Here is a 56349-nt window from a genome sequence, read left to right as displayed (position 1 = left end):
AATGGCGGGAATTCCGATTCAGGAATTCGCCATCTCCGCGATGATCGCCTATCTCGGCGGTGTCGCCGGGACGCTGAGCATCGGTTATCTGATGGATCGTTTCAGCGCCACCAGGCTGATCCCGCTCTATTATCTGGGTTTGTGCGCGGCTCTTCTCGGCATGGCCTATGTGCCTTTCGAAGCGCAGATATTCATCGGCATCCTGATTTTCTGGAGCTTCGTGCAAACCGGCGGGCAGGCCGGGCTCAACACGCTGATCACCCAGATATATCCGCCGCGTATGCGCAGCACGGCGCTGGGCTGGGCAGGCGGCGCGGGCCGTGTAGGCGGTGTTCTGGCGCCGCTTTATGGCGGCTTCGCGATTGCCCAGGCCTATTCCCTGCAGCTCACCCTGATACTGGCCGCGATAGTGCCCCTGACGGTGGCCGTGCTGATTGCATTTCTGGGAGTTGCCAGCCGTCAACAGGATGCGGAGCTGGAAAAGGTTCCGGCAGCGGTCTGATGAAGGATCCGGAACCCGGCAGCCGCGCGTGGTTTGAAGCCTATCTCGCGGCGTTCAACGCCGGGGATGCCGCCAGCTTCGGCAGTTTCTACGATCCGGATCTGATATTCGAAGGGCAGGCAGCCAGCCTTTCCGGCCGCGAAGCTGTGCTGGATTTCTACCGCCTGGTGCACTCGCGCATTGACGAGACGGTGGAACTGCTGACCTTCGTGGGATCGGCCAGCCATTGCGCGGCGGAGTTGGCCACCACGCTGGAGCCGCTGGAGGACTGGCCGGATTTCCCCACCGGGCCGCTGAAAACGGGCGAACAGAGACGAAGCGTCAATTTCGCCTTCTACGATTTGCGGGAAGGGCGCTTCGCCCGGATCCGTTCCGCCCGGTACTGGCGGGAAGAACCGGGCTCTTAGCCGCCGACCTTCTGAACTTCACCCGCACGGGCAACCCGGATCGAAGAGATCAGCCCGTCCCGCAGCGTGTAATAAACGAAGACGCGCACTTCCACGGCTTCCCCCTTCGCCAAGGGTGCGACCACAAAATCGGCCGCGTCCACCTGCGCCGTGAACCGGCTGGTGGAATCCACGAAGATGGCTTCATCGTCAGCCAGCAGCTTGTGAATGGTCAGCTGTTCGCGCACCCGTTCGAACATGGGCTGGTAGAAATCGATGATGCCCTGCTTACCCTCTATCAGCGGCAAGGCGTTGAGCTTCAGCGTGACATCGTCGGTATAAAAGGCGGAAAACCGTTTGTGATCCGCATTGCTGAATGCTGCCGTATAAGCGAGATAGGCCGCCTTCTGGCTTGGATGTCCACCCAGGCGCGGTGCCTTGGTGACGCCGTATTCAGGCGGCCATGTCATCGAATGCAGCGCGGCGATCTTTTCGTCGCGCAGCGTGTAGGTGACGTGGAACTTCACCGTCACGCTGTCGCCTGGAAAGAGATGGCCGAAGGGGAAATCGGGCCGCTCCCTGGTGGCGTGGAAATCCATGTCCACATCGGCGAACAATATGTCGCCTTCCCGCGCATAATGCTGCACCCGCATCACTTCGCGCACGCCATCATGCGCCCAGGCGAGGAATTCCCGCAGGCCGTCCTTGCCATGGTGGCGGCGTGTGCCGCCGGTAAAGGTCAGGTCTTCATGATAGAAGCGATCCACCAGGGCATCGTCATCGCCCGAATTGAAGACTTCTATATAGTCAGGATAGCTGAACTGCCGGGTCATGGTGCAGCCTCTCAGAGGGCGACGGTGACGGCTTTGAGTTCGGTATAGGCTTCCACGCCCGCACGCCCGTTTTCCCGGCCCCAGCCTGATTGCTTGTAACCGCCCAGCGGCATTGCCGGATCCACGCCCGCGCCGCCATTGATACGGACGGTGCCCGCCTGCAGTCGTTTGGCGAGCCGCAATGCATTGGAAATGTCGCGCGTCCAGATCGCGGAAGAAAGGCCGTATTCGCCGGCATTGGCCTGACTGGCGATCCGTTCGATATCGTCGTCTCCGAAACGCATGGCGCACAGGACGGGGCCGAAGATTTCCTCATCCACCACCTTCATTCCCGCCGCAGTTCCGGTGAGGACGGTGGGCTGCACGAAATAGCCTTCGCCATCGATCCGTTTGCCGCCGGCGGCGATTTCCGCCCCTTCGCCAGCCCCGCTTTCGATGTAACCCATCACGCGTTCCAGCTGTTCATTGCTGACCAGCGGGCCCATTTCGGTGCCCGCGGCAAGGCCCGGGCCGACCTTGAGGCTGCGGGCGCGATCGGCAATTCCTTCGATCACGCGATCGGCGATCTTTTCATGCACGAACAGGCGCGAACCGGCCGCGCAGACCTGGCCCGAATTGCCGAAGATGCCTGCTGCCGCAGCCGGGATCGCCTTTTCAAGGTCGGCATCCTCGAAGATTACGACAGGCGATTTCCCGCCCAGTTCGAGAGACACGCGCTTCAGATTGCCGGTGGAGGCCCGGACGATCGACTTGCCGACCTGGGTGGAGCCGGTGAAGGAGATCTTGTCCACGCCCGGATGTGCGGCCAGGGCGGCGCCGGCGGTTTCGCCATAGCCGGTCACGACATTGACGACGCCGGCGGGAAAGCCCGCTTCCTGCAGCAATTCCGCCAGGATCACTGCTGTCAGCGGCGTCTGTTCAGCGGGTTTCAGAACCACTGTGCATCCGGCGGCGAGGGCAGGGGCAATCTTGGAAACCGCCATGACGAAGGGGAAATTCCACGGCACGATGGCCCCGACCACGCCAACCGGCTCCCGCAGGGTGAAAGCGTGCCATTCACCCGGCGCGGAAGGCGTCAGCGTTTCGCCCGCGATCTTGGTCGCCCAGCCAGCGTTATAGCGCAGCTGCCCCGCAGCGCCCATCACGCCCGCAAACTTCGCCATCATGAACGGCATGCCGTTGTCCAGCGTTTCCGTCAGCGCGATCCGTTCGCCTTCTCGTTCGATCAGATCGGCCAGCTTCAGCAGCATATCCGCCCGCGCGGCTGGCGGGGTGGCCGCCCATTGCGGAAAGGCGGCGCGCGCGGCATTCACCGCCGCGTCGATATCCGCCGCTTCGCCCGATGCCGCGCTGGCAAAAGTCTCTCCGCTGGCAGGATCGACCACGTCGAAAGTCTTGCCCGATTGCGCGGAAACGAACTCACCGCCGATGAACAGCTGACGCGGCCGCGCGCCGAGGCTTGCGCGGAGCTTGTCCAGGCTTTCGGGGGAGAACGGTCCAGTCATGCTTCAGCCTTTCGAACGAGTGGTGCGGATGCGGGGAATTTCCCCGTCATTTCCGGCGGTGTTGTGGGGAAGGCCTATCCTTCCTCGTGCCAGTGTCAATGCGGCAGGCCAGGCCGCGTGGGCGCGGAGGCAAGCTGGCGAGATTTATTGATCGATCAACTATCCTGCTATAGGTCACATTGTCTGGGAGCCTCGGCTGAAATCGCCGCCGCCACGCCAGCTTCGTTCGCATTCTTGCGGCGCATTGCCCGGTGATGCCGGCCGCGCCGATATATTTACAAGGTCCAGTAAGCACGATGACAGATAGCACGCAGCCCGCCTTCAAGACCTGCGATCATCCTTTTGCGCCGCAGATGGAATTCGCCTTTACCGTGGATATCGATCTGACCAGGCCCGTCTGGGTCGAACCGTCCAGCATGGGTTCCACGCGGGCCGGAATCTGGGCGGCACAGGGCACGTTCGAAGGCCCGCGGATCAAGGGGCGCGTTCTCCCCATGAGCGGGGGCGATTTCCCGCTCCTGCGGCCGAACGGGGTGATCGATTTCGACGCGCGCTACTTCCTGGAAGCCGATGACGGCACGGTGATCTACCTCCAGAGCCGTGGCTATCGCTGGGCAGAAGGTGACGCGATGGAACGGATGGCACGCAACGAACCCGTCGCCCATGACGAATATTACATGCGGGTATCGCCCAAATTCGATGTGCCGGAAGGCCCGCATGACTGGCTGGGCAAGCACATCTTCATCGGCGTGGCGGAGAAACTGCCGCAAGCCAACCGGATCCATTATTTCAAAGTGTTGTGAAGGAGAGAGGAAGATGACCGAGCAAGCAGGGCAAGTGCCCGCCCATCTCGAATATGCGTTCGAGATGCGCGTGGATTTCCGCCCGGAACGATGCATTTTCGGCCCGCTGCCGGGCGGCGGAAGCCAGGGTTACACGCCCTGCGCCGGGGGGCAGATTTACGGGCCGCGGCTATCGGGCAAGGTCGTTCCGGATAGCGGCGCGGACTATGCCGATGTGCGCGGTGACGGAACGATCGTGATCAATTCCCACTATCTGCTCGAAGCGGATGACGGGACGAAGATCTACATCAACAACCGGGGTTATCTCATCCCCGCCGCCAAGGGCGCGGCCAGGATCGTCAACGGCACCCCGCAGCCGAGCTACTTCCGTTTCACGCCCACCTTCGTCGTGCCGGCCGGTTCACATGAATGGCTTGGGCGGACGCTGTTCGTCGGTGCGGGGGAACGCCGTTCCGATCCCGACCATTCGATCTTCACCTATTACGCGGTGAGCTAGAGCGGGCCGGGCCAGGCATCAGCGAAAAATGATGTGATACATGGTGAAGGGGCCGGAATTGCTTCCGGCCCCTTCCTTGTTTGCAGGACGGTGTGCCTCAATAACGGACGCGGACGCCTACCTTGTAGCTCCGTCCGACCACGTCATAGAGGACGTTGTTGGTCGGGCCGAAGCTGGAGGGTGCGTCCACCGGCGGATCCTTGTCGAACAGGTTGTGGATCACGCCGAACAGTTCCGCCTTCCGGTCGCCATCGCGCCACAGGGCATAGCTCGCATTGAAGTTCACATATGTCCACGCGCCGATGCGATTGTCATTGATGCTGTTGGGCAGCGCCGGATCATATGCGGCTTCGTCCGGGCCAACCAAGGAAGTGTTGTAACGACCGCCGGAAATATGGCGAAGCTGGAGCTGCGCCGAGAACGGATCGGTCGAGTAGGTCAGATAGCTGTTGATGATGTAGCGCGGCATCCCCGAAGGCTGCGACACCGGCGAACCGTTCATGCCGGCACGGTCGATCGAAGTACCGCTGGAATCGACGGTAATCAGGTCATCCACGACAGTGCTCAGGATGCGCAGCGACACGTCGCCGTCCATCCCGTTGGAGAATGTCGACAGGGGCAGGGAATAGGATGCCTCGATATCCCAGCCGCGCGTGATCAGCGTGTTGAGGTTCAGGTTGAAGTTGCGGACCCGCGTGATGGTGCCATCATTATCACGCGTCACGAACTCGCACAGATCGGCGGCGCCGGCATCGCACCGGTCCACGATTACCTGCGCGCCCAGCGTGGAAACTGCGCCGTCCAGTTCGATGTCGTAATAATCGACGGAAACCCGCAGAGAGCCAGTGTCGATATAGGGCTGAAGCACGATGCCCGCGGTCCAGGTGTCGGCGGTTTCCGGCCGCAGGGCGGTGTTGCCGCCAAGCAGGACGGAAGAAAGCACCTGCGCGCCCGTTTGCGGATCGAGGATCGACTGGAACGAGCTTTGCGGTGTGCCGAACAGTTCGAACACGTTAGGCGCCCGAATATCCCGCGAACGGGTCGCGCGCAGGCGCAGCCAGTCGAAGGGTTCCCAATCGGCACCGATCTTCCACGTCGTGACGGTTCCACTGGTGCTGTAGTCGGTCAGGCGAACCGCGCCGTTGATTTCTGCCGTCGAACTGAGCGGGAGGACCGCTTCGACGAAACCTTCCCACACTTCCAGTTCACCATCGATCGGCGAGCCCGGGCTGGTGTAGAAATCCAGCGCCTGGGAGATGGGGTCGGCGGTGCCGCTTGCGGAATCCTTGCGGAATTCCACACCCGAGGCGACGGAAAGAGGGCCGGCCCACAGATCGACCAGATCGCCTTGCACGGCAAGCGAGGCGACATGCTGGGTCATGCGCGTGGTCTGCGTTGCCGTGCCGGTCACATATCCGATCGCTGCGGCCGAAGGGCTTCCTGCGCCAAAGATGTTCAGCGGTTCGCAGCCGGCGGCCGCTGCATCGCCTTCCAGCACGGCGCGGCAGACAGGTGCATCGGTATCGGGATCGATCACCGCGTCGAGCGCATAGACCATGCGGGAGTTGATCGTGGTATTCCGGCCGGTCTGCGCATAATCGGTGCGGCCATACTGGTAATAGGCGTCAAGCGACCAGCCGCCGCCAAGTTCGGCGTTGATGCCGCCGACCCCGCGATAGGTTTCGCGCTTCACGCTCCCCAATTGCGGGCCGATATCGTTCCATATGCGGGAAACGAGGATGGTCGGCAGGCTGAACGCATCCATCTGCGCAGCCACGCTGTCCGGCAGGAAGGCGTTGTCGCGGGTAATGGCTCGCGGGCCAAGATCGCGCCGTTGCGCGCCGATGGTGCTGCCTTCCACCCGGCCATAAGACCCCTCGACGAACAGGTTGACGCTGTCCGAAATATCATATTCCGCATGAGCGAAGCTGTTGATCCGTTCGCTGGGGGAAGAGATCGGGAAGTTCTGATAGAATGCCAGTTGCGGATCGCCGCCACCGCTCTGGAAGATACCGGCGCCGAAGAAGGTGCCGTAATCGTGCTGGAAGGTCGTGCCGTCCGGATTGAATTCCGTTCCCCGCAGCGGCCCGGCAATGATCTGGCCATTGAAGGTCGCCGTGGCGACGCGGGTGTTGGGCAGGATCAGCGTGGCCGGATCGCCCGGCGAAACACGGCCGAGCTGGGGATTGGCGGGGTCGATGAACGGATTGCTGACCGTGTTGTAGCTGAGCGAGCACCAATCGCGCGAATAACAATCGCCCGTGCCTTGATCATCCACATATTCCACCCCGGCGACGAAGCGGCCCGCACCGTCGGCAAAGCTGGTTCCTCCGGCGAGGGAGACGACCCATTCCTCGTCGTCCCCTGCATCGGCCTTGCCCCACTGGGCGGAAGCCCGGATCCCTTCGAGATCGGTATCGAGGATGAGGTTGACCACACCGGCCACGGCATCGGAACCATAAGCGGCGGAAGCGCCGCCGGTGACGACTTCAGCCCGTTCGATCAGGGAGGTGGGCACCATGTTGAGATCCACCGTGCCGGCAGGCGCGAAGGAACCGCCCGCGACAGTGGCCGGAACCACCCGGCGCCCATCGATCAGAACCAGGGTGCGATTGGCGCCCAGGCCCCTGAGATCGGCAGTGCTGGCGCCGATATTGTTGACGAAGATGGCGGTCGTGGAAGGGGTCGATTGCGGGCGAAACGCAGGGATTTCATTCAGCACATCCGCCACATTGCTCGCGCCCTGGCGCCCGATCTGTTCGCTGCCGATAGTGGTGAGCGGAGTGGGGGAATCAAAGCCGGAGCGGGCGATGCGTGACCCGGTGACGATAATCGGCTGGCTGTCAGCCGCCGCATCCTCTGCGGGTTCACCGGCATCCTGCGCAATGGCCGGAAAGGCACATCCAAGCGCCAGCCCGACACCCAGAACTGTCGCGCCGGACTGCATCAGGCGCGTCCGAAATCTTCCACCCGGAAACCGTCTCATTCTTCTCTCTCCCTATAGTCCCGGGTCTTCGCCCGGCTCATGCATCTGTCCCGCCAGATCTGTCTCCCGATCATTGCGATGCTATCGAGACATGCTGCAGAATGCGCATAGTCTCCGTTAACTTTCTTGAGTTGTCAATCAATCTGGAAAGGAAAGGCGCGGCGATGTATGGAAGCAACACATCCTGATGTTGCTGGATTCGCAACGGGCTTGACGGGCGCTGCCGGGGCGGGCTGTTAAAGCATATCGATCTACAGGGATCCGGGCTGGCGACAGATGATGGAATTACCGAAAACATGGCATTTGTTCGGGGATGATCATCTCCCGCAGCGGCTTCTCCTGCTTGCAAAGATGATTGAACGTATCGCGTCCAAGCAGTTGCAGGTGGAATTCGGATTGTCGCTGGCGCAGTGGCGGGTGCTGGCATTCGTGTGCAGCGATGGCCCGGCGACTGCCAGCCATATCGGAAGCTCGGGAGAGATCGACCAGGCGGAGATAAGCAGGGCGGTGAAGGGGCTGCTCGAAGCCGGCCTTATCAGCCGCGAATTCGCCGCCGGCAGCAGAAAAACGATGATCATCAGCCCGACCCGGAAAGGCGAAAATCTCTACAAGAAGGTCCGGGAGCATCGCCGGATCTATTTTTCATCCATCACCCAGGACCTGGACCGCGACCAGAAGGCCGAGTTCGATCGGACCATGGAAGTGATCGGCAAAGCGGTAATCGGGTTGCGCGGAAACGGATCCGCCTGACAGGGCCGCGCCCGCCCCTGCAATGGCTGGCAAGACAGCTGCGCAGTTCTTGCGAGGAGAGGGGCCAGCGCCAATCGGGCCTGACCGGATTCAATAATCGCGCGGGAAAGGGAAACTGGCTGGGGCGGCAGGAGGCCAAGTGGCCCACACCTGTGACCCGCAAGGAACCTGAACTCCCTTGAATGCCTTGGTATTTTGGGTCACATGAAGGGCCCACAAACATGGCCCACAGGGAGACTGAGACAGTATGGCGGCGTTGCAGCGACGGGGGAATAAATGGCGCGCAAAAGTCCGCATACCGGCAGAGTTTAGGGCTCGTTATGACGGGAAGCAGTTCCTGCAGAAAACCATGACCGCCATGGATCGTCCCTCGGCCCGTCTTGAAGCAGAGGCATGGGAAGTAACCGTCCGGGCGGAGTGGCTCTCGCTGCGGCCCAATGACACAGTGGCGAAGCGGGTCTTGCGCCAGTTGCACGAGACCATCTTGGAGCAAGCCTTGGGAGGCGCTTTTGCCGTCCACGGGCCGCCCGATGACGATCCGCAGGCTCTCGGCATCGAACATGAGCTGGAAAAGATCGCAGAGAAAGATGAGCGCGGAGAGCTGACCGAGGCGGACGAGGTTCAAGCAGCGGCCCTGCAGGATGCTCTGCAGATGCTCAGGGGCAAACGTCCTGTCCGCCGTCGCGAACTGGAGCCGGGCTTTGCTGAACTGGCTGACGAGTATGTTGGCCATTGGGCGCGGCAATCGGGTTTGAAGCCGAGCAATACGCGCCAGCAGAAGGAGGCCACCTTTCGTCTCTTCTCGGGGTTCTTCAAGGATCGCCCCTTGCGCGATGTTCGACGGGCTGATGCTTCGGCTTTTATGGATGCCTTACGCGCCATGGACCCCAACTGGGCGCGCTCTCCGGCGGCAAAGCAAATGAGCTGGCGTGAGCTGCAGGAGCAATATGGCGGGCACCCCAAGGGGCTCTCGGATGCCACCCTCAATCGCCACGTCACGACGCTGCAGGAGTTGTGGAAGTGGGGCGAGGATCGCGACTACTGCAGTGGCAGGAACCCATTTGCCGGGATGCGGAAGCGACTGACCCCCGGAAAGAACGTCCAAGGTTACCTGCCGTGGGAGGCTGACGAACTCAAGAAGCTCTTCGATCCAGAGCCGGGCCGCGCTGACGTGAAAGAAGTGATGCTGGTAGCGCTCTTCACCGGGATGCGATTGGACGAGATTGCATCGCTGCGCTTCGAACAGGTGCGAGAAGCGGACGGGGTCCCATACATTCAGGTCGAGGATGCCAAGACGGCAGCGGGCAACCGGCAGGTGCCTTTGCACCCGGCGCTAGGATGGCTGGCAGGGAGGCCGGGACCGCCGGGAGAACGGCTATGGCCGAAGTTCAACGCAGAAGGGCCCGGCAGCAAACCGGGAGCCGATGCGGGGAAGGAGTTCAGCAGATTCAAACTCGCCCGTGGGTTCACCGACCGGCGCAAGACCTTCCATTCCTTCCGCAAGAACGTGACACAGATCATGGAACGGGCTGGCGTGCCGGAGAACGAATGGGCGCAAGTCCTCGGTCACGAGCGCGGCTTTACCTACAGCCGCTATTCACCGCATGGCATCGCGTTGAAGCGCAAGGCCGAGATCGTGTCGCTAATCGAGTATCCCGGCGTTCCGCTCCCGCACCCTGCCAGTTAGTTCGTCTGGCTGAACAATGGCGAGAAGGGGTGTGGCGACTCCGCTCAGCGCCTATCGATAAATCGAGCCTTCGGGCGAGCGGGGCTGCTATCGGCCTCACGCACGGCTCCTGCGGTAATCTGGAGGACGCTGGCTGGGTGCTATGGGTTCGCGTGGAATGGCAGCGGAAGAGCGCGGTCTTCCCAACGCCCTCAGCCTCAAAATGACACGCCTTCCGTGTCATTTCCGAGCCACGTTGGCTGCTTTGGCATGTCGCCCGTCTCGCGCCGTACTTGGTGTAATATGTGCGCGACAAGGCGTCATTTCTGGAGACACGTTGGAAGCCCGCAGGTGAGAAGCGGACACACCAGAAGTTTCCAAAGCAGATTTGGGGTTTCGATAAGTTCCTTGGGCGGATGCCCCTGACTGTCCGTCGTCAGAACATTTGGCGCAACTGGCGGCGTAGATTAGCGGAGTGTCGGCCTCGTCTGGGGGTTGATGTTAGGCGGCGAGCTTGCGGTGTTGCAAGCGCCGATGCTCGATGGTCTGTCGCTTGATCCTTTCTCGCTGTTTGATGATGGCTGGGGCCCTGCCGAAGTAGGTGTCGGCGGGCGTCACGTTGTTCAGGCTCTCGTGGTAACGCTGGTTGTTGTAGTGCTCGACGAAGGCTTCGATCTGGTCCTCAAGGTCGCCGGGCAGGAAGTAGTTTTCCAGCAGGATGCGGTTCTTCAGGGTCTGGTGCCAGCGCTCGATCTTACCCTGGGTCTGGGGATGGCAAGGGGCGCCGCGCACGTGGCTCATCTTGTTGGCCTCGATGTATTCCGCCAGTTCGCCAGCGATATAGCTGGGGCCATTATCGCTTAGCAGGCGCGGCTTGTGCAGCACCGTAGCGCTGTCGCAGCCGGAAGCCGCCAGAGCGCGGTCCAGCGTGTCGGTCACGTCCTCGGCCCGCATGTTGGTGCACAGCTTCCAGGCGATGATATAACGCGAGAAGTCGTCGAGCACGGTCGACAGATACATCCAGCCCCACCCGATGATCTTGAAGTAGGTAAAGTCGCTCTGCCACATCTCGTTCGGCCGGGTGGTCTTGGTGTGGAACTGATCGGCAGCCTTGATCACGACATAGGCCGGGCTGGTGATCAGGTCGTGGGCCTTCAACAGGCGGTAAACCGTGGCCTCGGACACGAAGTAGCGCTTCTCGTCAGTGAAGCGCACGGCCAGCTCGCGCGGGGACAGCTCACTGTGATCCAGCGCCATCTCGATGATCTGGTCCTGGATGCCCTCGCCGATGCGGTTCCACACCCGGCTCGGTGCCGATGGCCGATCCTCCAACGCTTCCGGCCCGCCTTGGAGGTAGCGGTCATACCAGCGATAGAATGTCCGGCGGGCGATGCCGAGCTGGTCCAGCGTGTGCTTGGCGGACAGGTGCGACTGCTCGACGATCCTGATGATCTCGAGCTTCTCGGATGCAGGATATCTCATTCGTCGTCGCCCCCATCCGCGAGAATGCTTTTTTTCAGCAGGCGGTTCTCGAGCGTCAGGTCGGCGACGCACTCCTTCAAAGCGCCGGTCTCCCGGCGCAGATCCTTCACCTCATCTGTGGTCGCAGCGCGGGCGGTGTCACCAGCCAAGCGGCGCTTGCCGGCCTCCATGAACTCCTTCGACCAGGTGTAATACAGGCTCTGGGCGATGCCTTCCTTGCGGCACAGCTCGGCGATGCTGTCATCGCCGCGCAAGCCTTCCAGCACGATCCTGATCTTGTCTTCCGCCGAGAAGTGCCGCCGGGTGGCCCGGCGGATGCCCTTCACCACAGCTTCCGCAGGGGTCTTGGTCCGCGATTTTGCATTGGAGGATTTGGGTCTCATCTTCGTTCCTTCGTCACTACGACGAGACCCAAATCCTCCTTAAATCACAACCTCAAATCTGTGCCATAGGTGCTGACGGGGAACAGACCTGTCCTTCACGCTTCATTCGGACGAGCATATCCTTGAACTCACTTTCGGAGATCGAGAAGCGTTCCAAGGCCGCCGACATCAGTCGCTCATACTCCCAATCGTTCTTGGCAAGCGCAGATTTCAACCGGGCCTCTAGCTTTTCATGATCCTCCATACGGGGATCAACGCGAGCCTGCGTGCGAATGAGTTCAGGCGCATCCGAAAAGAGCCCTCCCTGACCGGTACGCTCCTCGAATGCTTGATCTTTCGCCTGTGAACGAAATGCGCCTTCGACAGACAATGCAGCCTTCTCAGCTCTTCGGAACTCGACCAGACCTTTCAGCTTGCGAGTCCCATAAACCAGATAAAAATGGGTCTTCTCAGCTAGCGGGTGGCGAATCTTCGTGCTGGCCACGAACTTGAAATCGCCCGCCCGTTTGAGCTGTCTCCTGAACACACCGAGAACTGCCTCCTCTTTCGAGCTCCCCGCCTCAATCAATTGAGTGTATTTCTCGCGCCATTCTGGCCCCCCGAAGGCTCGGTCTTGGGACTGTCGGATGGCGGGCCTACCATCATCGATAAAGCGACGAAAATGCTCATACATGAAGTTGACCAGGACTTCTCCCGGTTGGCGCCTCAAGAGCGGCGCGATCTTGCGCAGATCGAAGTTCCAACCGGTCGGATCGATGAAGGTCAGAGTGAATGAGCGCCCAGCGATCTTACAGATTTCGTCAATATGATCGCCGAAATCTCCATGCAGTGCAGTGGCTTCGAAGTCAGCGACAGCCTCCACGGCTTCTTGTAGCTTATGATAAGCGTCCGTTCTCTTTTCGACAAAGATGCAGCGGATGCCCGGCCTTTTCCCATTTGCCTCCCAGTTTCGGCGAGCCGCCCGCAGTTCCTGAATAGCGATACCAAAAGAGGTATCGGCGAAATCGTCTCTCGCGTTCTTCCAGGGCCCTGAAAATCCATCTACGAAAACGAAGTCCGGCCAAGCAGACAGGATGATCATTGCCGCATTCTTCAGATACTCGCGCAGTATCTGGTGCTTGACGTATGACTGCGCCCGCTTCCGATATTCAACTGGCAACATCGGGACGGAGCCAGTTTCGCTCATCGAGCTTCCTCATAACTTTCAGAATGAGACGAGAGCTTGTTGTGAGGAAAGCCGTTCCACTCGCGACCGTCAAGTTCGCGGCCGCCATCCTTGGGCCTGAAACCGCCCCACTGCTTGAAGAAGAACGCCACATCCTGACGAACGCACTCATCGCGCACCTCGCGAACCCACTGGGGATCCATAGGCCTTGCCCTTGGGCCACTCTCGCCTCCAGCAATCACCCAATGGATGCCTTCAAGGTTTAGAGTGCCGACCGGACCCAGAAGCGGCTCAATTGACAGGAAACGAGCGCCTGCTGGGGCATGGCGAAGATGTTCTACTCGGCTCTTGGCCTGACTGTCCTCGACGGAAACACCGCACCAGATGTTTTCTGGACAAGGACGCTCAGTATATCGCTGCTGCAGGTATTTCTGCATCCTAGAGCTTCGTTTGGTCAATAGTTGGAAGACATGCCAATGTGCATCTTCCATGGTCGAAAAAACGCTATCAACGAACTCCCGAGGGACATCCTTGTGGAAAAGGTCGCTCATGGAGTTCACGAAAATCATTCTCGGACGACGCCAAGAAAGCGGCTGCTTCAATCTCCCCGGCCTAATCGTAAGGTCGAAACCGGATTCGAAAGGATGCCCGGATACCCCACGGAACCGCTCAGCGAACCTCTCAGCGTAACAGTTGTCGCAGCCACGCGTGATCTTCGTGCATCCCGTCACCGGGTTCCACGTGGCGTCGGTCCATTCGATTGCGCTGCTATCTGCCATTCCACCTCTCAGAACAATTCATGAACAGATATCGATCTAGGATGAGGTAAGCAAGTGCGCAGCGAGAAGCCAAGAGATAGGCCCACGAGCATGGCCCACAAACAGGGCCCACAGCAGGCCTGCGCAACCTGTTAAAATATTGATTTTGAGTGATTTTTATTCGCTGGCTGGGGCGGCAGGATTCGAACCTGCGAATGGCGGCACCAAAAGCCGCTGCCTTACCACTTGGCGACGCCCCAGCAGCGAGGCGCCCATATAACGACGCCTCGCATTAAGGGAAGGGGGGCAGAAAAAACTTCGTCAGTAATCCGCCTTCTTCCGGATCGGGTCGAACAATTCCCTGTCCAGCGTATCGAAATCCGATGCCGAATGGCGTTCCTGCAACCCGCCTTGCGAATTCACAAGCCGGCCGCGGATGGCGCCGGGGCGCGCGTCGATGGCTTTTACCCAGCGCCCGACATTTTCATATTCGTCCAGGCCCAGGAAGATGTCGCAGCGATTATAGGCGCCGTGATAGAGATTGCCGAGCCAGGCATAGGCAGCGATATCGGCGATCGTATAATCGTTCCCGGCCAGATATTCGGTCTTGCCCAACTGCATGTCCGCCACGGAAAACAGCCGCTTCGTTTCCATCGCGAAGCGGTCGATCGGATATTTGTAGCGTTCGGGGGCATAGACGTAGAAATGCCCGAAACCGCCGCCGATCGAAGGTGCGCTGCCCATCTGCCACATCAGCCAGCTGAGTGTTTCGGCGCGCGCCGGATTGGCCTTGGGCAGGAGATAATCGAACTTTTCCGCCAGGTGGATCAGGATCGCGCCGCTTTCGAATACGCGGAAGGATTCCGGCCCGCTCTTGTCCAGCAGGGCAGGGATCTTGCTGTTGGGATTCAGTTCGACAAAGCCGGAGCCGAACTGGTCGCCGTCGAAGATCTTGATCAGCCAGGCATCATATTCCGCATCGGAATAGCCCGCTTCCAGCAATTCCTCGAACATGGTGGTGACTTTCACCCCGTTGGGCGTGCCGAGTGAATAGAGCTGGAAAGGGTGCTCCCCCACAGGAAGTTCCTTCTCTTCCCGCGCGCCCGCCGTGGGGCGGTTGATGCCGGCGAACTGGCCGCCATTCGCAGGGTCGAAGGTCCAGACCTTCGGCGGGGTGTAGACGTCGGACATTATGCGCTCTCCACAAGTCGTTTCTCGGGCCAGCTTCAAATGGCGGCGCCCGCGCGCCGCTACAAGGAAGAGTTTGCTTGGCGCCGCTCTAGTTTCTCTTTGCAATGCATCGGCCGAATGGTCCCTTGTGGCTGACATGCGCGTTCGCGCGCTTTAGGGCGGCAAATGAACAGGAGAGGGCATATTCATGGCGCAACTGGTCGACGGAAAATGGATGGACACAAAGCCCGCGGCCGAAGAGGTCGGGAAGGACGGGCAGTTCAGGCGGATGGACAGCGCCTTCCGCGACGTGATCGGCCTGGAAGATGATGCGGAATTTCCGGCCGAGGCCGGACGCTATCATTTATGGGTCGCCTGGGTCTGCCCCTGGGCCGGACGCGCGCTGGCCGTGCGTGCGCTCAAAGGGCTGGAGGACGTGATCGGCGTTTCCTATGCTGAACCGGGCCTGCCGAAACAGGGCTGGACTTTCCCCGAAGGGCCCGATGGCCCGGTGGAGGGCGGATATCCGCTGCACCGGCTCTATGTCGAACATGATCCGCATTTCACCGGCAAGGTGACGGTGCCGACCCTGTGGGACCGCAAGACGCGCCGTATCGTGAATAATGAAAGTTCGGAGATCATCCGGATCTTCAACAGTGCTTTTGACGACATCACCGGCAACCGGCTCGACCTCTATCCCCCGGCATTGCGGGCCAGGATCGATCAGTGGAACGAAGTGATTTATCCGGGGCTGAACAATGGCGTCTATCGCGCCGGCTTCGCCACGTCGCAGCGGGCCTATGAAGAGGCCGCAAGGGGCGTGTTCGAAGTGCTGGACCGGATGGAGGCCCACCTGGGCAGGCATCGCTATCTCGCCGGGGAATATTGCACGGAGGCGGACTGGCGGGCCTTCACAACTCTGGTGCGTTTCGATGCCGCCTATTTCACGGCGTTCAAATGCAATCTGCGCCGGCTGGACGATTATCCGGCGCTCGGCAATTATCTGCGTGAACTCTTTCAGTGGCCGGGCATTGCGGGCACGGTAAATCTGGCCGAGATCAAGCACGGCTATTACCAATTGACCGACAAGCACCGGATTACGGCTATCGGGCCGGAACTGGACCTGACCACGCCGCATGACCGCGCACGCCTGCCCGGCAAGGGAATTATGGCGACGGGGGCATGAACAGGCCGGCCGTGGCGAAGAAGCGGGCCGTTCAGTCTGTCTGAACCTGTGTGAAACCCCGGTTATCTCCGTTCCGGGGCGGTTAATCGAATAGACGGCAACAGCGGCAACAAAACAGGTGTTTGTTCACCATTCTTCGGGCAAGGCTTCCTTCATGCAGCAACGGATTCCCTGGAAGGCGCTGGTCCTTCTGATCACTGCGGTGATACTGTTTTTCGCGCTTCGTCCCTCTGCACCGCAGGCTTTGACCGGGTGGGACAAGCTTGATCACATGGCGGCCTTCTTCGTCCTGTCAGTCTTCGTGCGCATTGCCTGGCCGCGGCTTAACCTTGCGGCCTGTTTCGGCCTGCTGGCGCTGTTCGGCGGCGGGATCGAACTGGCGCAATGGCTGATGGGGCTCGGCCGCGATGCCGATGTGATGGACTGGGTCGCCGACCTTGTCGCCACGATTGCGGGGCTGGGCGTGGGCACCGCGATCAGGGCCGCATTCCGGCCCGGAACGATCCCCCGCTAAAATCCTCGCCAAGACGGGCGCGGCCGCATCAGGTGGTTTCCGGATCGTCGCCAAAGCGCGCATTGGCTCGCCAGGCGTCTTCCTTGCGGCGGATCAGTGGATCATTGATGAAAGTGCCGAAGGGAAACAGCGCCATCACGAATGTGCGCACCCATTCCCACAGGGTAAAACCCTTGCCGGGAAGGCAGATGAACATCGCCGCGACATAGGCCAGCCAGGCGGCCCCGTGGGCCAGGCCGACGGGTGGCACCAAAACCGGATTTCCCAGCCAGTATTTCAACGGCATGGCGACCAGGAACAGGGCGATCGTGGTGACGCCTTCGATCCAGGCGACGACGCGGAATATTTGCAGCAGTTTCAAGAAGTTTTACCCATTTGCGAAGGGATGAAATCATTACGCACGGCTTCGGCCAGCAAGTCGATCGGGAGCAAGCCCTGACCGATCAGGAAATCGTTGAAAGCCTGCCGGTCGAATTTTTCGCCCAGTGCCAGTTCGGTGGCGATGCGCAGATCGATGATCTGGCTGTAGCCGTAATAATAAGAACCCGCCTGGCCCGGCATGCGGAAGGTGTAGCGATCCAGTTCCTGCTGCACCATGGCAGGGGAAAAGCGGGCCTCTTCCGCCAGGATGCGGCGGGCGCTTTCCACGTCGATCTGGCCGAGATTGAGCATTGGGTCCAGCATTGCCCGGCTGGCACGCAGCAGGCGGTGCTGCAGGGCGATCAGCTGGCCTTCTATCGGTTCATAGGGCTGCATTTCCGCTTCGGCATAGAGCGCCCATCCTTCGGCATTGGTGGAATTGAATGCATAGAGAATGCGCGCCTGGCTGACGCCGCGTTCCACCATTTGCGCAAATTGCAGTTCGTGCCCCGGCCGGCCTTCATGCACGCTCAACGTCCATGATGCGGCCGCGAAGTTGAAATCATTATATTCCTCTTCCCCGGCGGAGGGATTGGCCGTGGTAAGCACGAAGGTGCCGCGTTCGCCGGTATTGCCGATAAGGCGCGGCATCAGCATGTGCGGCGCGGGGGACGCAGCGCTTTCCGCATCGCTGGCAAGGCGCATCAGAACCGGATAATCGGGCAGGGAGACGACGTTTTCGCGGCGTACCACTTCCTCCAGATTGCCAAGCCGTTCGGCATAGAAGCTTTCCAGCTCTTCCTTCGGGACTGTCGTTTTCTGCAATTCCGCAATGACGGAGGGATAATCCGTCTTTTCAAAGCCCATCTTCGCGGCGACCAGCGGCGCCAGGCCATCCATCTGCTGGCGGATTTCGTAAAAGCCGCGCCGGGCGCGCCTGATCAGCGTTTCGGGATCGATATCGATGCCCATCGTCTTCAGCCGATGGGCATAAAGTTCGGGCGGCAGGCGAAAATCGTCGCGTGCGGCCGGCAGGACATGGGCTTCTTCCCATTCGCCATATTCGGTGAACTGCCGTTCCATCGCGTCCAGCGCTGCGGGGGCGGCAATATCGTATTTGGCGAACAGGTCCCTTATGCCCTGGATATAGGTGGGAATCTTGGGCAGCGCGTCCGCCACATCGCCGCGATAGGGGCCGATCTTGCCGGGGGTGCGGCTTTCTTCGAACCGGGCCTTGGCCAGTTCGGTCAGCGGGGTGCTGCCTTCATGCAGGCCGGTATAGCGGCGGAGCAGTTCCACGGCCTTGGCGCGGCGTTCCGGCACTACCTGATCATCCAGCAAGCCGTTGATATTACCAAAAACCACCTGCGGAATATCATACCAGTCGAGCATCAGTTCCGAACCGAGCCGGGTGGATTCCACATCCAGTTCGAGCGAATGGATGAGGATTTCCAGATCCTGCCGCAAATTCGGATCATTCGTCTGGGCCAGTGCCTGCCTGAATTCGGCAATCTGCTGCCTGGCGGCGGAGATGTAGCGCGTATCGAGATCGGGCCCGAGATCCATCGCCAGCCCGTCATACTGTTCCAGCCCCAGTTGCGCGAAGCTTTCAGGCGCGAACTGCGCCTGCATTTCCATCAGTTCCGATGTGTATTCATTGCTGCGTTCGATCCAGCCGGCCGTTTCTTCCTGCGCGGCAGCAGGCGTGGCGGCGATCAACAGCGTGGTGGCGATAATCGCCCGGAACGGATTGGTCATCGGCATGTCCTCAAGAAAAGAGCCGGGAAGACATACTGTCCCCCCGGCTCCTGTTGCGCAATGGCTGGAAGCTCTCAGTCTTCCGGATATTCGTATTTGAACGGTTCCGTCACGCTGGGCTGCTTGGGCAGCGGTTCGCGCGGCAGTGTTTCGCTGTCATTGGCGGATTGCAGCAGCATACCGGCCATCACCACGGATGCCTGGCGCATGTCGTCGAAACGCACATGGTCCATCGTGTCGATATTGGTGTGGTGCAGACGCGCCGAATAATCGAGCGGATCCTGGATGAACTGGAAACCGGGCAGGCCGACCTGCTGCATGAACACATGGTCCGTGCCGCCCGTATTGCCGGATACGACACTGCCCGCGCCCAGACCGGCGAAGGGGGAAAGCCATTTGCGCAGCAGCTTTTCCGCGCCGACATTGCCTTCGGCATGGATGCCGCGCAGCTTGCCCGACCCGTTATCCATGTTGAAATAGGCTTTCAGGTCATAATAGCCGGGCTTCGGCTCGATCGGCCAGAGATCGGCCCATTTGTAATAGTTTTCCATCGAAGTGCTGCCATCGTCGCCCTGGCGTTCCACCATGTGCTGGCGAATATAGGCGAGCGAGCCGAGCAGGCCCTGTTCTTCAGCCGCCCACAGCACGAACCTGATCGTGCGCTTCGGCTTGGCGCCGATGGTCTTCAGGATGCGCGCGGCCTCCATCACGGCAAGGCTGCCCGCACCATTATCGACCGCACCATCGCCCAGCGCCCAGCTGTCGAAATGGGCGCCAGCCATGACATAGCCGGCTTTCGGATCGGTGCCGGGGATTTCGGCGATGATGTTATAGGCCTTGGTGTCGCCGTCCACGAAGCGGGCGTCGCTTGCCAGGGAAATTACCGGGGCCGGGCCGGTCTTGGCCAGGCGCGCCAGCCGGCGATAATCTTCCGCAGCCATTTCAAAGCCGGGGATTTCGGGGCTCTTGCCATCCTGGAAGGTATAGCCGCTGCCATGCAGCAATTTGCCGTCGCGATAGGACATCTTGACCATCGCCAGCGCGCCTTCGCTTTTCAGGAAGGCGGCCTGTTCCAGCGCGAATTCAACCCGGTCAGACCGGCGATCGGCCGCTTCGGGATCGTAAATGGGCAGGGCGATTTCGTCCCGCTTGGCGATATCGGCGGAATCCAGGCGGGTGAAGGCGGGGCGGGTCGGCTCGTCGCCCGTTCCGGGGGTGCTGACCAGCACGATCTTGCCGGACAGCTTGCCGCGATAGGCGTCGAAATGTTCCTTCTTGCTCATCGGCGCGACGAAGACTTCGGCTTCGATCGGCTGGCCATTCGTGCCCGGCATCCACGCGATCGGCGCCACGGTCAGTTGCAGTGGGCGCGGCGCGACCAGATTGGCGTAACTATAGGTCGATTCCCAGCCGCGGCCGAATTCAAACCCTTCGCGGCGGATATTGCTGAGCCCCAGATCCCGGAACTCCTGGATCGCCCATTCTTCCGCCTTGCGCATATTCGGCGAATTGGTAAGCCGGGCACCGATCCCGTCAAGCAGTTCGGCGGCCGTGGTCTGAACCTGGCTGTGGTTCAGCCCTTCATCGATGATCCGGGCGATGTCGTCCGGTTCCGCGGCCATTGCCGGCGCAGTCGCAACCGCAAGCAATGCGGCGCCGGCCAGGGCGAATATGTGCTTCCTGTGCATGGATACCCTTGTGTGTGAACAGCATCAGGCACGCCGGACGGCATGCCAGTTGGTATCACATGCACCCAATTCTCGCAGGCGGCAAGTCAGCCTCAGCGGCCGAAACCGTCCCGCTTTTCCCACCCTGTCCACGAATCGCCAAACCGATCGACCAGCGCCTGCGCGTCTTCAGCCAGCAGCCTGGCGGAAAGGACGGAGGCACGCTGCGCCAGCATGGCGGAACGGCGCCGCGCGAGGGTCAGGATCAGGTCCACGTCCCTGTCATTCCCGAAATCCCCGGGCGCCTCGGCCAGTTTCGCGGTGAAGACGGACAGATCGTGGTGATCGCCCAGTTCATCGGAAAGTTTCCTGGCCAGCGCGGCGCGGCTCTTCAACTCGTCCGGGCATATCGGGCGCAGGATCCGGCAATGGTGCCAGTGATATTTTACCCGCTTGCGCAATTCGTGGAAATCGGCCGGATCGCCGCTTAGTTCCGCCCTTGTGGCAGCATGGCGGGCACGGGCATAAGTCTTGGACAAACCGCCGGAGATCGCATCCCAGCCTTCTTCGCCCAGCTTCCATTCCGCGCAGCGCCGGCGTGCGTCCCGCAGGCGGGAACGGCATTGTTCCAGCGCCGCTTCCACGTCCTTTTCCCGCTGCATTATCTTGTGCCGGTGGGTCAGGCGGCGGCGGATCGCGTCCAGCTCCTTGCGATCGAACTGGCCTTCATATTTGCCGACCAGCCCGTCATACGTATCCTGCATGACCTTCGCATCGCGCAATTCGCCAACCATGCGCGCCGTGTCGCGGAAAAAGGCGTTTTCTTCCGCATAATCGGGGAAGGCCGGCCGGACGAGGCGGATGAGGCCGCGCAATTTCTTGCACCTCTTGCGCAGGTCGTGAACGGCCTGCGCAGGGGATTCGTCCTCGATCGCGTCTATTGCGCGGCCGATCTGCTCCCGCGCGATCCGGCGCACGGCTTTGGTGACGGAGCCATCCTTGGCCTTGAGGCGGAATGCCATGCCGCCGCCTCAGTCGAGCCGCATCACCCAGTCATGGGGATCCGGCGCGGTGCCGCGCTGGATGGCCACCAGCTTTTCACGAAGGCGGGATGTCATCTGGCCCGGCCCGCCGCTGCCAATGGTGAATTCACCATCATGGCCGGCCACGCGCCCCACCGGGGTAACAACGGCCGCAGTGCCGCAGGCGAAGGTTTCCACCAGCTTGCCGCTGGTCGCATCGTCGCGCCATTGTTCGAGGCTGTAGCGTTCCTCGCGAACGGTCAGCCCTTCTTCGCGGGCGAGCATCAGCAGGCTGTCGCGGGTGATGCCGGGCAGGATCGTTCCGCCCAGCGGCGGGGTGATCATCGTGCCATCATCGAACACGAAGAACAGGTTCATGCCGCCCAGTTCCTCGATCCATTTCTTTTCGGCTGCGTCGAGGAAAACGACCTGATCGTGCCCGCGCTCTATCGCTTCGGCCTGGGGGACCAGGCTGGCGGCATAATTGCCGCCGCATTTGGCCGCGCCGGTGCCGCCCGGTGCAGCCCGCGTGTAATCGCGGCTGACCCAGATGGACACGGCCGGCGCGCCTGATTTGAAGTAATTGCCAGCCGGGCTGGCGATGACCAGGAACTTGTACTGCTTGGCCGGACGCACGCCCAGGAAGGGTTCGCTGGCGAACATGAAGGGGCGCAGATAGAGCGAACCGCCTTCCACTTCGGGGAACCAGTCCCGATCGGCGAGTGAAAGCACGCGCACCGCTTCGACGAAGGCGTCTTCGGGCAGGGCCGGCATGGCAAGGCGGCGGGCGGATTCATTGAACCGCTTCGCATTCTTTTCCGGGCGGAACAGGGCCATCGTGCCGTCGGCCAGCTTGTAAGCCTTCAGGCCTTCGAAGATTTCCTGCGCATAATGCAGCACGGCCGCCGCAGGATCGAGGCTGATGGGTTCCCGCGGGCCGAGCACCGCATTGTGCCAGCCCAGTTCCTCCACCCAGTCGATCGAAACCATGTGATCGGTGAATACCTTGCCGAACCCCGGATCGGCGATCGCCTGCATACGCGTGGCAGACGGGACCGGAGCGGGGTGGGGGATACGGGCTATATCGATGCGAGCGTCGGCGAGAGTCGCCATTCTATCCTATCCTTGCAGTTGCAGAGCGGCTAATGATCTATAATTACGCAAATGCAACAAGATTTGTAATTTTCAGTCACACCTCATGGCGGACCTGCATTTGGTAGCGATGGAAAGTGCAAATGAGAAGGGCGACCCTCGCCCGTAGGAGGATCGCCCTTCGCATGGTCAGCGGCCGGAAGTGCCGCCCACGAAGCCTTTATCGGCGAAAGTGAAGTCTACCGATAATGCTCCGCGCGGGACTTAACCGACCTCCCTGCTGAACCATGAGACATCGGATCACCTCCTTTCGCGCTTGAAAGCCACGTTCTGCCGTTTCACCGGAGAACCGGGCCCGCGTTTACCGCTGGCCTGCCGCAATATTTGATTCAGTGCAGTGCACAACGCAAGTCTTGCATTTGTTTTTTTCCCCGTCAGAATTCGATGCTTCGTTCGATTGGTGATCGGGCGCTGTTCAGGCAGGGAAAAATCAATTCGGGACTGATCTGGCCCGGTATTGCGGGCGATGCAGCGTTGCCGCTGTTTCAGCGGCAATCCTCGATCACGCGGGTGATCTCTGGCCAGGCCGGAATGAAAAGCGATTCCAGCCCGGCGATTTCCACAGCGAAGCGCCCCTTGGAAAAGGCGATCGCATCCAGCAGGCTATCCGTTGCGGGCAGGGTTGCGGCAATCGCCCCCGGTTCGCCGCCAGTCGGGACTGCATCCAGGGCGCGTTCGCGCGTTTCGGTCAGTATCTGCATGGGTAGGGCGGCAACAGCATGGCCCGTGCGCGAAATCGTGACGCTGCCCGCCGAACGGTCGCAGCGCAGTGTCAGGCGCGGCTGCTGGCCGGCCACGCCGAACATGGCAGTGCCGCCATTGGCCCCTGCGCTATAGGTCCAGTCCCCGGGCGTCTGCGGCGCATCCATCCAGTTTTCATGGGTCGGGGTAGGGATCGCAGCGGTCACCGGCCGCGCCGTGGATGTGGGCGTGGGCTTCGGGGCGGGCGATGGCTGCGGCGTGGATGCCGGCGCCTGTTGCGGCGCTGGTGTCGGTTCCGGCGCGGCGGGTACACAGGCAGAAAGCGCAAGACATATCAGCCCGGTTCCCGGCCCAAGCGATCGGCGGGCGGCCCTGTTTACCATGACCATGATCCTTGCACGCATGTTTTCCGGACCGGGCTGGGCAATCATCGGGCGCATTGAGACCATATCCTTCCAATCACCGGCAGGCCGGGCGGCCGGACGATCCGGCTTGCATCGCAACAAGCGCTGGCCTGACGGGCTGCGCCGCCCTATCCGCGATTCCATGACGAAAAAACGGCGCATCGATCAATTGCTTGTGGAGCGTGGGCTTGCCGAAAGCCGGGCCCGTGCGCAAGCGCTGGTCATGGCCGGGCTGGTCTTTGCCGGGGAGAGCCGGATCGACAAGCCCGGTCAGCAGGTGAAGGAAGACACCGCCATCGAAGTGCGCGGGCGGGACCATCCCTGGGTCGGCCGCGGGGGTGTGAAACTGGCCCACGCGATCGAGGCATTCGGGCTCGATCCCACGGGCGCGGTGGCCATGGATATCGGCAGTTCCACCGGCGGCTTTACCGAAGTCTTGCTGGAAAACGGGGCGGAACATGTCTTCGCGGTGGATGTCGGCACCAATCAGCTGGCCTGGAAATTGCGCCAGGATCCGCGTGTCACCGTGCTGGAACAGACCAATGCCCGCGCCCTGACCGAAGAACAGATCGACCGGCCCTGCAACTGGGTGGTGTGCGACGCGTCCTTCATCTCGCTGTCCAAGGTTCTGGATGTGCCGCTGAAGCTTGCCGCGCCGCATTGCCGCCTCGTGGCTCTTATCAAGCCGCAATTCGAAGTCCGGCGCGAGGAAGTGGGCAAGGGCGGCATCATCCGTGACGAGACGCTGCACAAGCGTGTCTGCGATGAAGTGAGCGCCTGGCTGGAAGCGGAAGGCTGGACAATCCAGGGTATCGTGGAAAGCCCGATCAAGGGTACTGAAGGCAATGTGGAATTTCTGATTTCTGCGGAGCGTAGCACTAAAGATTGATACCCTTCGGCTAATACCAATGCGCCAATTCGCTCATATTCGCGCGTTCCGGCAAGTTGCGTCCGTGGCAAGGCCCCGCCAATATCTTCATGCGATTCGGCAGGAGCCTCCATGAACCGACTAGCTTCCACTGCGCAATTGCGCGCCAGTTTCTTGCGTTGGGCCCTTTTTATCGTTCCCGCTATTGTCCTTCTGGGCATTCTATCCGGACTTCTCGCCGGCAGCGGCGCAGATAATCCCTGGTTCGCCGCGCTGGAAAAGCCATCGCTCTTCCCGCCCTCCGCGACATTCGGAATTGTCTGGACCATCCTCTACATCTTGATGGGGCTGTCTCTCGCGCTGATCTGCACGGCCTGGGGGGCGCGTTACCGTTTCCTCGCCATCGTGGCTTTCCTGCTGCAATTCGTGCTCAACCTCGCCTGGTCGCCGATTTTTTTCGGGGAACACCAGATCACTATCGCACTGGTCATACTGGTGGCGCTGGATCTGGCCGTTCTGCTGACGCTGGCCCTGTTCTGGATGATCCGCCGCACGGCGGGGCTGTTGCTGCTACCCTATCTCGCCTGGGTACTGTTCGCGACGCTGCTGAACTGGCAGATCCTGCAACTCAATCCGGAGGCCGACGGGGTGGATAATTCCTACGCCGTGCAAAGGATTGAACTATAGGCGCTTGCCTTCGCCGCGGCTCCGCACCAAATAGGTGCGATGCAGAGCGAAAACCCCATCATCTCCGATTTCGTCAAGCTGGCGAACAGCGCAGCCGGTACCTTTGCAGGCATGACGCGTGAAGCGCGCGAAGGCGCGAGAGAGCGGATGAAGGAAGCGCTGGGCGGGCTGGATTTCGTATCGCGCGAGGAATTCGACGCGGTGAAAGATATGGCAGCCAAGGCACGGGAAGAGAACGAGAAACTTTCCGAACGTATCGCTGCCCTGGAAGCCAGGCTGAAATAATCCGCGTTCTTCCCGGCCGGCCCCATTTTCGGGGCCGCCTCTATTCTCTCGTGACCGGATAAAGGGAAGGGGCCCCGCATTGGCGGAGCCCCCGAAGCGGCGCGGTTACGAAGGGGGGACCCGCGCGCTTCTTTCCCGAAAATTGTTGCCGATCAGTCGATTGCGTCGGCCTTTTCTTCCATGGCTTCGGCTTCCTGTTCGCCGGCTTCTTCTACGGCGTCGGCTTGATCGTCGAGATTTTCTTCCATCGCTTCGGTGGAAGCATCGTCAGCCGCGTCTTCCAGGGCATCGGCCTGCATATCGGCCTGATCCTCTATGGCTTCCGCCTGTTCTTCCAGCGCGTCTGCTTCATTGTCCGCAGTCGAATCGGCGCCGCACGCCGCGAGCAGTGCGAGGGCGGGAAGGGCGGCAAAGGTTGCAGCTTTCATAATTCGATTTCTCCTGTTGTAACCCGGCGTTGGAAGCGCCCCGGCAGCTGGGCCGGCAGCGCCTGGCCGATGCCAGCCAACACGATGCCCCGAACGAACCGCATGCCGCTCGGTTCCGGGAAAGATATGATTGGCCTGGTGAATTGATGGCAGTTGGGGCGGGGGCGTCTCCCCGGCTGCGCGCCAAGCGGCTTGCTTCCGGGCGGTTCACAAGTCAGGCAGCGAAACCATGCAGATACGCGCCCCCGCAATCCTGATCGCCGCCCGTGCGCATGGTGAAACGGCGGTGATCGCGCGCCTTCTGACAGAAGAATTCGGCATGGTTGCCGCCTATGTCGCGGGCGGGCGTGGGCGGCGTTTGCGGCCTGTGGTGATACCGGGCAATCTGGTGGAACTTCAGCTTTCCGCCCGGTCCGAAAGCCAGCTCCCCTTCGCGAAACTGGAATTGCTGGAAAGTCGCGGCCCGTTTCTGAGCGAGCCGCTGGCGGCGGCGGCCATCGGCTGGGCCTGCGCATTGACGGCCACCGCCTTGCCAGAAAGGCAGCCTTATCCACCGCTTTACGATGCGCTGGGCGCGCTGCTTGGCGCGATTTGCCATGCGCCATCCGCGCGCGGCTGGGCCGGGGCCATGGTGGCATATGAAAGCTTGCTGCTGCGCGAACTGGGTTATGGCGGCACGGGGCAGCGGCCGCAGGGTGAACTGCCCGAAATCCTGGCTGCGATGGACAGATTGGCGCCTGCACTGGATCACTACCTGCTTGCCGACAGGCGCGGCGATGTTATGGCCGCCCGCTCTCGCCTCAGGGATTTGCTGGAAAGAATTTTGCGATGAAGATTGCCTGCCTTGCCGGAGATGGAATCGGCCCGGAAATCATGGCCGAAGCGCGCCGCGTGCTGGATGCGCTGGCGCTGGAAAATGTGGAAATCTTCGAAGGCGATGTCGGTGGCACTGGCTACAAGAAGCACGGCCATCCGCTTCCGCCTGAAACGCTGGAGATGTGCAAGGCGGCCGATGCCGTGCTGTTCGGCGCCGTGGGCGATCCCGATTGCGACAATCTTGAACGGCATCTGCGCCCGGAACAGGCCATTCTGGGCCTTCGGCAGGCATTGACCCTGTTCGCCAATCTCCGCCCGGCGACGATGTTTCCGGGGCTGGAAGACATGACCGCCCTGCGCCCCGAAGTGGCCCGCACCATCGACCTGTTGATCGTGCGGGAGCTGAATGGCGATGTCTATTTTGGCGAGAAGGCCATCCGCACGCTGGATGACGGACGCCGCCAGGGCTTCGACTTGATGTCCTATGCCGAAGACGAGGTGCGCCGTATCGCGCATGTCGCATTCCGCGCCGCGCAGGGCCGGAAGAAGAAATTGTGCAGTGTGGACAAGGCCAATGTGCTGGAAACCAGCCAGCTCTGGCGCGACGTGGTAATCGAGGTTGCGGCCGAATATCCCGATGTCGCGCTCAGCCACATGTATGTGGATAATGCCGCGATGCAGCTGGTGCGCGATCCGGGCCAGTTCGACGTGGTGGTGACGGGCAATTTGTTTGGCGACATTCTATCCGACCAGGCGAGCATGTGCGTGGGTTCCATCGGCCTGCTGGCCAGTGCTTCACTGGGCGAAACGCAGACCGAATACGGCACCAAGGGCCTGTATGAACCGATCCATGGCAGCGCGCCGGATATTGCCGGGCAGGGCAAGGCAAATCCCATGGCGATGATCCTCAGTCTGGCCATGATGCTGCGTCATTCCTTCGGTCTGGAAGGGCAGGCGGCCCGCATAGAAACGGCTGTTTCGCGGACCCTGGCCGATGGGATCAAAGGCGCCGATCTGGGTGGCAGTGCGAGTACGGTTGAAGTGGGCGATGCGGTGCTGGCGCGCCTCTGACGCGATTTCTTGCGGCGCGGGCGGGGCGGCGTTAACCGTCAACGCGATGGTGACATTTACCATCTATTTCGCGGCCGCATGGACATGACGCATGACGCGCTGAATCGGGCAGCCAGTGCCGCAACGCGGCCGCTGGAACTGGCCATCGTGCTGCCCACGCTCAATGAAAAGGGCAATATCGCGCCGATGGTCGCCCGGCTGGAGGATGCGCTCGGCTCGTCCGGCTGGGAAGCGATCTTCGTCGATGACAACAGCACGGACGGCACGGCCGATGCCATCCGGGAAATTTCCCGCACGGATCCGCGCGTTCGGGTGATCCAGCGGATTGGCCGGCGCGGCCTGTCCAGCGCCGCGATAGAGGGGATGTGCGCCACCGCTGCGCCGGTGGTGGCGGTGATGGACGCCGACCAGCAGCACGATGCAAATCTGTTGCCGCTGATGCTGGAGGCGATCCGGTCCGGCGAATATGATCTCGCCTATGCCAGCCGCTTCGCCGAAGGGGCCAGCACCGCGCAATGGAACCGGCCGGACCGCGAAAGGCTTTCCGGCCTTGCCAACGCTCTCGCCCGCAAGGTTATCGGCATGCAGTTGAGCGATCCGATGAGCGGCTATTTCATGCTCCGCACCGAAACCCTGCGGCAGGATGCGGATCGGCTTTCCGGCATCGGTTTCAAGATCCTGCTCGATATTCTGGCGACGGTGGACAAGCCTTTGCGGGTCAAGGAATTTCCGCTGAATTTCGCCGCTCGTTCGGCAGGGGAAAGCAAGCTGGACCGCGTGGTTGCCTTTGAATTTCTGGTCGGCCTGTATGACAAGTGGCTCGGCCGGATCGTGCCCACTCGTTATGCTTTGTTCGGAACGATCGGAGCGATGGGCGTGGTCGTGCACATGGCCGTGCTGGCGGCGTTCCTCGCCATCTTCCGTGACGGTTTCGGCCATGTGGCCTTCACCGATTTCGAGATCGGGCAGACCGTGGCGGCAGTGGTCGCCATGACTTTCAATTTCGTGCTGAATAACGCCCTGACCTATGCCGACAGCCGATTGAGCGGGCTTTTTCCCCTGCTGCGCGGCTGGATGAAATTCGCGCTGACCTGTTCGGTCGGGCTGCTGGCCAATGTGGGCGCGGCGGCCACGCTGGTGCGGCTGGGTATGCATGAATATCCGGCGGCGCTGGTCGGCATCGCGATCGGCTCCGTGTGGAATTACGCCCTGTCGAGCCGCTTCGTCTGGGGTCGTTTCAAGTAATCCGGGAACCTAATTCATTCGCGATCCGTTGAGCCGGCAAGAGGTCGCAAGAGGCGCGGCCTGAGGAATTAGGAGAGCCAGAATGGAAATCCTTGGTATTGTTGTCCTGCTGCTGGATATCTGGGCAATCGTGAATATTGTTCAGAGCCCGTCTTCGATTGCCGCGAAGGTTCTTTGGTCGCTTGGCGTGGTAATCTTCCCGGTGGTTGGCTTTATTGTATGGCTGCTTGCCGGCCCGCGTGGTCGCACCGCCATAGCCTGACCCTTAATCGACCGGATTAACATGATGGAACGCCCGGGTGGTCTGCGGATCGCCCGGGCGTTCCTGTTTGCGCGTCAACGCCAGCTATCCAGCCACATCCAATATTCGAAAGCCATCTGGTCATCCAGCCGGGCGGCGCTCAGGATCGGCCAGAAATGCGCGAATAGCAGCACCGATCCCGCCAGAATTGCCCAGGCGATCCAGTCCCGCCCGCTGCGCCGCAGATCGTCCAGCGCAAGGGCGAGGGCAGCCAGCAGGAAGCAGCTGGGCAGCATGTAATGGTAATAGAATTGCACGTTCTTGGCTGCGACCACCCACAGGCCGAGCGTGACAGCATAACAGGCCGCCACCGCCAGCATGTCCCACCGGCGTTGGAACATTCCCTTCCAGGCGCACCAGGCAAGGGCTGGCAAGCCCGCGATCATGGTCAGTGGATTGCCCAGCATCAGCACGCCCCGCTGCGCGCCGCCTATCGGTTCATAAAGATACCAGATCGCCCGCCAGTCCAGCACCCACTGATACCACACGCTTTGGTAAGTATGCGGCTTAAGAAGCTGTTCCTGCAGCGATAACATCCGTTCGTGCAGATCGATCAGGCCGAGCGGGGTGATCGATCCGTCGCGGTAGAAGAAAAACGGCCAGTAACAGGCGGCATAGACGAGCAGAGGCAGCAGGCCGAGCCACAGCGCCGCCTCCGCCAAGGTCATCCCCGGGATCGGCGCACCGCGCCGCGAAGTGAGGAAACGCCGCCCCGCGCTGCGGATGCGGAAGATCAGAAATATCATCCCCGGCATCATGGCCAGCGGAATCGCGTTCCATTTGCTGGCCATGGCGCAGCCTAGCGCAACACCCACTATCGCCAGGCGCCACCGAGCTGTTTCGGGTTCGCGAATGGTGGCTGCGAACATCCACAGCGCCAGCATGGCAAAACCGGCCATGAAGATATCCAGCATGGCAATCCGCGCTTCCACCAGCAGCGGAAAGCCGGTGAGCAGCAATATACCGCAGGCGATGCTGGCAAAGGCCGATCCGCTGGCGAACCACATTGCTCGTGTGCCGCCGATTACGGCCAGCACACCGAAGATCGCAGGCATGATCCGCCAGCCCAGAGCATTGTCGCCGAAGATCGCCATGCCCAGCGCAATCAGCTGCTTGCCCAGCGGAGGATGTTCGATGTTCAGCGGGTGTGACAGGTCCAGCACGGTCCGCGCCGCGGGCACGTAATGCACTTCATCGAAAAACGGCTTGTCAGGGATGGTGAGCCGGATGGCGCAAAGACAGGCGAATGCCAGCGCAACCAGCGCTGTCCAGCCGATCGGATCCTGTCGCTGATGGAACGGCCGGTTCATCGCCTGCCTCGATATGCAGCAGCGGCAAGCCGGGCAACCGCAATGCGATGGGCGGACATCTCAATCGCGATCAAGCTGCTTGGCCGCCAGATCCCCGATTGCACCCAGCAGCATGAGGAACGATCCGGCAATGAACAGCCAGACGCCCGTGGTCTTGTATTCTTCGAAATGGGGCAGGAAAAGAATACTGCCCACGAAGAAGGCGAGATTGCCGGTGAGGCCGATCCCGCCATGTATCCAGCCATATTCCTGCAAAAGGATCCTGATCGGATGGGCCATGTTTCCTCCTTTCAAACGCTCCCTTGCTTGCGCCCGATGATAGCGCCCCCGGCCTGCGCAGCATCCCCGCTTGTCGGCGCGCCTTTGCACCCTTACAGGCGCGACCATGAAAAGGACCACCGGAACCGATCGCTCCATCACCAGCAAATGGCGCCCGCAGACCCGCGCGGTGCGCGGCGGCACATGGCGCAGCGAACAGGGGGAGACGAGCGAGGCTCTCTTCCTCAATAGCGGATATAGCTATGACGATGCGCAGACCCCGGCCGATCGCTTTGCGGGCGAGGCCGAAGGCATGGTCTATTCGCGGATGCAGAACCCGACCACGCAGATGCTGGAAGAACGCATCGCGCTGATGGAAGGGGCGGAAGCGTGCCGTGTGCAGGCCACCGGCATGGCGGCGATGACCTGCGCCCTTCTTTGCCAGCTTTCCGCCGGGGACCATATTGTTGCCGGCCGTGCGGCATTCGGATCGTGCCGCTGGATCGTGGACAATCTGCTGCCGCGTTTCGGCATCGAAAAGACCGTGATCGACGCGCGTGACAATGCCGCGTGGGAAGCCGCAATCCGGCCCAATACCAAGGTTTTCTTTTTTGAAACTCCCGCCAATCCGACCATGGACGTGGTCGATCTGGCATTCGTCTGCGGGCTTGCCCGTTCGCATGGCATCACCAGTGTTGTGGACAATGCCTTCGCCACTGCCGTTCTGCAGCGCCCGCTTGAATTCGGCGCGGATGTGGTTGCCTATTCCGCCACCAAGCTGATGGATGGGCAGGGCCGCGTTCTGGCTGGCGCCCTTTGCAGCAGTGAGGAGTGGATCCAGGAAAAACTGATGCCGTTCCAGCGCAATACGGGCCCGATTCTGGCGCCCTTCAATGCCTGGGTCGTGCTGAAGGCGCTGGAGACGTTGGAACTCAGGGCCAACAAGCAGTCCGAAAATGCAATGGAAGTGGCCAAGTTTCTGGAAGGGCGCGTGCCGCAAGTGCTCTATCCCGGTTTGCCGAGCCATCCGCAGCACGAATTATGCATGAAGCAGATGAGCCATGCCGGTGCGATTTTCTCTTTTGTGATGGATGGGCGCGAACAGGCAATGGGCCTGCTCGACGCGCTGGAACTGATCGATATCTCCAACAATATCGGAGACAGCCGGTCGTTGATGACTCATCCGGCAACGACCACCCATCATAATATGGGGCCCGAAGGGCGCGAGGAAGCCGGAGTTGCGGAAGGGATGCTGCGGCTGAATGTCGGCCTGGAAGACCCCCAGGACCTGATCGAGGATCTGGATCGCGCGCTGGGCCGGATCGGGTTGTAAGCTGCCGCCTATCGCTCCCGGGGAACATTACTGCGGTCTCGTCGTTTCTTTTATTCGCTTTCCACCGCAAGTATCGGAATGCTCGCCATTTTGTACATCCGGGGGTAAAGTAACGATTGTAATGGGATGTGGTGCAGGGGGGCTTCCTGCTTGATCGAAGTTCGTGATCTTTATGCTGCGCTGATCGAATCCTCTGACGATGCCATCGTCGCCAAGGATACGGACGGTATCGTCAATTCCTGGAACCCCGCCGCCGAAAAGCTCTTCGGCTATAGTGCGGAGGAAATGATCGGCCAGTCGATCCGTATTCTTATCCCCGCGGATCTGCAGGAGGAGGAAGATCTGATCCTCTCCCGCATTCGCAATGGCGAACGGGTCGATCAGTTCTTCACCAAGAGACGTCACAAATCCGGGCGCCTGCTGGATGTATCGGTTGCCGTTTCACCGGTCCGCAACAGCGAAGGGCGGATTGTCGGTGCGAGCAAGATTGCCCGCGATGCCCAACCCTATCTCGAAAACCAGCGACGGCTGCGTGAAAGCGAAGAACGTTTCCGGATGCTGGCGGAGAATATGTCCCAGCTCGCCTGGATCGCGCGGCCGGACGGACAGATCTTCTGGTACAACAAGCGTTGGTACGATTTCACCGGCACAACGCTGGAGCAGGTCGAAGGATGGGGGTGGGCCGATATCCACCATCCCGATCATTTGCAGCAGGTTGAAGAACATTACCGCAGCTGTCTGGCGCGGGGCGTGGATTGGGAGGATACTTTCCCCTTGCGTGGCCGTGACGGGGAATATCGCTGGTTTCTTTCCCGCGCCAAGCCGATCCGTGGCGATGATGGCAAGATCGTGAACTGGTTCGGCACGAATACCGATATCACTGACCAGCGCGAGCAGGAGGAACAGATCCGCCTGTTGCTGATGGAAGTGAACCACAGGTCCAAGAACATGCTTTCCACCGTGCAGGCGCTGGCGCGGCGGACGGCGCGGGACGATGCCGGTTTCATCGCCCGGTTCGAGGATCGCGTGCGGAGCCTGGCGGTCAATCAGGATATTCTGGTACGCCGTGACTGGCGCGAAGTCCCCGTGGACGAATTGGTGCATCACCAGTTGCATTTCATCGACCAGGCCGTGGGCGAGGTCGATATTACCGGGCCGCCCTGTGCGCTGAAACCGCGCGCGGCTGAAGTCATCGGCATGGCCCTGCATGAACTGGCCACCAACTCGCTGAAATATGGCGCAATGTCTGCCAAAGGCGGGCATGTGGACATCGGTTGGAGCTGCCCCCCTGATACCGGCGGATTTTCCATCTGGTGGCGGGAAACAGGCGGCCCGGAAGTGGAGGAGCCCGAACAGGCAGGTTTCGGGACCACGCTGATCCGCGAAGTTCCCCGTCACAATCTTTGCGCGGATGTCACCCTGGATTACCGGCCGCAGGGCTTGTGCTGGGAGGTTTCCTGCGACGATAGCGTTCTGGCCCGGCTGGTGCAGCCCGGCGCAGCCTGACGGTTTACTGTCGGCGAAATTCCGCCTTCCCCCTTGTCCGGCACGGCAAAGCCGTTAGCTGGTGGAACAATGGCCAATGTACTCTCCAGCCTGTTCCAGCATACGGCGATAACAGCCGGGGTCACCGTTCGGGTGGCCGTGAACTTCATGCCGGAACAATCCCGGGTTGAAGCGGGGCGGTGGTTCTGGGTCTATCATATCAGGATAGAAAACCACCGGGACGACAAGGTGCAATTGCGCAGCCGCCATTGGCGCATCACCGATGGGCGCGGCATGGTGAATATCGTCGATGGCGAGGGGGTGGTGGGCGAAACGCCGCTGCTGGCACCGGGCCAGACGCATGATTACGTGTCCGGCTGTGAACTGACGACCCACCAAGGGTCCATGGAAGGGCACTACACTTTCGTCCAGGAAGACGGCGAATTGTTTGAAGTGTCGATACCCTTCTTCCCCCTGGCAGCGCCCGCGCCGGCCAACCGCTGATCGCGCCTGTGCCCGCCTGGCGGCGGGCGGGGCCTGCCGTGCTTTCCCGCTCGAATTGACAGGGCTGGGCTGCCGTTCCTGCCAGCCTGACCGCTGAACAGAAAAGGCCCGCAATCGGCTGATTGCGGGCCCTTCTGCCGGCAGCCCGAAGGCTGCCCGATCTGATCGGGACTTAGTTGCCCTTGGCGCGCTTTGCAGCAGCAGCCACCGCTTCGGTGGTCGGGTTGCCGAGCGAAAGCTCGCGGCCATTCGGGAAACGGATTTCCGCGGCAGATGCGCGGGTGTCCCCATCGCGAGCACGGAATGCGTCCACGATGATTTCGGTGCCGGAAGGCAGCGAGTTACGGTTCCAGCCGCGGCGCAGCAGGGCGCTGGGCGCACCGCCTTCAACACGCCAGGTTTCGCCTTCCTTGGTCTTGATGTGAATCCAGGAGTGGGGGTTGACCCACTCGAACTTGATCACCTTGCCTTCAAGACGGATCGGCTTGTTGCGGTCAAACTCGGTCGCGAAGGAATGGTGTGCGACAGCCGTGCCCGCCGTCCCCGCGGCGAGGACTGCACCGAGTGCAGCGGCAGTCCACTTCTTGATTTGCATGACTAAACTACTCCTCGATCTTCAATAGGGTCGTTATCGATTATTATTCAGCAGCTTCGGAGCCGCTTTCCCCTTCTAGCAAGTCACCATATAGCAGATGCTCGCTGAACGGGACGCAACGAAACTCAAGCAGCTGTGCGTTTTCTTCAACACGGCGATACAGCGGCATCTTGATCTTCCACGGACGCGTATAGACGGACGGATCGTCGATCGTCGCTTCGTAGTCGATGTGGTTTTCGCCGTTCAGGGTGAACTTTTCGACCACCGATGCAGTGTTGGTGAGATAATTGCCGGCACGGTCGAGCCAGGTCACGCCCGGTTCCAACTCACCACCAGGCAGCTTCACGTCACCCGGGCTCAGGGCCAGCGTGGTGACGACCAGCGTATCGCCATCCCATTCGCCATAGGAAGTGCCCATCCAGGTATCGATCGGCGGCACGCCGACCGGGCCCATGTGGATGACACGGTTCGCATTGGCATATTCATAGACCATCAGGATGTCGTCACCGCCGCCCTGAATGATCTGGAAGGGATAGGGCATGTAGGTCGCCCGCGGGATACCGGGAAGGTAACATGCAGCCTCCGGATCGTGGCTGATCATGTTTTCCTTGTTTTTCTTCAGCCGCTCCAGCGCTTCCGGCTTGTAGGGGATTTCGCCCCCTTCAACGACGCCCAGGCCCGGCGGAATCGCGCCAATGGCACCCACGAGGCCATCGGCAACGGGGTTGGGACCGGCGGAATGCGGTTCAAGGTTCCAGTTGGCCTGGTTCACCGCCTGCCAGATGCCGTTCAGATTCGGATGGCCGTCAATCGTGTCTGCCGCTTCCGAACCCTGTGCCATGACCGGTGCCGACGCGCCCGTCATGACGAAGGCTGCCGCTGTGGCTGCCAGAATGGTAAGTCGTTTCATCCCCCACCTAACCTCTCTTGTTTGATTCCCTCAACGGGATAGCGAATAGGCCATGATCGTGCCACCGGCATTGATGGCCACGTATTGTTTGCCGTCGCTGCCCCGATAGGTCATCGGATTGGCGTTGGCGTTTCCGCGCAGCTGGGCCTCCCACAGCTGGCGGCCGGTTTCCGCGTCGAATGCACGGAAACGCTTGTCATTGGTTGCGCCGACGAAGACCAGTCCGCCGGCAGTGACCGTGGGCCCGGCATTGCCGGCATTGCCCAGCACCTGCCTGCCTTCGGGCAGTTGTTCGAACAGTCCGAGCGGCACCTGCCACTTCACATCGCCCGTATTAGCGTCAACCGCGGTCAGTTCCGCCCATGGCGGCTTGTAGCAGGGAAGGCTCGGCCCGACAGGGCGGCCCTGCTCGTCATATTCGCCGGACAAAGGCGCGCTGAAGGTGAAGAACGGGCCCTTGCCGTCCACGCTTGCGCGGTCATAGGGCTGGTTCGTATCATTCGCGTCGAAGCTGTAGCTTTCGTCCGTTTCCTTCAGCTCCACCCAGCCGACCAGCGATGTATGCTGGATATTGGCGAAGACCATGCCGGAATTCGGATCGACCGCCATGCCGCCCCAGTTGACCCCGCCAGTGCCGCCCGGAAGCTGGATGGTGGAGCGGGGCGGGGCACCCTTGCGATGCAGGTAGAAAGGCGTGAAAGGCCCGTAATTCAGATAGCCGCCGGCCTTGCGCCACATGGCCTGGCATGCCTGGGCATGGGCCTCGCTCGTATCCTCGGCGGTGACGAGATCGTCATAGGTCAGCTTGACCCGTGCGAGCGGCGGCGTTTTTACAGGGAAAGGCTGCGTCGGCGCATAATATTCGCCCGGCACGTCCCCCTGGGGAACGGGGCGTTCTTCCACGGGCAGTGCGGGTTCGCCGGTTTCGCGGTCCAGCACGAAGAAACGCGCTGCCTTGCCCACATGGGCGATCACCGGCTCTTTCTTGCCGTCGATCGTCGCATCGATCAGCGGGCCGGCGCTGGGAATGTCAGTGTCCCAGATATCGTGATGCACCGTCTGGAAGTGCCATTTGTATTCGCCGGTCTTGAGATCGACCGCGACCAGCGAATTGCCATAGAGATTGTCGCCCGGCCGGCCGCCGCCCCAGTAATTCGGGGCAGGGCTGCTGATCGGCAGTATCACGATGCCGCGTTCCAGATCGATCGGTGCGGAAACGGACCACATATTGGTGCCGGAACGGTTCTTCCAGCCATTGCCCCAACTTTCGTTATGGGGTTCGCCTTCTTGGGGAACTGTCTGGAATTCCCACAATTTCTCGCCCGTGCGAACATCGAAGGCGCGCGGATTGCCGGGCACGCCCTGCGGGTTCTCCAGCGTCGCGGCGCCGATTACGGCGACGGTTCCGCCAATCGAAGGCGTGCCGCCATAGGGAACGCCGACATCGACCATTCCGCCATCACCGAAGCCGGAAACGGGCTGGCCGGTCCGCGCATCCAGAGCGATCAGGAGATTGCCCGCCATGAACAGGATGCGGGCCCCTTCGCCATTATCGTCTGCCCAATAGCTGACACCGCGGGTCGAGGCGGTGCGCGGCGGGCCTTCGCCTTCCGACGGGGGCACGGCGTAGGACCAAATTTCCTCGCCACTATCGGCATCCAGTGCGACCACGCGGCTGCCGGCGGGCATATACATGGTGCCGCCAACCACCAGCGGAGTGGCCGTGTTGAAACCGCGCAGGGGATAGCTCCAGGCTTCCTGCAGCTGGTTCACATTGGCGCGGTTGATATCGGCAAGCGGGGAGTAGCGGGTGGACGCGGCATCGCGGTTGATGGTCTGCCAGTCGCCATCGGCCACCTGGGCAAAGGCCGTGCCTCCCACTATCAGGGCAGCACTCGTGGCCAGCCCCAGGCTCCTTGCGAAGCGCATATGAATCCTCCCGCCGATTCCCATCATTAAGCCTGCCGAACATCGTCCGGAACGCCATCTCGTTGATTCTGTCCTACGGTTGGATGGCAGATTTGACAATGGGCTCTCGTTGATTTCGATCAAGGATCGGCTTTAAACCGACTGTATCTGTGGCAATCCGACGACAGTCGGCAAGGTTGTCAGGGGAGTGGACTTTATCAAATTTATCGATGCCGGGGCTTGGCGCGGCTGGCTCGCCGCGCTAGCGGAGGGCGTCGCAATGCGGAGGCAATGCGCCGGGGGTTGCCGCTGTAACCGTGTGTAACAGGCCGGTTACGGTAAATTACTCGGCACAAGGACCAATTGTCGCCATAGACAGCATGGAGTGACGCCGCGTTGCTCTTGCGTATAACGGCCCTCGCCAATGCCGTTTGCAGGGCTGTCATGGTGAAGGACGGGGGATAGAATCTCTGATGGGTGACTTACTATATAATATGACCGAATGGTTGCGCACGACGCAGCTGGTCGAACTCGCATTGTGGATCTCCGAAACGCCGCTGAACCTCTGGATCGTGACCAATTTCTGGGCGATCCCGGTTCTGCAGGTGATCCACATCCTGTCGATTGCCGGGGCGTTCGGTGCGATCCTGATGATCAATCTGCGCATCTTCGGTGCCGGAGGCGGCCATCTGACCATGCTCGACCTTTCGAAGCGTTACGTTCCGTGGGTCTGGTGGTCCTTGCTGATGCTGGCCATTTCCGGATCCTTCATGATCATCGGCGAACCGATCAGGGAACTGATCAACCCGATCTTCTGGATCAAGATGGTGCTCCTTGTCGTGGCCATCCTGTTCAGCCTCTGGTTCCACAATGGTGTGATCAAGCGGGCTGAGGCGAACGGCAGTGTAAGTTCCGCGGCCCGTGGCGGCGCGATCTTCGTCATCATCTTGTGGTGCGCAATCATCTTCTGCGGTCGCTGGATCGCATATGCGCCGGTCTGATTGGGGGGCTATCGATGTATCCTGAACCTGAAAATATCTGGCAGTCCCTTGAATATTCGGGGCTCGGCACTTCCATCGCTGAATCGGCATGGATGTTTCCCACGATCGAAACGATCCATGTCATCGCGCTGGTGACCGTGGTTGGCACGATTGCCATCATGGACCTTCGTATGCTCGGTTGGGCGGGCACCAAGAGCTCGATCACGCAGATGTCGAACGATACGCTGCCCTGGACCTGGGGTGCTTTTGTCCTGGCGGCCATCACGGGCGGGTTGCTGTTCGTCAGCAAGGCCAGTTCCTATGTGATCAATCCCTATTTCCTGTGGAAGATGTTCGTCCTCGTCCTGGCGGGTGTGAACATGATGTATTTCCACTTCATCACCTACAAGACGGTGCATGAATGGGATGTCCACGGCACGGGCCAGGTCCCGGTGATGACCAAGGTTGCCGGCATCCTGTCGCTGACCTTCTGGATCCTGGTGGTGTTCTTCGGCCGCGCAATCGGCTTCACGCTCGGTATTTTTTACTGAGCCGGCCGGCATACGGATAAGGAAAAGGCCGCCCCACGGGGCGGCCTTTTTCACATGTGGCGATGGGAATCCCTGCCGCCTATTCAGGCAGGGAATAGACCACCACGGAAGAACTGTTGACCGGCGGCAATTGCAGTTCCGGCGTGATGATCGGCACGCCAAAGCTCAACGGATTGCCTGCCCCGGTGACAATGGCGATATATTGCTTCCCATCAACGGCGTAGGAAATGGGCGAGCCGTTCGGCACCCCCGTGACGCCGGTCTGCCACAGCACATCGCCGCTGGCCTGGTCATAAGCCTTGAATTTACGGGCCATGTCCCCGGTGAACAGAAGGCCGCTCGCTGTGGTCAATATGCCCATATCGAAGGGCGCGCGTTGGCGGGCTTCCCATTTCACTTCGCCCGTCTGCATATCGATCGCCTGCAGCAGGCCGTATTTGCCGTCGCTGCCTGGCGGGGCGAGATATTCCGTGTTCACCCCTGTAGTCAGGAAGCCGGGATCGGCGGGGACCATGTCCATGCAGATATCACGGGCATTCACATAGATCAGCCCGGTTTCCTGCACGAAGGAGGTCGGCGTCCAGTTACGCCCGCCACCGGCATGAGGGCACACGAAAACCGCGCCCTTGTCCTTGCCGGGCACTTTTTCCGGTTTCACCGCCTTGTCGCCCGTAACCGGATCGATCGAGGCGATGAAGTCCTGCAAACCCATATCGACCGTCTTGATATATTTACCGGTCCTGAGTTCGAGCACGTCGAACAGGCCTTCCTTACCCGCCGTCATGACCACGCGGGTTGGTGCGCCATCCACATCCAGCGTGCCGATCACCCGTTCAAACGTCCAGTCCAGATCATACTGGTCGTTCTTCATGTGCTGGTAATACCAGACCAGCTTGCCGCTGCGCGGTTCGAAGGCGAGCGTGGAATTGGTGAACAGCCCGTCATTATTCATGCCCGGCTTGCGGTCGCGCAGGGGGGCCGTGTCATAAGTTTGCGCCACGCCCCACAGGGCGAGGCCGGTTTCGGCATCGTAAGTTCCGGACGTCCATGACGATCCGCCATGGCGCTTGTCCGCCGGCAGGCCGTTCCACGTATCTCCGCCCGGCGTGCCCGGCTGGGCCACCGTGTTGAAGCTCCACAGCTTCTCGCCCGTTTCGGCGTCCATGCCGACGATCAGCGATCCGCCGGCCTTTTGCGTGGTCAGGCCCTGCATCACCACGCCGTCCGCAACCAGCGGGCCGCCGGGATTGCGGAATGCCGGATCGTCAGTAATTTCCGTGTCCCACGCCAGTTCGCCGGTGCGGGCATCCAGGGCGATCACGTGCAGATCGCTGGTCGCGACGATCAGCTTGTCTGCATACAGGCCCATCGTCTTCTTGGAAGTGGGCGGGAAATCGTCCGGCAAGTCGCGTGTATGGCGCCAGATGAGGTGCCCGTCCTCCGCATCGAAGGCAAAGACCTCGTCCCCGAAACCGAACACGTAAAGCACGCCGTCCCGCACCAGCGGTTCGTTCATGTTTGCCCCGGCGGGCAGGGCCTGCGACCAGGCGATGGTCAATCTGTCGACATTATTTCTGTCGATCTGCGCCAGCGGAGAGAAGCCCGATCCCTGGTGGCTGCGCCGCCAGCTGAGCCAGTTTTCCGCCGCCGGATCCTGCAGCATTGCTTCAGTCACCGGCGTGTAATTGGCGAAGCGATCGGGGCGGGCAGGGGCTTCCGGCGTGGGAAAGCGGTCCGACAATCCGCCGACGCCGCCAGTATCCGGCTGGCCCGCCGGATCAATCGGAAAGGCGGTTTGCCGCATCAGGTCCGAACCGGGCGCAAGCTGATCGGCAGGCAGGATATTGTTGCGCGCCAGGATTACGCTGGTCAGCGCGGCATAGACTTCATCCGTCAGGCTGCGGCCATTGCCCGGCGGCATATTGTCGCGGACATATTCGAACATGTCCTGTCCGCTCTTGCCCGCCCATTTGTTGCGGAATGCCGTATCGGCGAGCGATCCGGCAAACTGCCCGCCGGTCAGATCCTGTCCGTGGCAGGACGCACAATTATCGGCATAGGCTTTCGCCCCTTGCTGCAATTGCGGCAGCAGCGCCTCGGGCGCCTGCATCTGCGCCCAGGCGACGCTGCCAAAACCGGCAAACGCACCAACGGAAAGGAGAAGCGGCACATGCCGCCTCGTCCAGCCTGTGCTCATGTCCTCTCCCTCCTGTCAGTCGGCCTTATTCGCCGGAATCGATCCCCAGCGGCTTGGTCACGCGCTCTTCGAACATGGCTTCGTAAAGCTCGATCTTGGCGGGGGAAAGCCACTGGCCCTTGCCGGAACCATCGGCGTCCAGCAGCATGGCTTCGTCTTCCTCCAGTTCCGTCACCGGCGGCCAATAGGGCAGGCCCTCGCCATTGGGATTGCCGGTGCGGGCGAAATTCACCCAATATTGCGAAACCTGATCGGCAAAACCTTCTTCGCGCGGATTGCCTGCCATCTGTTCCACGGAACTGCCCGCCGGATAGGTGCGCGGCGCGGCCAGATTGTCGAACACATAGGGGATTTCCGCCGTATGGCCTGCGCCAAGATCCGGCTGCCCTTCGTCATAGGGCGGTTCATGCGTGAACCAGTAGAGCCAGGCCTTCTGGCCGATCCTGGCCTGTTCTTCGGCAAAAAGCCGCATATGCCACGCCATCGTGTCGGAGAAAGGCATGGGGGCCTGGGCCGCCGCTTCCTCGTCCGTGCTGGCAGGATAGGCCTTGGCGCCCAGTTCCGCCAGATCGCCCCAGCGCATCGGCGCGCCCTGGTTCCAGCTTTCCAGCGTGGTCGGCGGGCCGAAACCGCGCGTGAAGGAACCTTCGTCCGAATTGGAGCCGACCAGAACGTCCACCTTGTTCTGTTCACCCTTGGCGAAGGTTATGGACAGGTCTTCCTGGATGATCGCACCGTCCACGATCATGCCCTGGCCGCGGAAGGCCTTGGCTATGTCCTCGGCCGGCAGGGCGCGCAGGCCTTCCAGCGAAGTGGTGCCGAGCTTGCCCGCCGCATCCATGGTCGCCTTTTCCATCGCTTCGCGCGTCGGCATCTGGGCGATGCCCAAGCCCATCCATGCGCCGCTTTCGGAAATGGCCCGTTCGAACGTGCCCCTGGCGCCTTGCGCCCCGGTCAACCCGGCATTCATCGCCGCGCCGGCGCTTTCGCCGAAGATCGTGATGTTATCCGGATCGCCGCCAAAGGCTGCGGCATTCTGTTTCAGCCATTTGAAAACGGCGATCGCATCGCCCAGCGCCTGATTGCCCGATGCGCCATTTCCTTCGGCCGTCAGTTCCGGGTGGGAAAAGAAGCCGAACGGGCCGACGCGGTAATTGAAGGTGACCATGACCACGCCCTTGGCGGCCAGATTGTCCCCTTCGCTGAAGGGCGAATTGCCGCCGCCTTCATTATAGGCGCCGCCATAAAGCCATACCATGACCGGCAGCTTCTCCCCCGCGGAATCGGCCGGGGTCCAGATGTTCAGATAGAGACAGTCTTCGCTCATGCCCGGGGAATCGGGCATGTCGGTGGCGCCATTGGGCGGGAAACGCTGCGGTGCGGGCGGCTGGATGCAGGTCTTTTCCCATTCGGTTGCGTCGCGCACGCCATCCCACGATGCGGGCTGTGCCGGTTGTGCCCAGCGCAGATCGCCCACGGGCGGGGCGGCAAAGGGGATACCCTTGAAAACGGTCACGCCATCGACCTTGCCCGGCGCGCCCTGGACCAGGCCCTGCTGCGTCATGACCGGGCTGGAAAAGCCGTCTGCACTGGTGGAGCTGGCGCTGCCGCCAGCCTGGGCGCAGGCGGCGGATGCGGTGGCGAGCAGGCTGCAGGCGAGCGCCCGGCGAATGGTGGAAGCTTTCAGCATCGTCTCTCTTGATCCCGTCTGAGAAGGCCGCGTTCGGCTCTGTATATGGTTATGCGGCTTCAATGCCGCTTGCAGGATGATGGCAGCTTGCCCGGCCGGATCGCATGCCCGCAGGTAAGAAAATGCCGCGCAGATCATGCGCGGCATTTCGCCTGTCAGCATTGCCGAATCCGGTCAGCGCCACCGATGAAGGCGCCCGGCGCGCGTTCCGCCGTGCTACAGGCCGAAACCGGCAGCGATGCGGAACGCGGCCAGGGCGCGATCGGCATTACTTGCTGCCGCCGGACTCACCGCCTTCGGCCTGTTCCCGGCCTGCGCGCGACGCATTGATATAGTTGCGCGGCTGCACATTGCCTTCGTGGCAGGCATATTCGAAGAACTGGTAATCGTCGTTACGGCTCCAGTCGAGGCGGGCGGTCCACGGCGCAGTGAACACTTCCGGATCGGAATAGGTCGCTTCGTAAACGATCGAATCCGGACCGGTCATGGTCAGGCGTTCCACCACCTTGGCCTGCTTGCTGGTCGGGATGACATTGAAGGGCGGCACGCCCATCGTCGCCATGTTCAGCGGGGAACCATTGCGGGCATAAGGATCGGTGGTCGCGCTATCGCCGGTCTTGATGTTGGTCGTTTCGATAACCAGCTGATTGCCTTCCCAATGGCCGACACTGTGGCCCAGCCATTGTTCGATTTCACCCGGGATCTGGCCTTCGCCCTTGTCCACGATCGGGATCACGCGGCTGCCGAGCATTTCCAGTGCGATCACGACATAGCCCGGCGCCTGGAAGACGCGGATGCCGTTATTGTAACGGAACGGGAACATCGAAGCCGGGAAGCCACGGGAAATGCAGCGGTCCCAGCTGTCGAAATCGGTCAGCCAGTTGAATTCGGTGTTCGGCGTCCAGCTCGTGCGGCTGGCGGCCATCAGCTTCTGCGCCTTTTCGGTGAAGGCCGGCAACTGGCCATTGGCCGGTTCCACCAGCAGCGAGGTGCGGCGGCCCGAAGCGTCGGATTCGACCCAGTGGCCCATGCCGATCGTGTCGTTTTCGTCTTCAGCCTGATAGGCTTCGTCCGAACGGTTGGCCTGTTCCTGGCGCTGGGCAAATTCCTGCTCGGTCAGCCAGAAACGGTCGCCAAACTGGGCCGGGCGCTGCATCGGCAGGCTGGCGATATTGTCGATCGGCCAGGTGCCGCGCAGGTCCGGATCGCCCCATGCGGTCTTGGGCGGATCGAAAGTGGTCGGCACCGCCGGCATGGTGGTCAGATCGTCGGGCACGGCCTGCGCCATGGCCGGGCCAGTGCCCAGCGTGGCAAGGCCGGCTGCGGCGAGCATGGTGCCCGCCATGATGGTACGGATGGATTTCAGGCTTTTCATCTTGGCCTCTCCTGATTGTCTACGTGCATCCCTGCACGCATAGCTGGCAAAATAACTGCCGCTCCCCGATGCGCCCCCTGCGCGCCGGACGGCGATGTCAACAACTTCGATATCATGTGCTGGTCTGACCGGAGTTTCAGGCCGGATGTGCGGCCTGGGCGCATGCGCGGCTCAGGCACGGCCGATGCCGTTGCGGCGGCAGATATGCCGACGACAGCAGTACGGATGTTCCTGCGCTTCACTCTGCCCTCTCCAGTGCGGGGCGCCCCGCCAAGCGAAGGCGCCACCGTCCGATTCCTCTATTGCCCCGCTGCGTTGATTTTGTCCAAGACAATAACGCAATCGCGGCCTTTGTGCGAGTCACCCCGCCGGGCAGGCCGCGATTGCGCGATGTCATGGCCGGGTCATTGCTTCTGCCGGGGCAGGGCGAAGGTCATATACTGGCTCTCGCCCGGTTCAGGCAGGCCGAGGCCCCCGGCGAAATGGCCCACGCCGCCGACGGGAATGGTTACGTATTGGCGGCCATCCACTTCATAGACGGCAGGCACGCCTTCGGTTGCGGCGGGCAGTTCATATTCCCACAGCACTTCGCCGGTGGCGGCATCGCGCGCGCGGAAGGTGCGGTCAGTCGCCGTGCCGACGAACAGCAGTCCGCCCGCAGTGGCGACAGGGCCGCCGCGCGGCGCCTGCGAACCGACGCCGGTGATGCCCTTTTCCTGCAACGTCATGATTTCCCCATTGGGAATGCGATACAGCATTTCGCCCGTATCCATGTCATAGGCAGTCAGGAAGGAGAAGGGCGGCTTCACCGCGACCATCCCATTGCTCTGCAACAAGAAATTCACCGGAGATTTATAGGGTTTCACGTCCCCGCCGCCATTGGGCATGGCGGCCTGCGCTTCCTCCCGCTTGTCCAGGATCAGCTTGATCAGCAGCGGAAGTTCACGGCTGACGACGAAGAAGCGGTTATTCACCGGATCGATTGCCGTGCCGCCCCAATTGGTCCCGCCATTATGGCCCGGGAAGGAGATCGATCCTTCCAGGCTGGGCGGCGTGAACAGGCCTTCATTGCGCCAGGTTTTCAGGCCTTCACGCAGTTTTTCCTGATCCGCTTCGGGCAGATAGGGATTGATATCGTCTTCGGTAAAGCTCTGGCGCGTGAAGGGTTCGGGCCAGGTCGGGATCGGCTGGGTGGGCGATGCCTTTTCACCCGGCACGTCGCTGGCCGGGACAGGTACTTCCTCGATCGGCCAGATCGGTTCCCCGGTCAGCCGGTTGAACACGAAGACATAACCATGCTTCGTCGCCTGGATGACAACGGGAATGTCCTTCCCGTCCTTGTTGATCGTCGTCAGCTTCGGGGCGACCGGAAGATCGAAATCCCAGAGATCGTGATGGACGATCTGGTAATGCCAGATGCGTTCGCCGGTTTCGGCGTTCAGCGCGACGATCGAATTGGCGAACAGATTGTCGCCTTCGCGATTGCCGCCATAGAAATCGTAACGGGCCGTGCCGAAGGGGATGAAGGCGATCCCGTTTTCCGCATCGACGGTGAATTCCGACCAGTTATGCACGCCGCCGAATTTTTCGTGATCTTCGGCCGGCCAGGTATCGTAACCGAATTCGCCTTCCCGCGGGACGCTGTGGAAGACCCATTTCAGTTCGCCCGTGCGAACGTCATATGCCTGGATATCCGCGGGTGCGGAGGGGAAATCATATGCGCCGGCGGGCAAGGACATGATGATCGTGTCCTTGTAGATGCGGCCCGGATTGTCCGTCTGCAACGGTCCGGGCATCACGCTGCCTTCCGGCAGGGCGTCACGCAGATCGATCTGGCCGTTTTCGCCAAAGCTCTGGATGAGCTGGCCATTATGCGCGTCAATCGCGCGCAGCATGCCGTTGTTCAGCACCATCAGGCGCCGTTCAGTGCCATCTTCGCTCTGCCAGTAATTGATTCCGCGGGCGCCGATGCGGCCTTCCAGATTCGTCCGCCAGACTTCCTGCCCATTCGCCGGGTTCAGCGCGGCGATATTGTTGTCACCCGTGATGACATACATCAGCCCGCCGCCGACAACCGGATTGAAGCGGGGGGGCTGGCCTTCGCCGGTCTTGAAGGTCCAGGCGACTTCCAGCTGGCCGACATTGGACGTGTTGATCTGGTCCAACGAGGAATATTGCGAAGAATCTGACCCGCCCAGATAGCCGTCCCAGCCGACGAAATCGAATTCCGCAGCTGGCTGTGCGGAGGCCGATGCGACCTGATTCTGCGCCGGGGCGCAGGCGGCGAGCAGCATCATCGATGCCGGAATCAGCGGACGTGCGAGACGTCCGGCAAGGCTCATGCGAAACGAAAACGCGCGCGGCGAAATACCCACTCCCAACTCCCAGCTTGTCTTGGCCGGCCGATCCCAGTGCTGGCCGGCGATTCAGCCTAGCCGAGAAATTACCGTGACAACAAGGGGCGAAAGCGACCGAGTTTGACAAAATCCGGAATCAATCCCGCAACGGGACGCGGTCGGCGCGGGGCGCTGCCGCTCAGATCGCTTGCTCCGCAGTTTCGGAATCGCCTGCGTCACCGGGCTCGATCGGCGAAATTGCGCGATCGTGCTGGCCTGCCTGGTCGAATGTGTAGGAGGCGCTGATCGCCCCGGTCGCATCCAGGGTGAGCGTGACATTGTCCAGCGTGCGGTTCTGCCAGTACCAGCCGTGAATGCCGGTGAAGGGCGCGACATAGATCCCGCTTTGCGACGGGGAATCGGTAATCGAATAACTTTCGGTCAGCTCTTCCCCGCCTTCATAGGGGTGGCCGTGCATGTCGTAATTCAGCGGACCGGTGGCCTCCCAGGCGAAAAGCAGCGGGGCGCCTTCAGCCAGTTCATATTTCAGCTCTATCCCTTCGTAAGGCAGTAGCTCGAAAGTAAAACGGTCCGACTTCGTATCTTCGGCCGGGGGCGCGGCAATATCGTGTGCGGCGAGCATCTGGCTGAATTGCGCCGATAACCCCTGCGGCCCCGGTGTTGCATCCGCATCCAGCAGCACGCCTTCGCGCGCCATGCCGCGCTGCAATTCCAGCGACATGCCTTCTTCTTCGGACATGCCGACAAGCCCGGTCGCCTTTCCGATCCCGGTCGGGTCCACGCCAAATTCGGCGGGCAGGACAAATCCCACCACGACCACGCCGACAATGGCTGCGGCGGCGATGGAGCCGAAGATCACTTTCTTGCGCGATGCAGGCTTGCTGGTTTCGTTCATGAGGAAAAATATCCGTTAATATGAAAAAGGGTCAAGGCAATGCCGCCCGCCAGAAGGGCGTAATTGGCAAGGCGTGCGCCGGATTTGAAGCTGGCGGTTTCGCGCCAGAGATTGAGCAGAATGACTACGGCGGTGAGGACGATGACCTGCCCGATTTCGACCCCGATATTGAAGGAAATCAGGTTGGTCAGCAGGCCGTCCGGTGAAACGGAAAGGTCCATCAGTTTCGTTGCCAGGCCCATTCCGTGGAACAGGCCGAAGATCAGCACCGCCAGCCTGGTGTTTATGGCCAGGCCAATTTTTGCGAAGCCGCCCAGATTCTCCACCGCCTTGTAAATCACGGAAATGCCGATGATTGCATCGACCACGGAAGCGTTCAGCCCGACCCCGCCCAGCACGCCGCCCAGCAGGGTCAGCGAATGGCCGATGGTGAACATGGAGACATAGATTACCACGTCCCGCAGCCGGAACAGGTAGAAGACCACGCCGATCAGGAACAGGATATGGTCAATCCCGGTGACCATGTGCTTGGCCCCGAGATACAGGAACGGGATCGGCGCAGGGCCTTCTATCCCCTGCACATAGGCGCGGTTCGCTTCGGACAGATCATGCGCAAATGCCTGCGTTGCCGGGATCAGCAGCAGCAATCCGAACGCCAGACAAAGGGCCGGATACAGGGATTTGCGGTTCGGCCTTTCCATCCGCGCTTACGCCGGCGGCTCCCCTGTCGGGGCATCTTCCGGCATGTTTTCAGGGGGGTAGACCTGGTGGCAGGCGCTGCACACGCTGTAAACCGTGCCGCCCACTTCAAACACGGCATCGACATCCTTGTTCACGGCGGCTTCTTCCGCGCGCAGGCCGACTTCCACCAGCGATTGCGAGAACTGGGTCCAGTCTTCGCCGCGTCCTTCGGAATAGGCTGGCGTCATCAGCAGATTGCCCAGTTCCGCAATCGTCGCACCGGCGGCGCGGGTCCGCTGCCAATCCTCGTCGGTTTCAGGCTCGATCTCGTGATTGCCGTCTTCGTCGCTGATATACTGGACGGAATTCCAATAGTTTTCCGCCGTCGGCTGGACCACATTGGCCATCAATTGCTGGATCGTGTGCGCCTGGACATAGGTTTCTCCAGCCGCATCTTCCTGGTCAGCCGTTCCGCCGCAGCCAGCCAGCAGGGCCGGAATGCAGGCCGCAGCGAGTATCCGTTTTACCATCCTCATCACCTCTTGTTTTCGGCAGTCCTATCGAAAGTCCTGCGATTCGTCATCCGCTTGCTTGCGATTGTGCCGGGTTCATGCGCATTGCACCAAATGAAATTGACAATGTCCTGACAAAACGCCCCCGGTAAATCTGCGGTAAAGCTTGACTTGCCTATACCGTTCGTTGACTAGGGCTCGACATATCGGGGCCAGACAAAACTGGGTGGAAAGGGAAGCCGAAATGGATCGAATGGCGTTTAATGCAGGCAAATTGAGCAAGGCCGGACTGGCCGCTATCGGGCTGGCCGTAATGGCGATCCCGGCAACCAGCGCATTCGCCAGCGCCGAAGATCCGACCGCGAAGCTTTCTGAAGAACAGGCTGAACAGGCGCGCCAGATCTTTACCGACTGGTCCTGCGGCCAGTGCCATTCACTGTCCGATGCGGGCGGCGTGGGGCATATTGGCCCGGCTTTTGACGGGAATGACGGGCTGACCCATGATTTCGTCGTCGGCCGGATCACCAATGGCCAGGGTGCCATGCCCGGCTTTGGCGGGCAGCTGACTGATGAGGAAATCGATCTGCTGTCGAAATATATCGTCCAGGCGAAGAAATAAGCCTTTCGCCGGGTTGAAGATATCAAAAGGGGGCCAGCCGGCCCCCTTTTTTCATGCTCATAATCCGCGCAGGCGGTTCACTTTTCCGCAGCGGCCTGTTGCTGCGCCGTGCGGCTGTTGGGGCCGACCTGGGCGAAGTAATTGGTTACCCCGTCAGGATCGTTGAGCCAGACCGTCGTCAGTTCAAAACCGCTTAGCTTGTTGAGCGGCGTTTCCACCGCAATGTTCCGCGTTTTGGCCTTGGCATCCACCATTGGCGCATCGCTCACCACATACTGGATACCGGCATTGCCATTATCCACGGCGGAACCCGTCGGCTCGTAAAGATAAAGTGTCGTTTCGCCATGGCGATAGGGGTATCTGGTGATCCCCAGCAGGTCATCCCGCACCGGCTCCAACTCGTCCAGGCCAACGAATTCGCGGTAGAAGGCGCGGCTTTCGGCCAGGTCGGACACGCCGATGCCCACGCCGACACCGTCATTCGATCCATCCTTCGCCCCTTCGCGGATCACGATTTCGATCGGGAAATCGCCCGGATCCTTGACCAGTGCAGCCCTGGTGCCATCCGGCCGCGCGGTGAATTGCGGTACTGGCAGGCCTACTTCTGCAAAGCGCGATTGCACCAGCTCTGCGCTGGGATAGGTGAGGGTGAAGAACCGGATCCCCGTGCCACCTTTCACGCCGCCGGAAAGATCGTATTTCCGATCGCCCAGCTGCCCGGCGGAAAGCTTGATCTGCATACTGCCAACCCCGGTCAGCAACATTTGCTGGCGCGAGGTGAGCTGGATCGGATTGAGCGATTTCAACGCCAGTGCCCCGGTGTAGAAATCAACCATCTCTTCCGTCTTGTCCCGCGGGAAACGGCGGAAGGCATTCATCCCGTCCATGGTGAACAGATCGCGGGTGGAACTGTTCAGCTGTTCTTCGGTCAGCTCGCCGGGTTTGTAGGGCAGATTGCTATCCACCTGCATGATCGCACCTTCGGGTGTGCGGGCGGTCTGGCTATCCTGCGCCGAAGCGCAGGCTGCCATGAAAATAGCGCTGCAACCCAGCGCGATGCCGGAAATTCTCTTCATCGAAATCTCTCCCATATGCGACCCTGGGGGCTCGTTTTATTCAGGCAGCGCGAAGGCGATCAGGGCTTCCTGGTTCAGCGGCCTGCCATCCGGCCCGCGCGGGGCCGGCCCGCCAAAGCTGGAACCGGATGCGACGACGGCAATATACTGTTTTCCGTCCTTTCCGCGATAGGACACGGGCACGGTCAGCGGGGCATATTGCAGCTGCTGGCTCCACAGCACTGCGCCGGTTTCCGCATCGAAGGCGCGGAAATAACGGTCGCTGGTGGCGCCAATGAAAACCAGCCCGCCCGCTGTCACGATCGGCCCGCCGAACGTATTGTTGGACCCGGTATCCTGCTTGCCTTCCGGCAGGGCTTCGGTCGTGCCCAGTTTGCTGGCCCACAGGATTTCGCCGCTATTGCCGTCCACCGCCAGGAGCCGGCCCCATGGCGGGCGGATGCAGGGCAGGTTGACCCGCTGCCCATCGTCCGTTTCATAAGATGCGGAGAAGGAGGAATAAGCGCCTGGACCCTGCAGGCTGCCGCGATCGTAGATCTGGTCGGAATCCGCCGTGCCGCGTCCGTAATCGCCTTCGGGATCGCGTTTCTCGATCCAGCCGATACTGCCGCTTTCGCTCGTATTCACGAAGACCACGCCCCGCGTCGGATCGGCGGCGCTGCCGCCCCAGTTGGAACCGCCATTATGCGGCAGGTTGATAGAGGCGCGGGGCGGATCGCCCGGTTCGTGCAGGAAGAAAGGCGTGAACGGCCCGGAATTGAAGAATGTCCCGCCATAGGAATCCAGCAGCTTGCGGCAGGCGGCGGCATGTTCGGGCGTGGTGTCTTCGGGCGTGACCACATCGCTCGGGTCCCACCACATGCGTGACAGCGGCTCCGGCTTGACCGGAATGGGCTGGGTGCCCGGATACCATTCGCCCGGAACGTCACCCTTGGCCGCGAAATGTTCGTTGACGCCGTGGATCGGCTCCCCCGTTTCGCGATTGAGGATATACATCAGGCCCGGCTTGCCGGTTTCTGCCAGGGCGGGGATGGTCTTGCCGTCCACCACCACGTCGAACAGAACGGGCGGGGCGGGCAGATCCCAGTCCCAAAGATCGTGATGGATGGTCTGGAAGTGCCATTTATACTTCCCGGTCTGCGCATCCACGGCAACGATGGAATTGCCGAACAGATTATTGCCTGGCCGGTCCCCGCCATAATAATTCGGGCTGGGGCTGCCGATGGTCATGTAGATCGTATCGGTTTCAGGATCGGCCGTGGTGTACCAGATCCACATATTGGTGCCGGACCGGCCCTTCCACCCTTCGTTCAGCCAGGTTTCATGGCCGACTTCGCCCGGCTGTGGGACCGTGTTGAATTCCCACAATTTCTCGCCCGTTCGCGCATCGAAGGCGCGGCTATTGCCGGATTCGCCATAGGGCATTTCGGCCGTGTTCGCGCCGATCACCATCACGTTCTTGTAGATGGAAGGCGGATAGGAATAGGGCGTTCCCTCGAAGGTGATAGAGCCGTCCTGCCCGAAATCCGTATCCACCTCGCCCGTTGCGGCGCGCAGAGCGGCAAGGCCAGTGCCGGTGGAATAGAAAATGCGCGGTTCCAGCGTGCCGTCGCCCGGCCAGTAGCTGACCCCGCGGCGGACCAGGCCGCCCGTCACATCGTGGCGCCACAATTCCTGGCCGGTCGATGCGTCGAGCGAGACGACTGCATTGCCCAGCGGCAGATACATGATCCCGTCGATCACGATTGGCACCGTTCCGCTCAGCAGGGCGGCGCCGCCCGTCGGCCGAAGGCGGAAGGACCACGCCTCCTTCAGATCGCCCACATTCGCCTTGTTGATGTCCGTCAGCGGGGAATAGCGCGTGCCGCCAAGATCGCGGGCCCAGCGCGGCCAGTTTTCCGGCGCCACATCCGCATCGGCCTGCGCCAGCGCGGTTGACGAAAGCAGGCTTGCGCCGGCCATCACGGCCAACAGGATCCGCATATCTTAATCCCCTCCGAAATCGGTTCTGGTCACGGCGGGACGCCCCGCCATTTGCGGAAGGGTCTAGCGGAGCATAATCCGCTTCGCAATTAGTTCATTTCAAGATAATTGCATTATGAACTAATTTTCCTGTCCGTTGGCCTCTGCCTGCCGTTTCGCTTCGGTGAGGACATAAGCGCGCACTGCCTCGATCTGATCGGGCGAGAGCCAGGGGGAAAAGCTGATCATGCCATTATCCGCCAGCGCGCCATCCTGCACCACGGCCTTCCACGAATCCGCGCGCGCGGCGATGGGGGAACGCAGCAGATCGGGATTGACCGGGCCGTTGTGGCAGATCGTGCAGAAGGTCACGAATTGCTGTGCCCCCTCGGCAATCTGGGCCGGCGTGAAGCTTTCGTCGCTGGCAACGAAGGGGCGTGGTTCCACCGGGGGCAGTCTGGCCAGCTTGCCTGTACCGCCGATCTTGAAGGCCAGCAGCACGCCATTGGGCGGGGGGCGCCGCATCCATTGGGTATCGGTGGCCATGCCCATGGACCCGCCATAGCCAGCCAGAACGGCGATATATTGTTCCCCATTGGCGCGGAAGCTGACCGGCCCGGCCATGATTCCGCGCTGGGAATCGAAGCTCCACAATTCCTCGCCCGTATCGGCGGCACGGGCGCGGAACACGCCATAGGGATCGCCCTGGAACAGCAAATTGCCCGCCGTCGCCAGCGTGCCGCCATTCCATGGCCAGGGCATGTCGATCTGCCAGCGTTTTTCCTGCTTCACCGGATCCCAGGCGACGAGCATGCCCTTGTTCATGGTAGCCAGTGCGGCGCGGCGTTCCAGCGGGGTGGTGCCGGGTACTGCGCCTTCGGGCGGGGCCAGGAAACTGACGCCGGTGTTCCAGCGGCCGATATGGCGTTCGTAATCCGTATCGTCCGCCAGCGAGAGCGGCACCTGCATGGCGGGGATATAGACTAGCCCCGTATCCGGCGAATAGCTCATCGGATGCCAGGCATGGGCGCCTATGCCGGAAGGGTAGATGACGAAGGGTTCGTCCTCATAACGGATGCCGGGTTTTTCGACCGGCCGCCCGGTGGCCAGATCGATCCGCTCTGCCCAGTTTTGCGGGGCATAGGGTTCGGCGCTGATCAGCTTCCCATTGCTGCGATCGATGACGTAGAAAAACCCGTTCTTCGGCGCCTGCATCAGCACTTTTCGGGTTTCGCCCCCAATCTCCAGATCGGCCAGCGTGATCTGCTGGGTGGCGGTGAAATCCCAGCTTTCCGCCGGGTTGACCTGGTAATGCCATTTATACGCGCCTGTATCCGGATCCAGCGCGAGGATGGAGGACAGGAACAGATTGTCCCCCTTGCCGGCGGAACGGGCGCGGTGGTTCCAGGGGGCGCCATTGCCGACGCCGACCAGCAATTGATCGAATTCCGGATCGTAGACGATGGAATCCCAGACGGTGCCGCCACCGCCCATTTCCCAATATTTGCCGTTCCAGCTCTTGCCCGCGAATTCTGCGAATGCTGCATCCGATGCGGCGCCGTCCGGCCCGTCCGCCGGGTTGCCCGGAACCGTGTAGAACCGCCAGGCCAGTTCGCCGGAATTGGCGTCATAGGCGCTGATATATCCGCGCACGCCCAGTTCCGCGCCGCTATTGCCGATATATACCTTGCCGCGAACCACGCGCGGGGCGCCGGTAATGGTATAGGGCTTGTCCTGATCGACCGTGACCACGTCCCAGATCACATTGCCGGTTGCCGCGTCGAGAGCGATCAGCCTGCCATCGATAGTTCCGATAAATACCTTGCCTTCCCAGACCGCCACGCCGCGATTGACCACGTCGCAGCAGGCGTGGGCGGCTTTTCTGCCATCCACATTGGGATTGTGGGTCCACAGCACTTCGCCGCTCGCCGCATCCACGGCCATGACCTTCGACCATGCGATTGAGACATACATGATCCCGTCGACCACGATGGGCGTGGCTTCCTGCCCGCGATTGGTGTCCAGCTCGACAGCCCAGGCAAGGCTCAGTTGGCTGATATTGCCGTCATTTATGTCGGACAGCGGGCTGAAACGCTGTTCCGCATAAGTGCGCCCGTGACCAAGCCAGTTGTCGGGATCGTTTTCGGCCGAGAGCAGGCGCTCTTCAGTAATGTCGCCCGGTTGCCGCGCGGTATTCCCGCAGCCCGCCAATATCGCGACCATCCCGGCGGCAAGTGCCAGCCGGGCTGTCCGTGCCAGCCCCATCGTTCCTCTCCCAAGGTATGTTTTTTACCTTGCTAGGCTAGGCAGCGGGACTTTGCCAATCCTCCGGTGCGGATATCGGGCGGTGATCGTGGCCGATGCGGATCAAGATATCGGCTCTTGCCGGCATTTCGGCCAGCATGTGCCGGGTCAATCGCTCGTAATGGGCAAGAAACCGCTCCAGCGCGGCTTCATCCATGATCGCTTCGCCCTTGGGGCTGTTGCGGGCGAGCTTTTCTTCCTGAAGGCGGCGATTGGTCCGCACGGAATCGAAATCGGGCACGGCCAGCATCACCAGCAGGTCCAGCCGGGCGAACAGATCGGCATAGTCGGATGCGAGGCGGCGATTGACTTCGCGGCGCCAGATCCCGTCGCCGTCCTCCTCCGCCTCCAGCCGGTTGATCGGCCGGGCCAGCGCTTCTTCGTCCTGGGGCAGGGCGCCCATGCACCAGCCTTCGAACAGCAATATGTCCACATCGCGCTGGGGGCCGACCAGCATGGAAGTGCGGTCGTCATTCGCCTTGTCGAAGGCGGGGCGATAGACATCGCGCCGATCCAGCACATCGTCGATAATCGCCATGCCCAGTTCGATCTCATGCGTTCCGGGCACACCGCGCGTGGCGAAAAGCGGGTGAATGCTGCGCGCCATCTCCTCCCGCTCTGTCCGCTGAAGATAGAGGTCGTCCAGCGAAAGGGTGATCGCGTGCAGACCGTGTTCGGCCAGCAGCAGTTCCAGAAAACTGCACAAGGTCGTTTTGCCCGATCCCTGCGCGCCATTGACGCCCACGATCAGGGGATTTTTCCGGCTGGCATGGTCGGCGATATGGCGGGCGAGGGGCTGCCAGTGGCTTTCGACGATTTCCCTGTAATCGGCGGGCAATTGCTCCGCCATTATCAGGGCGCCCACCGCCGGGTTCATGCGATAAGGTCCGGCAGGGCCTCACCCCTGGCGAAGGCTTCGGCATTGGCCAGCGCCTTCATTCCCATGGCAATCCGCGTTTCGGAATTGGCGCTGCCCAGATGCGGCAGCAGCACGACATTTTCCAGGCCGAGCAGGGCGGCGGGGATCTGCGGTTCCTGCGGATATACGTCCAGCCCGGCACCGGCAATTCTGCCCGTGGACAGCGCATCGGCTAGGGCTTCGTGATCGATCACGCCGCCGCGCGCCGTGTTGATCAGGTAAGCGCTGGCCTTCATCGCCGAAATCGCCTCCGCATCGATCAGCCCGGCGGTATCCTCTCCACCGGGCACATGCAGCGAAACGAAATCCGATGCCGCCAGCAGGCTGGACAGTTCGGGATGGAATTCGGCATCCAGCCCGGCCGCGATATCGGCATCCGCTTCGCGGCGGGCATAATAGGCGATCTTCATGCCGAAACCGTGCTTCGCCCGCATGGCCGTGGCGATGCCGATACGGCCGAAGCCCACCAGGCCCAGCACCTTGCCCCTGAGCGCGGAGCCGATCAGATGGGTCGGGCGCCAGCCATCCCACCTGCCGGAACGCAATTCCCGCTCCCCTTCGCCCGCGCGCCGCGCGG

The 56349-nt window shown here is 61.3% G+C and carries 52 protein-coding genes and 1 tRNA gene (2 of these 53 only partly in view); 21 read left to right on the top strand and 32 right to left on the bottom strand.

Annotation, left to right across the window (positions count from 1 at the left end; translation table 11 throughout):
- Both WYH_RS17255 and WYH_RS05890 read left to right on the top strand, forming a co-directional pair.
- Window positions 1-502 carry the 3' portion of an MFS transporter gene (locus WYH_RS17255; protein WP_046903102.1) on the top strand. Its footprint begins 86 nt before the window's first position, so only the last 502 of its 588 coding nucleotides appear in the window; the start codon falls outside the window, past its left edge; its stop codon occupies window positions 500-502.
- On the top strand, window positions 502-909 hold the full coding sequence (locus WYH_RS05890; RefSeq protein WP_046903101.1) for a nuclear transport factor 2 family protein: 408 nt from the start codon (window positions 502-504) through the stop codon (window positions 907-909). The genes WYH_RS17255 and WYH_RS05890 overlap by 1 nt, the downstream gene beginning before the upstream one ends.
- Here the strand turns inward: WYH_RS05890 and WYH_RS05885 are convergent.
- Together WYH_RS05885 and WYH_RS05880 are read right to left on the bottom strand one after the other, a co-directional pair.
- Window positions 906-1721: a nuclear transport factor 2 family protein gene (locus WYH_RS05885; protein ID WP_046903100.1), complete on the bottom strand. Its 816-nt coding sequence runs from the start codon at window positions 1719-1721 to the stop codon at window positions 906-908. The genes WYH_RS05890 and WYH_RS05885 overlap by 4 nt on opposite strands.
- A gap of 11 nt (window positions 1722-1732) precedes the next feature.
- Window positions 1733-3226, bottom strand: a complete 1494-nt coding sequence (locus tag WYH_RS05880; protein WP_046903099.1) for an aldehyde dehydrogenase family protein — start codon at window positions 3224-3226, stop codon at window positions 1733-1735.
- Window positions 3227-3522: 296 nt separating this feature from the next.
- Here WYH_RS05880 and WYH_RS05875 point away from each other — a divergent pair, with 296 nt between their 5' ends.
- On the top strand, window positions 3523-4029 hold the full coding sequence (locus WYH_RS05875; RefSeq protein WP_046903098.1) for a DUF3237 family protein: 507 nt from the start codon (window positions 3523-3525) through the stop codon (window positions 4027-4029).
- Window positions 4030-4042: 13 nt separating this feature from the next.
- Window positions 4043-4525, top strand: coding sequence for a DUF3237 domain-containing protein (locus WYH_RS05870; RefSeq protein ID WP_046903097.1), 483 nt, complete (start codon window positions 4043-4045; stop codon window positions 4523-4525).
- Between the two features lie 97 nt (window positions 4526-4622).
- On the opposite strand, the gene WYH_RS05865 is transcribed toward WYH_RS05870, so the two are convergent.
- Window positions 4623-7511, bottom strand: a complete 2889-nt coding sequence (locus tag WYH_RS05865; RefSeq protein WP_082347864.1) for a TonB-dependent receptor plug domain-containing protein — start codon at window positions 7509-7511, stop codon at window positions 4623-4625.
- A gap of 351 nt (window positions 7512-7862) precedes the next feature.
- Between WYH_RS05865 and WYH_RS05860 the strand changes: the two genes are divergently transcribed.
- Complete coding sequence (locus tag WYH_RS05860) at window positions 7863-8261, top strand: MarR family winged helix-turn-helix transcriptional regulator (RefSeq protein ID WP_169780727.1); 399 nt, start codon at window positions 7863-7865, stop codon at window positions 8259-8261.
- Window positions 8262-8610: 349 nt separating this feature from the next.
- On the top strand, window positions 8611-9948 hold the full coding sequence (locus WYH_RS05855; protein WP_169780725.1) for a site-specific integrase: 1338 nt from the start codon (window positions 8611-8613) through the stop codon (window positions 9946-9948).
- Between the two features lie 480 nt (window positions 9949-10428).
- Here the strand turns inward: WYH_RS05855 and WYH_RS05850 are convergent.
- The 5 genes from WYH_RS05850 to yghU form a co-directional block, all read right to left on the bottom strand.
- Window positions 10429-11792, bottom strand: a protein-coding gene (locus WYH_RS05850; RefSeq protein WP_156320037.1) for an IS3 family transposase whose coding sequence is annotated in 2 segments (ribosomal slippage) — window positions 10429-11444 and window positions 11444-11792 — 1365 coding nt in all. Because the reading frame shifts where the segments join, the coding sequence is not laid out codon by codon here.
- A gap of 52 nt (window positions 11793-11844) precedes the next feature.
- Window positions 11845-12978 carry a three-Cys-motif partner protein TcmP gene (gene tcmP / locus WYH_RS05840; protein ID WP_046903094.1) on the bottom strand — a complete coding sequence of 378 codons (1134 nt, stop codon included), beginning with the start codon at window positions 12976-12978 and terminating at the stop codon, window positions 11845-11847.
- Window positions 12975-13736, bottom strand: coding sequence for a DUF5131 family protein (locus WYH_RS05835; RefSeq protein ID WP_046903093.1), 762 nt, complete (start codon window positions 13734-13736; stop codon window positions 12975-12977). Before WYH_RS05835 ends, tcmP begins: the two co-directional genes overlap by 4 nt.
- A 164-nt stretch (window positions 13737-13900) precedes the next feature.
- A tRNA-Gln gene (locus WYH_RS05830) sits at window positions 13901-13975 on the bottom strand.
- Window positions 13976-14036: 61 nt separating this feature from the next.
- Window positions 14037-14906 (bottom strand): glutathione-dependent disulfide-bond oxidoreductase, encoded by an 870-nt coding sequence (yghU, locus tag WYH_RS05825; protein WP_046903092.1) that lies wholly within the window; start codon window positions 14904-14906, stop codon window positions 14037-14039.
- A gap of 187 nt (window positions 14907-15093) precedes the next feature.
- On the opposite strand from yghU, the gene WYH_RS05820 reads away from it, so the two are divergent.
- Together WYH_RS05820 and WYH_RS05815 are read left to right on the top strand one after the other, a co-directional pair.
- The gene (locus WYH_RS05820) at window positions 15094-16071 is read left to right on the top strand and encodes a glutathione S-transferase family protein (protein ID WP_046903091.1); all 978 of its coding nucleotides are present in this window, start codon (window positions 15094-15096) and stop codon (window positions 16069-16071) included.
- A gap of 154 nt (window positions 16072-16225) precedes the next feature.
- A complete protein-coding gene (locus tag WYH_RS05815) occupies window positions 16226-16585 on the top strand; it encodes a VanZ family protein (RefSeq protein ID WP_046903090.1) in 360 nt (119 codons plus the stop codon).
- A 28-nt stretch (window positions 16586-16613) separates the two neighbouring features.
- On the opposite strand, the gene WYH_RS05810 is transcribed toward WYH_RS05815, so the two are convergent.
- The 6 genes from WYH_RS05810 to WYH_RS16470 form a co-directional block, all read right to left on the bottom strand.
- Window positions 16614-16946 carry a DUF3817 domain-containing protein gene (locus tag WYH_RS05810; RefSeq protein ID WP_046903089.1) on the bottom strand — a complete coding sequence of 111 codons (333 nt, stop codon included), beginning with the start codon at window positions 16944-16946 and terminating at the stop codon, window positions 16614-16616.
- Window positions 16943-18703: a DUF885 domain-containing protein gene (locus WYH_RS05805; protein ID WP_235980183.1), complete on the bottom strand. Its 1761-nt coding sequence runs from the start codon at window positions 18701-18703 to the stop codon at window positions 16943-16945. The genes WYH_RS05810 and WYH_RS05805 overlap by 4 nt, the downstream gene beginning before the upstream one ends.
- A gap of 74 nt (window positions 18704-18777) precedes the next feature.
- Window positions 18778-20391: a M20/M25/M40 family metallo-hydrolase gene (locus tag WYH_RS05800; RefSeq protein ID WP_046903088.1), complete on the bottom strand. Its 1614-nt coding sequence runs from the start codon at window positions 20389-20391 to the stop codon at window positions 18778-18780.
- 92 nt (window positions 20392-20483) lie between these two features.
- Window positions 20484-21392 (bottom strand): CHAD domain-containing protein, encoded by a 909-nt coding sequence (locus WYH_RS05795; protein ID WP_046903087.1) that lies wholly within the window; start codon window positions 21390-21392, stop codon window positions 20484-20486.
- Window positions 21393-21401: 9 nt separating this feature from the next.
- A complete protein-coding gene (locus WYH_RS05790; protein WP_046903086.1) occupies window positions 21402-22505 on the bottom strand; it encodes a branched-chain amino acid aminotransferase in 1104 nt (367 codons plus the stop codon).
- A gap of 524 nt (window positions 22506-23029) precedes the next feature.
- Window positions 23030-23452, bottom strand: a complete 423-nt coding sequence (locus WYH_RS16470) for a hypothetical protein (protein ID WP_244877971.1) — start codon at window positions 23450-23452, stop codon at window positions 23030-23032.
- Between the two features lie 340 nt (window positions 23453-23792).
- On the opposite strand from WYH_RS16470, the gene WYH_RS05780 reads away from it, so the two are divergent.
- From WYH_RS05780 to WYH_RS05770, 3 genes are all read left to right on the top strand, one after another.
- Window positions 23793-24539, top strand: a complete 747-nt coding sequence (locus WYH_RS05780) for a TlyA family RNA methyltransferase (protein ID WP_046904857.1) — start codon at window positions 23793-23795, stop codon at window positions 24537-24539.
- A gap of 111 nt (window positions 24540-24650) precedes the next feature.
- Window positions 24651-25205 carry a TspO/MBR family protein gene (locus tag WYH_RS05775; protein ID WP_046903085.1) on the top strand — a complete coding sequence of 185 codons (555 nt, stop codon included), beginning with the start codon at window positions 24651-24653 and terminating at the stop codon, window positions 25203-25205.
- Window positions 25206-25244: 39 nt separating this feature from the next.
- A complete protein-coding gene (locus WYH_RS05770) occupies window positions 25245-25490 on the top strand; it encodes an accessory factor UbiK family protein (RefSeq protein WP_046903084.1) in 246 nt (81 codons plus the stop codon).
- Window positions 25491-25642: 152 nt separating this feature from the next.
- On the opposite strand, the gene WYH_RS05765 is transcribed toward WYH_RS05770, so the two are convergent.
- The gene (locus WYH_RS05765; RefSeq protein WP_046903083.1) at window positions 25643-25918 is read right to left on the bottom strand and encodes a hypothetical protein; all 276 of its coding nucleotides are present in this window, start codon (window positions 25916-25918) and stop codon (window positions 25643-25645) included.
- Window positions 25919-26147: 229 nt separating this feature from the next.
- Between WYH_RS05765 and recO the strand changes: the two genes are divergently transcribed.
- The 4 genes from recO to WYH_RS05745 all read left to right on the top strand — a co-directional run bounded on the left by recO (window position 26148) and on the right by WYH_RS05745 (window position 29312).
- On the top strand, window positions 26148-26750 hold the full coding sequence (gene recO, locus WYH_RS05760; protein WP_046903082.1) for a DNA repair protein RecO: 603 nt from the start codon (window positions 26148-26150) through the stop codon (window positions 26748-26750).
- Window positions 26747-27805, top strand: a complete 1059-nt coding sequence (gene leuB / locus WYH_RS05755; RefSeq protein ID WP_046903081.1) for a 3-isopropylmalate dehydrogenase — start codon at window positions 26747-26749, stop codon at window positions 27803-27805. The genes recO and leuB overlap by 4 nt, the downstream gene beginning before the upstream one ends.
- Before the next feature lie 78 nt (window positions 27806-27883).
- Entirely contained in the window at window positions 27884-29050 is a 1167-nt protein-coding gene (locus tag WYH_RS05750; RefSeq protein ID WP_046903080.1) for a glycosyltransferase family 2 protein, read from the top strand.
- Window positions 29051-29132: 82 nt separating this feature from the next.
- The gene (locus tag WYH_RS05745) at window positions 29133-29312 is read left to right on the top strand and encodes a PLD nuclease N-terminal domain-containing protein (RefSeq protein ID WP_046903079.1); all 180 of its coding nucleotides are present in this window, start codon (window positions 29133-29135) and stop codon (window positions 29310-29312) included.
- A 74-nt stretch (window positions 29313-29386) separates the two neighbouring features.
- On the opposite strand, the gene WYH_RS05740 is transcribed toward WYH_RS05745, so the two are convergent.
- Together WYH_RS05740 and WYH_RS05735 are read right to left on the bottom strand one after the other, a co-directional pair.
- Window positions 29387-30661 carry a phospholipid carrier-dependent glycosyltransferase gene (locus WYH_RS05740; RefSeq protein ID WP_046903078.1) on the bottom strand — a complete coding sequence of 425 codons (1275 nt, stop codon included), beginning with the start codon at window positions 30659-30661 and terminating at the stop codon, window positions 29387-29389.
- A gap of 60 nt (window positions 30662-30721) precedes the next feature.
- Window positions 30722-30940, bottom strand: coding sequence for a YrhK family protein (locus WYH_RS05735; RefSeq protein ID WP_046903077.1), 219 nt, complete (start codon window positions 30938-30940; stop codon window positions 30722-30724).
- A 106-nt stretch (window positions 30941-31046) separates the two neighbouring features.
- Here WYH_RS05735 and WYH_RS05730 point away from each other — a divergent pair, with 106 nt between their 5' ends.
- From WYH_RS05730 to apaG, 3 genes are all read left to right on the top strand, one after another.
- Window positions 31047-32252 (top strand): trans-sulfuration enzyme family protein, encoded by a 1206-nt coding sequence (locus tag WYH_RS05730; protein ID WP_046903076.1) that lies wholly within the window; start codon window positions 31047-31049, stop codon window positions 32250-32252.
- A 150-nt stretch (window positions 32253-32402) separates the two neighbouring features.
- The gene (locus WYH_RS05725; protein WP_235980193.1) at window positions 32403-33758 is read left to right on the top strand and encodes a PAS domain S-box protein; all 1356 of its coding nucleotides are present in this window, start codon (window positions 32403-32405) and stop codon (window positions 33756-33758) included.
- A 69-nt stretch (window positions 33759-33827) separates the two neighbouring features.
- Window positions 33828-34241: a Co2+/Mg2+ efflux protein ApaG gene (gene apaG / locus WYH_RS05720; RefSeq protein ID WP_046903074.1), complete on the top strand. Its 414-nt coding sequence runs from the start codon at window positions 33828-33830 to the stop codon at window positions 34239-34241.
- A 172-nt stretch (window positions 34242-34413) separates the two neighbouring features.
- On the opposite strand, the gene WYH_RS05715 is transcribed toward apaG, so the two are convergent.
- Genes WYH_RS05715 through WYH_RS05705 form a run of 3 tightly spaced genes read right to left on the bottom strand, consistent with a single transcriptional unit; the run spans window position 34414 to window position 37675 of the window.
- Window positions 34414-34836 (bottom strand): DUF6152 family protein, encoded by a 423-nt coding sequence (locus WYH_RS05715; RefSeq protein WP_053833421.1) that lies wholly within the window; start codon window positions 34834-34836, stop codon window positions 34414-34416.
- A 43-nt stretch (window positions 34837-34879) separates the two neighbouring features.
- Window positions 34880-35746, bottom strand: a complete 867-nt coding sequence (locus WYH_RS05710) for a hypothetical protein (protein WP_053833420.1) — start codon at window positions 35744-35746, stop codon at window positions 34880-34882.
- A gap of 30 nt (window positions 35747-35776) precedes the next feature.
- Window positions 35777-37675: an outer membrane protein assembly factor BamB family protein gene (locus WYH_RS05705; protein WP_053833419.1), complete on the bottom strand. Its 1899-nt coding sequence runs from the start codon at window positions 37673-37675 to the stop codon at window positions 35777-35779.
- Between the two features lie 452 nt (window positions 37676-38127).
- Here WYH_RS05705 and WYH_RS05700 point away from each other — a divergent pair, with 452 nt between their 5' ends.
- Together WYH_RS05700 and WYH_RS05695 are read left to right on the top strand one after the other, a co-directional pair.
- On the top strand, window positions 38128-38655 hold the full coding sequence (locus tag WYH_RS05700; RefSeq protein ID WP_156320074.1) for a DUF6644 family protein: 528 nt from the start codon (window positions 38128-38130) through the stop codon (window positions 38653-38655).
- Between the two features lie 14 nt (window positions 38656-38669).
- The gene (locus WYH_RS05695; protein ID WP_046903071.1) at window positions 38670-39185 is read left to right on the top strand and encodes a hypothetical protein; all 516 of its coding nucleotides are present in this window, start codon (window positions 38670-38672) and stop codon (window positions 39183-39185) included.
- Between the two features lie 79 nt (window positions 39186-39264).
- Here WYH_RS05695 and WYH_RS05690 read toward each other — a convergent pair whose 3' ends face one another.
- The 7 genes from WYH_RS05690 to WYH_RS05660 all read right to left on the bottom strand — a co-directional run bounded on the left by WYH_RS05690 (window position 39265) and on the right by WYH_RS05660 (window position 48916).
- A complete protein-coding gene (locus WYH_RS05690; protein WP_046903070.1) occupies window positions 39265-41382 on the bottom strand; it encodes an outer membrane protein assembly factor BamB family protein in 2118 nt (705 codons plus the stop codon).
- 25 nt (window positions 41383-41407) lie between these two features.
- Complete coding sequence (locus WYH_RS05685; RefSeq protein WP_169780723.1) at window positions 41408-43072, bottom strand: carboxylesterase/lipase family protein; 1665 nt, start codon at window positions 43070-43072, stop codon at window positions 41408-41410.
- A 268-nt stretch (window positions 43073-43340) separates the two neighbouring features.
- The gene (locus tag WYH_RS05680; RefSeq protein ID WP_046903069.1) at window positions 43341-44447 is read right to left on the bottom strand and encodes a hypothetical protein; all 1107 of its coding nucleotides are present in this window, start codon (window positions 44445-44447) and stop codon (window positions 43341-43343) included.
- 404 nt (window positions 44448-44851) lie between these two features.
- Window positions 44852-46822 (bottom strand): pyrroloquinoline quinone-dependent dehydrogenase, encoded by a 1971-nt coding sequence (locus WYH_RS05675; protein ID WP_169780721.1) that lies wholly within the window; start codon window positions 46820-46822, stop codon window positions 44852-44854.
- A 160-nt stretch (window positions 46823-46982) separates the two neighbouring features.
- A complete protein-coding gene (locus tag WYH_RS05670) occupies window positions 46983-47699 on the bottom strand; it encodes a hypothetical protein (RefSeq protein WP_218917154.1) in 717 nt (238 codons plus the stop codon).
- The gene (locus tag WYH_RS05665; protein ID WP_046903068.1) at window positions 47696-48400 is read right to left on the bottom strand and encodes a HupE/UreJ family protein; all 705 of its coding nucleotides are present in this window, start codon (window positions 48398-48400) and stop codon (window positions 47696-47698) included. The genes WYH_RS05670 and WYH_RS05665 overlap by 4 nt, the downstream gene beginning before the upstream one ends.
- 6 nt (window positions 48401-48406) lie before the next feature.
- Window positions 48407-48916 carry a hypothetical protein gene (locus WYH_RS05660; RefSeq protein ID WP_053833416.1) on the bottom strand — a complete coding sequence of 170 codons (510 nt, stop codon included), beginning with the start codon at window positions 48914-48916 and terminating at the stop codon, window positions 48407-48409.
- Window positions 48917-49145: 229 nt separating this feature from the next.
- Here WYH_RS05660 and WYH_RS05655 point away from each other — a divergent pair, with 229 nt between their 5' ends.
- Window positions 49146-49511 (top strand): c-type cytochrome, encoded by a 366-nt coding sequence (locus tag WYH_RS05655; protein ID WP_169780719.1) that lies wholly within the window; start codon window positions 49146-49148, stop codon window positions 49509-49511.
- 77 nt (window positions 49512-49588) lie between these two features.
- On the opposite strand, the gene WYH_RS05650 is transcribed toward WYH_RS05655, so the two are convergent.
- From WYH_RS05650 to WYH_RS05630, 5 genes are all read right to left on the bottom strand, one after another.
- A complete protein-coding gene (locus WYH_RS05650) occupies window positions 49589-50587 on the bottom strand; it encodes a VOC family protein (protein WP_046903066.1) in 999 nt (332 codons plus the stop codon).
- Window positions 50588-50623: 36 nt separating this feature from the next.
- Window positions 50624-52570, bottom strand: a complete 1947-nt coding sequence (locus WYH_RS05645) for an outer membrane protein assembly factor BamB family protein (RefSeq protein WP_053833413.1) — start codon at window positions 52568-52570, stop codon at window positions 50624-50626.
- A gap of 120 nt (window positions 52571-52690) precedes the next feature.
- Window positions 52691-54814: a PQQ-dependent dehydrogenase, methanol/ethanol family gene (locus WYH_RS05640; RefSeq protein WP_046903065.1), complete on the bottom strand. Its 2124-nt coding sequence runs from the start codon at window positions 54812-54814 to the stop codon at window positions 52691-52693.
- Between the two features lie 37 nt (window positions 54815-54851).
- Window positions 54852-55730: a kinase gene (locus WYH_RS05635; RefSeq protein ID WP_046903064.1), complete on the bottom strand. Its 879-nt coding sequence runs from the start codon at window positions 55728-55730 to the stop codon at window positions 54852-54854.
- Window positions 55727-56349: the 3' portion of a 2-hydroxyacid dehydrogenase gene (locus WYH_RS05630; RefSeq protein ID WP_046903063.1), read on the bottom strand. It continues 346 nt past the right edge of the window; 623 of the gene's 969 nt are visible here — the last part of the coding sequence; the start codon falls outside the window, past its right edge — the gene reads right to left on this strand; it ends in the stop codon at window positions 55727-55729. Before WYH_RS05630 ends, WYH_RS05635 begins: the two co-directional genes overlap by 4 nt.

The organism is Croceibacterium atlanticum, assembly GCF_001008165.2.
GTDB classification, from domain to species: domain Bacteria; phylum Pseudomonadota; class Alphaproteobacteria; order Sphingomonadales; family Sphingomonadaceae; genus Croceibacterium_C; species Croceibacterium_C atlanticum.
Note: the sequence above shows the minus strand (reverse complement) of the source record. Positions and strands in the feature narration are given on the sequence as shown.

Coding starts and splice junctions, on each gene's coding strand:
- WYH_RS05820 (WP_046903091.1), top strand. CDS start 15,094: ATGGCGCAACTGGTCGACGGAAAATGGATGGACACAAAGCCCGCGGCC.
- WYH_RS05660 (WP_053833416.1), bottom strand. CDS start 48,916: ATGAGGATGGTAAAACGGATACTCGCTGCGGCCTGCATTCCGGCCCTG.
- WYH_RS05765 (WP_046903083.1), bottom strand. CDS start 25,918: ATGAAAGCTGCAACCTTTGCCGCCCTTCCCGCCCTCGCACTGCTCGCG.
- yghU (WP_046903092.1), bottom strand. CDS start 14,906: ATGTCCGACGTCTACACCCCGCCGAAGGTCTGGACCTTCGACCCTGCG.
- recO (WP_046903082.1), top strand. CDS start 26,148: ATGCAGATACGCGCCCCCGCAATCCTGATCGCCGCCCGTGCGCATGGT.
- WYH_RS05890 (WP_046903101.1), top strand. CDS start 502: ATGAAGGATCCGGAACCCGGCAGCCGCGCGTGGTTTGAAGCCTATCTC.
- WYH_RS05875 (WP_046903098.1), top strand. CDS start 3,523: ATGACAGATAGCACGCAGCCCGCCTTCAAGACCTGCGATCATCCTTTT.
- WYH_RS05775 (WP_046903085.1), top strand. CDS start 24,651: ATGAACCGACTAGCTTCCACTGCGCAATTGCGCGCCAGTTTCTTGCGT.
- WYH_RS05710 (WP_053833420.1), bottom strand. CDS start 35,746: ATGAAACGACTTACCATTCTGGCAGCCACAGCGGCAGCCTTCGTCATG.
- WYH_RS05680 (WP_046903069.1), bottom strand. CDS start 44,447: ATGAAAAGCCTGAAATCCATCCGTACCATCATGGCGGGCACCATGCTC.
- WYH_RS05715 (WP_053833421.1), bottom strand. CDS start 34,836: ATGCAAATCAAGAAGTGGACTGCCGCTGCACTCGGTGCAGTCCTCGCC.
- WYH_RS05855 (WP_169780725.1), top strand. CDS start 8,611: ATGACCGCCATGGATCGTCCCTCGGCCCGTCTTGAAGCAGAGGCATGG.
- WYH_RS05750 (WP_046903080.1), top strand. CDS start 27,884: ATGGACATGACGCATGACGCGCTGAATCGGGCAGCCAGTGCCGCAACG.
- WYH_RS05700 (WP_156320074.1), top strand. CDS start 38,128: ATGGGTGACTTACTATATAATATGACCGAATGGTTGCGCACGACGCAG.
- WYH_RS05640 (WP_046903065.1), bottom strand. CDS start 54,814: ATGGGGCTGGCACGGACAGCCCGGCTGGCACTTGCCGCCGGGATGGTC.
- WYH_RS05670 (WP_218917154.1), bottom strand. CDS start 47,699: ATGAACGAAACCAGCAAGCCTGCATCGCGCAAGAAAGTGATCTTCGGC.
- WYH_RS05730 (WP_046903076.1), top strand. CDS start 31,047: ATGAAAAGGACCACCGGAACCGATCGCTCCATCACCAGCAAATGGCGC.
- WYH_RS05800 (WP_046903088.1), bottom strand. CDS start 20,391: ATGCACAGGAAGCACATATTCGCCCTGGCCGGCGCCGCATTGCTTGCG.
- WYH_RS05665 (WP_046903068.1), bottom strand. CDS start 48,400: ATGGAAAGGCCGAACCGCAAATCCCTGTATCCGGCCCTTTGTCTGGCG.
- WYH_RS05690 (WP_046903070.1), bottom strand. CDS start 41,382: ATGAGCACAGGCTGGACGAGGCGGCATGTGCCGCTTCTCCTTTCCGTT.
- WYH_RS05645 (WP_053833413.1), bottom strand. CDS start 52,570: ATGCGGATCCTGTTGGCCGTGATGGCCGGCGCAAGCCTGCTTTCGTCA.
- WYH_RS05705 (WP_053833419.1), bottom strand. CDS start 37,675: ATGCGCTTCGCAAGGAGCCTGGGGCTGGCCACGAGTGCTGCCCTGATA.
- WYH_RS05835 (WP_046903093.1), bottom strand. CDS start 13,736: ATGGCAGATAGCAGCGCAATCGAATGGACCGACGCCACGTGGAACCCG.
- WYH_RS05635 (WP_046903064.1), bottom strand. CDS start 55,730: ATGAACCCGGCGGTGGGCGCCCTGATAATGGCGGAGCAATTGCCCGCC.
- WYH_RS05650 (WP_046903066.1), bottom strand. CDS start 50,587: ATGAAGAGAATTTCCGGCATCGCGCTGGGTTGCAGCGCTATTTTCATG.
- tcmP (WP_046903094.1), bottom strand. CDS start 12,978: ATGAGCGAAACTGGCTCCGTCCCGATGTTGCCAGTTGAATATCGGAAG.
- WYH_RS05870 (WP_046903097.1), top strand. CDS start 4,043: ATGACCGAGCAAGCAGGGCAAGTGCCCGCCCATCTCGAATATGCGTTC.
- WYH_RS05805 (WP_235980183.1), bottom strand. CDS start 18,703: ATGACCAATCCGTTCCGGGCGATTATCGCCACCACGCTGTTGATCGCC.
- WYH_RS05685 (WP_169780723.1), bottom strand. CDS start 43,072: ATGCTGAAAGCTTCCACCATTCGCCGGGCGCTCGCCTGCAGCCTGCTC.
- WYH_RS05735 (WP_046903077.1), bottom strand. CDS start 30,940: ATGGCCCATCCGATCAGGATCCTTTTGCAGGAATATGGCTGGATACAT.
- WYH_RS05880 (WP_046903099.1), bottom strand. CDS start 3,226: ATGACTGGACCGTTCTCCCCCGAAAGCCTGGACAAGCTCCGCGCAAGC.
- WYH_RS05740 (WP_046903078.1), bottom strand. CDS start 30,661: ATGAACCGGCCGTTCCATCAGCGACAGGATCCGATCGGCTGGACAGCG.
- WYH_RS05860 (WP_169780727.1), top strand. CDS start 7,863: ATGATTGAACGTATCGCGTCCAAGCAGTTGCAGGTGGAATTCGGATTG.
- apaG (WP_046903074.1), top strand. CDS start 33,828: ATGGCCAATGTACTCTCCAGCCTGTTCCAGCATACGGCGATAACAGCC.
- WYH_RS05815 (WP_046903090.1), top strand. CDS start 16,226: ATGCAGCAACGGATTCCCTGGAAGGCGCTGGTCCTTCTGATCACTGCG.
- WYH_RS05790 (WP_046903086.1), bottom strand. CDS start 22,505: ATGGCGACTCTCGCCGACGCTCGCATCGATATAGCCCGTATCCCCCAC.
- WYH_RS05795 (WP_046903087.1), bottom strand. CDS start 21,392: ATGGCATTCCGCCTCAAGGCCAAGGATGGCTCCGTCACCAAAGCCGTG.
- WYH_RS05780 (WP_046904857.1), top strand. CDS start 23,793: ATGACGAAAAAACGGCGCATCGATCAATTGCTTGTGGAGCGTGGGCTT.
- WYH_RS05885 (WP_046903100.1), bottom strand. CDS start 1,721: ATGACCCGGCAGTTCAGCTATCCTGACTATATAGAAGTCTTCAATTCG.
- WYH_RS05745 (WP_046903079.1), top strand. CDS start 29,133: ATGGAAATCCTTGGTATTGTTGTCCTGCTGCTGGATATCTGGGCAATC.
- WYH_RS05695 (WP_046903071.1), top strand. CDS start 38,670: ATGTATCCTGAACCTGAAAATATCTGGCAGTCCCTTGAATATTCGGGG.
- leuB (WP_046903081.1), top strand. CDS start 26,747: ATGAAGATTGCCTGCCTTGCCGGAGATGGAATCGGCCCGGAAATCATG.
- WYH_RS05865 (WP_082347864.1), bottom strand. CDS start 7,511: ATGAGACGGTTTCCGGGTGGAAGATTTCGGACGCGCCTGATGCAGTCC.
- WYH_RS05770 (WP_046903084.1), top strand. CDS start 25,245: ATGCAGAGCGAAAACCCCATCATCTCCGATTTCGTCAAGCTGGCGAAC.
- WYH_RS05655 (WP_169780719.1), top strand. CDS start 49,146: ATGGCGTTTAATGCAGGCAAATTGAGCAAGGCCGGACTGGCCGCTATC.